Raw genomic sequence first — 57,671 nt, 5'->3', positions numbered from 1 at the left:
CCAGCCTGCAGATCCAGAGCGAAATTCCCGAGATTGCCGCCGGTGACGCTCGCCGTGAGCGTATTGGTGCCGCTGTCGAAGCGGTAATCGAAGGTTGCCTTCTCGGAGGCAGTGATGCGCTGAGCCAAATCAGCGAGCGTGACGAACTCGCTCCCTCTCTGCGAGGCGTAGCTGATGAAGCTCGTGTACATATCTGTTGTGTAGGGCGACTGAGCAGTACCGTTGGTCGGCCACGCTGCTGCCCCATAATCGTGCCAAGTCCAGACGGCGACCGGCAGATCCGAGTGGGAGCTGAGGGCGTCGAATTCCTTCTGCCACTCCGCGGCCGCCTGGGCCGCGGTCATTCCGCCGCCGAACTGGGGCAGTGCCTCGACGAGACTGAAATCCGCCTTCATGTTCGGGGCGATGAAGACCTTCTGCGTGTCCGAGGCCGAGGGCGTCAGATACCCGAAGGCGCCCGGGTAGTTGGCGCCCACCCCCGTGTAGCGGCCGGTGATGTACGCGTAGGAGGGGGCCGCCTTGTAGATGCTCTCGTCCGTCGCCAGCGTCTCGGGCGCCCCGGGGAGGGCCGTCCCGACCACCTGATAGCCGGGAAGGTACTTCTCGAGCAGCGTCTTCGAGGCGCCGAACTGATAGGCGAGCTGAGCGGCGGTGAGAGGATTCGTATCCTCCGGGTGGGTCATCGTGTGGCTGCCGATCTCGCCCCCGAGCGCGATCAGCTGCTGATAGAAGGATGCCGAATGCTGCAGTGAGGCCGACGTCCACAAGGACGGGTCGCTGCCACTCGTGTTGCTCGCATAGGTGCCGTTCTGCCCATCGCCGATATCGACGTAGTACGAGCCCGCGAAATTGTAGGACTGCTTCCACTGCTGCACGATCGACAGGAATTTCTCGTTGATGCCGGCTCCGCCTCCGGGGGCGACGTCTTCCGGATACATCGCCTGGTCCATGTCGACGCGCGTGGCCACGATGGACGCGAATCGACTCATCTGCAGGCTCAACTCGGGCCCGGCCAGCTTCTGGCTCTGGATCGTGTAGTCCAGCGCGTGGCCGAGCATGTTGCTGTCGGCTAGCATGCCTTCGGTGGAGAAGAACACGTTCTTCCCGCCCGTCTGCGTGGCCAGGATGGCGTTGTGCGTACCCGGCTGCGTACCGCCCGTCGTCGTCTGCGTCGCGACGACCTGGGCCGAGGGGTCCGTCCCTGTATAAACCGCCACGCCCACGTTGGAGGTCGCGTTGGCCGTGTAGGTGTGGATCGGGTTGTTCGGGTCGGCCGCGTATCCGATCACGGAGGCGGCGTTGTCCCCCGAGGCGTGGATGGCGTCGCTGGTCACGCTGTCGAAGTGGTCCGGCTGCACGCCGAGCAGGGACTTCATCCGGGCATAGGCATCGACTGACAGCGCGGTGCCGTTCTCGTCGTTCGTCATGAAGTTGCCGGCAGCGATCAGGCTGATGCCGTACTTGTACACGGCGTCCGTGAGGGTGTTCTGGATCGCGCTCAGATCGCCTTGCTTGACATTGGCGAAGGACGGAAAAATCAGGGTGTCGTACTGCTTGAGGGTGTCGATGTTCTTCAGGTCGGCTTCCGAGAGCACGTCATAGGGGATGCCTGCCATCGTGGCTTGGTTCTGCGCCGCCATGAACAGGTCGGAATAAGCCGTTGAGTTGAAGTACCGCGCCGCGCTCGTCTCCGAATAGACGATGCCGACCTTCAGTTGATGGTCATCGACATGCGCGGCGGGCGCCTTGATCGTGAACGGCGCACCGAAATTGCTCGGTGCGAACACGCGGTCGTTGATGTCGAGCGCCATGTCGACGCCCGGTATGGCGCCCGACGCGAAACTCTGGGACAGGACGCTCTGGGGAATCGACAACTCGATGGTCTGGTTGTCCGGCGAGAACTTGTACTGAAGCCCGGCGGACGCCGCCGTGATGCCGCCTGCGGCATCGAGTGAGTAGAGCGTCGGGATACCGGTGGCACCGAACTCGATCTTGTACTCGGCACCCACCGGCGAACCGGCGAATACCTGATATCCGGTGCTCGCATTGCGATCGGTGTTCAGCCAGATCGTCGTATTCGGACCGATCGACGTTTCAGCGGCACCGGCTGCGTTGTCCAGCTTCAGAGCGAGGAAGTAGGTGCTCGTGCTCGACTCGAATTTTCCATACACGCTGTATCCATTGACTGGAAACGCGGTGGGAAGCAGGTCGGCTGCTGTCCAGTCTTGCAGGCTTCCATCGAGAGTAATCGTCGACACGGCACATTCTCCTGTAACTTGTTCGCGATTGATTTCACGTGGCGGCTGAGCACGACATCGCTGGCGACGAGGCAGCGAGGCTCGACCAAGGGCGCATCAGACGACTGAATTGCGTGCTTCTGGTCGAAAGAGCCGAACGTGTTGTTTGGTATTTCGGCAGTTCTATTTCGATTGCTCTTGAGCAGTGCAGAGAATCGACGTGTTCTGCGGCCGTCCGCACGGACCTCCGATGAGAATGTGCCGATCGATTCGGAGGCGGGCGGGGAGGGGTGAATTCTCGAATCACCCGGGTCGCGGGAGGCTCTGCCTCGGCGGCCTCATCCACGCGTCCGAGGCGGCGCGAAACGGGCGAGGAAGAGCCTGGGTCAGCTGTTCGGAGTATCGTCCTCGGTGCCCTCAGGGGCGCGGCATGAATCGGGCTCTCCAGGACTCTGAAGAGCAGGTCATTCGACGCCCCGGCGCGTGACCGCCGAAGTTGATCCCCCTCGATGCGCGCTTGAAACCCGCTGTCGTTCAGATGAGGCATCTCGACTTCCATTCAGACGACGCAGATTGGGCGTGCCCGCCATCAATCCGCGACGCACAAACGTTCGCGCACGCTCGGATGTGAGCGCGTTCGAATGCATGCTTGAGGACTTTCACGTCCTCACGGAGGAACAACCGCCTATTGCAATGTCAAACGACGTTATGTTTGCAACATATTGCTTGCATCGAAGGCGATATGTTTCCGCGCTCTAAATGGAGTTCAAATCGAAGGAAACTGCAATGTAGCTCTTTGGTAGTATTATGTACTAACCACTATGAGCCCTGGCCTTGTCATCGGTGGGGGTCCTATCGAGAAACGCCGATGGTGACGCTACCTTGTGTTCGTCACGAAGCTCGGTCGATCCAGTCTGCATTGGGTCGGCCGGCCGCGGGACTTTCGCAGGGAAGGCATCCGGGACGTGAGATCAAGGCGCGGAGCGACCCTAACTCTTCTTCGACTTAGGGTAGCGATCGTACATGCGGTCCTGCTGGCGGGTCTCGCGCTGTCCGCTGCCCAGCATCCGGCCGCGGCCGAGCCCGTCGCCGGACGGGTCGTGGCGCGGGAGATCCTGGCGCTGTTCGACGGCGATCTCGAGCCGGCGGCCGCGGACACGCGGATCCACCGCTACGCCGAGCTGCCGCTCAACCACCTCGGCTTCACGCTCACCTACCGCGACATCCGCAAGCCGCTGCCCGACGCCGCCGACATTCGCCGCTACGCCGGCGTCCTGACGTGGTTCTCGACGACGCCCGCCGCCCGCGACGCCTATCTCGCCTGGGCGCGCGTTGCGGTGCGGACGGCACGGCGGTGGGTGATCCTCGGCGCGACGGGCGCCTCCTTCTGGACGGACGAGGCCGTCGCCGGAGACGCGCTCCTCGGCGAGATCGGCCTGCGCCATCGCCGCCGCGCGATCGACCTCACCCTCGGGACGCAGCTCAGCGCCCGCGCCCCCACCCTCACCGCGTTCGAGGGACCCGCCGACGCGGTCCTGCCGCCCTACGAGATGATCGAGGCGGCCCGGCCCGACCTCGAAGCGTGGCTGGAACTCGTCGCGCCCCAGCGCGAGGGTGGGGGACGCAGCGTCGCCGTCGCGGTGAGTCCCCGCGGGGGCTTCGCGGCGAGCGGGTACGAACTCGTCGAGGATCAGGGGCAGGGCCGGGCGCGCTGGCTGATCGACCCGTTCGCCTTCTTCGGGCGGGCGCTGCGGGACGGCCCGGTCCCGGTGCCGGACGTCACGACCCTGTCGGGCCGGCGCATCTACTTCAGCCACGTCGAGAGCGAGGGGCTCAACCACGTCGTTCTGACGAAGGACCGCGAGCAGGTCCTCGTCGCCAAGCTCTTCCTCGACCGGATCGTCACGGCCTTTCCGGATCTGCCCGTCACCCTCGCCCTGACGCCGGGCGACCTCGACCCCGCCATCGGCGGCAACGAGACGCCGCGCGATCTCGTGCGGGAGATCTGGTCACAGCCCCAGGTCGAGCCGAGCGTCGCCTCCTACACCAGGCCCTACACGTGGCGCTTCTTCGACCATTACAGCCGCGCGCGCGAGGAGGAGATCGTCGCCGGGAGCCGGCCGGCCGGCCGCTTCGGCCTGCGCAGGCTGACCGATCTCGTCAGCACGAGCGCCCGGGTCGACCGCTTCGTGGCGAAGGCCCGCGAGTATCCGCGCAACTACCTGCTGACACCCTTCGACCTCGGCCAGGAGACGCGCGTCGCCTGGACCGCCGCCAGCGCGCTCGCGCCGGCCGGAAAGGCGCCCCGCCTGTACCAGTGGACCGGGGACGCGGAGCCCTCCGAGGAGGCGATCGCGCTGACGCGCCGGCTGAGCCTCCACAACATCAACGGCGGGGAAGGGCGCTTCGACGCGGCCTATCCTTCGGTAGCGAACCTGCCGCCGATCGCGCGGCCGGTCGGCGAGCAGCGCCAGGTCTACGCGGTCTCGGCGGACGACCTGCCGGTGCGGAAGGCGTGGCGTCCTGCGGTCTCGGCCCTGCGCGGCCTGCGCGCCACGCTCGCGAACACCGAGACGCCGCGGCGTCTGAAGGGTTTCAACCTGCATTACCGTCTCGCCACGGTCGGCAATGCCGACGCCCTCGGCGTGATCGAGGACTTCCTGCGGGAGGTCCAGGGCTCCGCGCTGATCCCGATCCGCACGGTCGATTACGCCGCGCTGGCGGACGATTTCCCCCGCGTCGCGATCGCCGAGACCGGTCCCCTGAGCTGGGAGGTGCGCGACCGCGGCTCTGTCCAGACGCTCCGCTTCGACGCTGCGGACGCGATCGACGTCGACCTCGGCGCCTCCCAGGGCGTGGTCGGGCGGACGCGCCACGGCGGATCGCTCTACCTCGCGCTCGATCCGAGCGTCGAGCCTGCGCGCGTCGTCCTGCGAGACGGGACATCCGCACCGAATCCGGTCGGCTTGTCGGAGAGCCGGTGGCAGATCTCCGGGCTGACGCGCAGCGAGGGCGGCTGGAGCTTCGCGGCATCGGGCTTCGGACCCGGCGACTTCCGCTGGGCCGACGTGCCGCCCGGACGCTACGCGGTGACCGCTCAGGGCAGCGACGGCACCCTCTGGACGGGCAGCGCCGAGGCGGACACCCTCGGGCGCCTCGGCTTCACCCTTCCGGCCATGGGCGTGGAGCCGGTCCGGATCGCCGTCGGGCATCGCTCCGACGAGGTGGGAGGCCGCGATGAGCACCGCTAGGCTTCTCGTCGCCGTCGCGCTCGTGATCTCCGCGGTCGCGGCCTACCTGCTGCAATCCGGCCCCGAGGAGCGGATCGCGATGCTCGTGCGCGACGGGCGCAACGCGGAGGCCGTGATCGAGATCGAGCGTCTGCTGGCCACCGGGGCCGCGCGCCCTCGCGTGCTCATGACGCTCGCGATCCTGCAGGATTCTGCGGGCGAGCGGACCCGCGCCACCGACCTCATGGAACTCTACGTGCTCTCGCGCCCCCGCGACCGGGACGCACTCGCGTGGCTGGTTCAGGCCTACGAGGCATCCGACGACGTCGACGGCCTCATCGAGTCGCAGGCCAAGCTCGCCGCGGTCGATCCGAGCCCGGCGCAGATCGGCCGGCTCGTCGCGCTCTACCGCTACCATGGCCGGTTCGCCGAGGAATCCGCCGCGCTGGAACGCTTCGCGGAGCAGGGGGCCCTGACGACGGACCAACTCGAGCGCCTCGCCCAGCTGCTCGCCGCCGAGGGGCGCATCCAGCGCGCGGTCGAGGTGCTGCGCGGCCTCGACGAGCGCCTCGACGACGCGGCCGAGCGGCCCCGGCGCCTGCTGTTCGAACTCCTGATCGGCCAGGGCCGCTTCGAGGAGGCGGCCGAGCGCGCGAAGCGCTGGCTGACGGCCTGGCGCAAGCCCTGGCTCGCCGCCCAGCTCACCCAGCGCTTCGCCGCGCGGGCGCCTCTGCCCGAGGCGCGCGACCTCGCGATGACGAGCGCGGCGCTCCATCCGGACGCGAAGCTCTACCTCGCCAAGAGCCTCGCCGAGCAGGGCAACCGGCGCCTCGCCACCGCGCTCCTCCTCGGCTGGCCCTACGAGGGCATGCCGCTCACCAAGCCCAACATCGACGGGTACGTCGCCGCCGCCGCTGCGACCGGCATCCCCACGCTGATCTGGTCCCGGTTCTCCATGCTGCGCTCCCGTCCGGGCGAGAAGGAAGCTCAGGCGCTCTACGCCGAGGCCATCGCGGCGGAATACGGCCTCTCGGCCATCGCGATGCTTCAGCCGGCGCTCCCCGACGACGTGCTGCGGAAGCGCCCGGTCTTCGCGGCCCGCATCGCCCTGCATCGCGGACAGCAGCTCCGCGCCCGGCAGATCCTGGCCGAGGCCAAGCTCGAGGCGATGACGGCGGCCGAGCTCGCGCAGTGGCTCGACTTCGTCCTGCAACTGAACACGGCGCAGGGCGCCCTCGCCACCCTTCAGAATCTCGAGCAGCGGATGCAGCTGCCCGAGGGCCTTCACGCAGCCTATCGCGCCCTGGCGGCGCGGCTCGGGCGGCCGACGGGACCGGCGATCGCGATCGCCACGAGCCGGCATCTGGCGGGGATCTCACGGTGATAGCGGCACAATCCCCTCGTGAGGCGATGACGGCCGGAGCGTCCGAGCAGGGCGCGAGCGTGCGGACTTGGCTGACGCGCCGGCTGTCCGGCGTCCGCGGCAAGTACGAGGCCTGCTTCCTCTTCCTGCTCCTGATGATCATCGAGTGGATCATCCCCGGCCCGGCCTCCCTCGCGCAGATCGCGCCGCACCCGTTCTGGATCCCGGTCGTCCTGCTCAGCGTGCAGTACGGCAGCGGTACGGGCCTCGTCGTGGCGGCGCTCGCGGCCGGCCTGAGCTGGGCGGCCGGCTGGCCTCCGCAGACCTCGCAGGAGGATTTCTACACCTACTCGCTGCGCGTCTGGCGGGAGCCGGTCCTGTGGATCCTCTGCGCCATTGTGATCGGCGGCCTGCGCAACCGCCAGATCCGGGAGCGCCTCGCGCTGGAGGAGCGGCTCCGGATCACCGAGGAGCAGCGCGACACGATCGCGGGCTTCTGCAACGAGCTTCAGGAGCACGCCGCCGTGCACGAGCGCCGCGCCGCCACCGCGCGCTCCGGGTCGCTGGAGGCCGGGCTCGCGAGCCTGCAGCAGCTGCGCGAAGCCGCCGAGCCCGAGCTGACGCAGGCGCTGCACGCGGCCGTCCAGGCTTGGCTCGGGCAGGCCCGTTGGAGCTACTTTCCCCTGGAGGAGGGCGAGCTGCGCCATGCGCATTCCGAGCGGGCCCGCCTCGACGCCTGCTTCCCCGTGCGCACCGCGCTCGTCTACGCGGTCGCCTGTCACCGCCCGCGGGTGCTCAGCGTGTTCGACGAGAGCGAGGCGAGCCTCCTCGACGGTGTCGGCGTCTTCGCGGCCTCGGTCCGTGCGGGGGAGAACGGGGCCTGCCTCGGCCTGTTCGTGCTGGAGACGATCCCGGCGGACCGGCTCGATCCCGCGAGCGCCGTCGCCGTCGCCGCGATCGCGGGCGCTCTCGGCGAGGCGGTCGACCGGATGCGCCCGAGCGGCGCCGAGCCCGCGAGCCGCCGCCCCGCCGAGACCGGGTTCCCGGTGGAGGCCGCCTGCCTGCCGCACCTCGTCGCCGGCCTCGCGATCGAGCCTGGAGAGGTGCCATGCAGCCTCTGAGCACCGCCGCGCGCCTCTCGGCCGGGCCGGTCGCGGCCATGATCGCGATCAACGCGGCCGAGGTCGCGATCGTGATCGCTTATCTCGGCGGTTCGGTGGGCGAGGGGGCGGCGCTCGCCGCCCACGGTGCCGCGCTCCTCGTCTTCGCCGCCCGGCGCAAGGTATTCGCCGACGACCTCACCCTCTACGTCATCGCCCTGCTTCTCACCGCCTCCACCGGCCCCGTCGGCGCTGCCGCCACTCTCGTCCTCTACCTCGTCCTCGCCCGCATCCCGGTCAGCGAGCACGAGCTCGAGAGCTGGTACCGCCAGATCTCCGGAGTCGGCGAAGCGAACCCGGCCGTCGCCCTCCACGCCCAGATCCTCGACGGCCGCGCCCGTCGCCCGAGCCGCAGATCGATCGAACATTTCCCGAGCGTGCTCGAGGGCGGCCTCGGACAGCAGCAGGCGCTGCTCGGCCTGATCGGGCTCGCCTACCACCCGGATTACCGGCCCTTGCTGGGCCAAGCGCTGCGCAGCACCGAGCCGAGCATCCGGGTCCACGCGGCGGCGGTCTCGGTCAAGCTTCGTGCCCGCGCCCGGCTCGAATTCCAGAAGACCCGGGCGGAGGGGCGCCGCCCCGCCACCGCGACGGCCCTCGTCGCGCAGGCGGCCGATCTCGCCCGGCTGGCGAACGGGGGGTTCCTCGACGAGGCCGACGCGCGCTCCGCCCGGGAATCGGCGGCGAGCCTCTGCGAGGAGGCGCTGGCGGCCTCGCCCGGCCACCGGGGTGCGACGGCGCAGCTCTGCGCGCTCCTGGCCGAGCTCGGCCGCTGGGACGAGGTGCTCGCCCGCGCGGCCACCGTCGCCTACCGCCGCGGCGACATCCTGGCCGAGGCGGTGGCCGAGAGCCTGATGCAGCTGGGCCGCACGCAGGACCTCCACGATCTCCTCGTCCGCCCGGCGGACCCGATTCCCGGAGGTCGCCATGCGCTTCCTGTCTAGCGCGCCGAAGCGCGAGCCGGAGGCCGATGTCTGCCTCGTGGTCGAGGGCTGCTACCCCTACGTGCGCGGTGGCGTCTCGACCTGGGTCGATTGGCTGATCCGCGGCAATCCGGACCTCACCTTCGCCATCGTCGCCATCGTCGCCGACAGGGGCCCGCGGGAGATCCGCTACACGCTGCCCGAGAACGTCGTCGCCTTCTCAGACCTCCACCTGCACACGGATTTCCGCTCGCAGCCCTGGCAGGAATCCGCGCGGACGTCCGAGACGGAGGAGATCCTCGCCGAGCAGCTCATCGCGCTCGTCCGCGGCGGCGGCCTCGACGCCTTCGACCGGCTCGTTCGCCTCGTCAACGATCCCGAGAGCGGGCTGACCCACGCGAGCCTGATGGCGTCCCCGCTTTCCTGGAGGGTGACCTGCCAGATGTACGAGCGGCTGATGCCGCACGCCTCGTTCCTGCACTTCTTCTGGGCGTGGCGCGCCCTGTTCGGCGGGCTCTTCGCCGTCCTGAAGGCGCCCCTGCCGCGGGCGCGGGTCTACCACACCATCTCGACGGGCTATGCCGGCCTGGTGGCGGCCCGGGCCGCGCTCGAGACCGGCCGCCCGGCGCTCATCACCGAGCACGGGATCTACACGAACGAGCGCCGCGTCGAGGTCCTGATGGCGGAGTGGATCTGCGACACCGTCGACAAGGGGATCTCGCTCACCGACGAGCGCGTCGACCTGCGCGACATCTGGATGCAGATCTTCGATGCGCACGCCCTGATCTGCTACCAAGCCTGCAGCCGCATCATCACCCTCTACGAGGACAATCAGCGCCTCCAGAAGGCGCTCGGTGCGGCCCCCTCCCGGCTCGCCGTGATCGCCAACGGCATCGACGTCGAAAGTTACGCGGCACTGCCCGTGGCGGGTCCGGACGCCCCCCCGACCATGGCGCTGATCGGGCGCGTCGTCCCGATCAAGGACGTGAAATCCTACATCGAGGCGGCGGCGATCCTGCGCCAGCGCATTCCCGGGCTCCAGGCGCTCGTGATGGGGCCGACGGACGAGGATGCCGCCTATTTCGAGGAATGCCTCGACCTCGTTCGCGATCTCGACCTCGGCGACACCGTCGTCTTCACCGGCTCGATCAAGCTCGTCGAGCACCTCTCTCGGGTTCACGTCGTCGTGCTGACGAGCCTCAGCGAGGCGCAGCCCCTCGTCATCCTTGAGGCGGGCGCCGCCGGAATTCCGTGCGTTGCCACCGATGTCGGTTCCTGCCGGGAGATCCTCGAGGGCCGCTCCACCGAGACGCCGAGGCTTGGCGCGGGCGGGGCGGTGACGCCCCTCGTCAGCCCGCGCGAGACGGCCGCGGCGGTCGAGCAGCTGCTGCGCGACGAGCGGCTTCGCCGGGAGCAAGGGGAGGCCCTGCGCGTTCGGGTGCGCCGCTATTACGCCTCCGAGGACGCGCTCTCGGCCTATCGCGACACCTATGCCCACTACCTCGCGCCCGCACGGGCCGAGGCGACCGCTTCCGGGAGCTGAGCCCATGGCCGGGATCGGATTCGAGCTGAGGCGGCTCAGCAGCCGCGACGAGATCCTCGGGCCGGTGGCGGCCGTGGCGCACGCCGCCATCGTTGCGGCCGGGCCGTGGCTCTACACCGTCATGGCGATCCTCGTGATCGGCGAGGCGGCCTCGCCGCTGATCGGCGAGGACGCGATGGCGACCTTCCGCGTCCTCGTCGTCTACGTCTTCTCGCTGTCGCTCGTCGGAACGTCACCCGTCGCCATGGTTGGGACGCGGGTGCTCGCGGACTCTCTCTACCGCCGCCAGTACGAGGACGTGCGATCCGTCTTCGTGCTCACGCTTCTCGCGGCGAGCGCGGCGACCGCGATCCTCTCGTGCCTCGTCTTCGTCCTGCTGCTGCGCGTACCCGCCGACGTCGCGTTCGCGGGCATCGCGGGCGTGCAGATCGTGAGCATGGTCTGGGTCGGCCTCGCCTTCTGCGGGGCGGTCCGCGATTATCTGCAGGTGACGCTCGCCTTCGTCACGGGGCTGCTCGCGGGCGTCGGCCTCGCCGTCACGGCGGCGCTGCACGGTTACGGCCCCGTCCCGATGGTCTGGGGGCTCGCCGCGGGCTTCATGATCGTCTTCCTCTGGCTCACCGCCCGCTTCGCCTCGACCTTCCCGTCCCCCTGCCGGAGCCTCGCCGCGGCGCAGGCGGCCTTCACCGCGCGCCTCCGCTGCAGCCCCTCCCTCGCGATCGGAGCGACGGCCGGCGCGGTCAGCGTCTGGATCGACAAGTGGATCATCTGGACGAGCGGCTACGGCGAGCGCGTCGAGGCCGGCCTGATCCACGCGCCGCTCTACGACGGACCGATGTTCATCGCGAGCCTCACGGTCGTCCCTGCCCTGGCGCTGTTCGTGACGAGCCTGGAGACGACGTTCTTCGACCGCTACCGCGCCTATTTCCAGGCGATCGACACCCACGCGACGCTCAAGAACATCCGCGCCCAGGGGCGCATCCTGGAGCGCGAGACGACGCGCACGCTCGCCAACATCATGGTGGTCCAGACCGCGCTGTGCGTCATCGTGGTGCTCACGGCACCCGCCATCGTCGAGGCGGTCGGCCTCCAGTTCCGGCAGATCGGCATCCTGCGGATGGGGACGGTCGGCGCGCTGTTCCAGTACCTGTTCATGTCGTGCTCGGCGCTGCTCATCTTCTTCGACGCGACGCGGGTCTACGCGACCCTGCAGCTCATCTTCCTCGGGAGCCTCGCCGCCCTGACGGTGCTGGTCTCGCAGTTCGAGCCGGGAAGCCTCGGCACCGGGTACATGCTCGCCTGCATCGTCTCCGGGTTCGCTTCGCTCTTCGCGCTCCTGAAGGTGCTGGGTTCGATCGATTACCGCGTGTTCGTGGGCAGCGCGACGCAGGCGCGGCCGGTCTGACGGGTGATGGAACACTTTGGGCAGGAGGGGATGATGGTGTTGCACTGGCCATTCGAACGGAGCCGCTCGGCCCACGGCAGGCGCCATCGCGCGCCGTGGATCGCGTTGCTCGCGAGCCTTCTCGCCCTTCTCGCCGGGCCCGCGCTCGCGGCCGGCGACACGGTGCTGCGGGTCGGCGACCGCCTCAAGGTGACGATCTTCGAGACCATGGAGGTGCCGGAGGCGCCAGAGGTCGACAAGCCGCGCTCCGGCGACGCGGCCGCCATCATGCAGACCGTCTATCCCCGTGTGGATCTCTCGGGTGAGTACGGCATCGAGCCGGGCGGATCCGTATCCCTGCCGCTCTTCGGCAACATCGAGGCGGCGGGCCGGACCACCGCGGCCTTCAAGGCCGATCTCGGCGATGCCTTCGACCGGCTGTTCCACCGCCGCTGCAACATCACGGTCTCCGTCCTGCAGCGGGCACCGGTCTTCGTGGTCGGCGCCGTGCGCAATCCCGGCTCCTTCGCCTACATGCCCGGGCTGATGGTGCTGCAGGCCGTCGCGCTCGCCGGCGGCGACATCCAGAGCGGGATGCCGGTCCAGGCCGTCGAGGCGAGCCGCGAGCTCGACCGTCGCGACGCGGCGCGCGATCGCCTCAAGCAACTCCTCCTGCGCAAGGCTGCCCTCGTTGCGGAGCGGGATGGCACGCCCGTCGCCAAGTCTGCCGACGGGCTTCGCCACCTCGTCGGCGCGGAAGGCTCGTCGGCCCTGATCGCCGGGGAGCAGCGCATGGCTCAGCTCCGAGCCCAGAACCTCGCGGGCACCCGCGCGACGAAGGAGCGGGCCATCACGGCGACGCAGGACGAGATCGAGCTTCTCAAGCAGCGGATGGCGAATTTCGACGCGCAGATCAAAGTCCGCGGCGAGCGTCTCAAGATGATGGAGGCCCTGTTCGCCCGCCAAGTGGTCGAGAACGAGCGCGTCGCGGACGTGCGCCGCGACTACGTGGACATGGAGGGCCGCCGCCGCGACATCGAGATCAGCCTCCTGCAGGCCGAGCAGAGGCTCGACACCGCGCGCAAGGCCCTCGTCCAGGCCGACAGCGAGCGGCGCCTGACCCTCGAGCGCGACATCGCCACGGTGGAGGCGGAGGCCGAGGCCGCCGAGCGCGCCTACCAGAGCCTTGCCGCGACGGCGACGCTGATGGCGCGGACGAGTCCCGCGGTCGGCCGCGAAGGCGGCGTCGTGGCCTTCGAGATCGTGCGGCGCACCCTGGAGACGACGGAGACGCTGCGCGCGAGCGAATTCGACGTGTTGGAGCCGGGAGACGTGCTCCGGGCCCGGCTCGTTCCTCCGGAGACCGGCCGGCCGGCGACGGCCGCTGTTGAGAAGGAGGCAGCCCTCGGGCCGAACAAGCCATGAGACGCTTCATGACTCGGCGCAGCCTCCTGACATCCGGCCTCCTCGGCTTCGCGGCGCTCGCCGGAATCGGGGCCGCCCCGCTCATCGGCCGGCGCGTCTCGGCCCGGCTCGCGAGCGTCGACGTGCGGTCCTGGGGCTGCCAGTACCAGCAGATCGACCTCGGCCGCGTCGCGGCCTCCGACCTCGATATGATCGTGCTCGACCCGGTCGTCGACGGGGCGCGCATCAGCCTCGATGCGCTCCCCAACCTGCGCGTGAAGCCCGATGGCGGGCGGCGACTCGTCCTGGCTTATCTCAGCGTCGGCGAGGCGGAGAGCTATCGCGCCTACTGGCAATCGTCCTGGCGTGAGACGCCGCCCGACTGGCTCGGGCCCGAGAACGCGCGCTGGCCGGGCAGCTTTGCCGTGAAGTACTGGCATCCGGCTTGGCGGGCGATGATCGCGGGAGACGGGGGTGCGATCGACGCGCTCTGCGCGGCGGGCTTCGACGGCGTGTTCCTCGATCGCGTCGACGCCTACGGCGATTGGCGCGAGCGCGAGACGCAGGCGCGCCGGGAAATGGTCGATCTCGTGGGCGTTCTGTCCGCCCGCGCCAAGTCGCAGCGGCCGGGCTTCGTCGTCGTAGCCCAGAATGCCGAGCCCCTGCTGATGAACGACGCGTATTGCGGCTCGATCGACGCGGTGAGCAAGGAGAGCCTGCTCTACAACCTTCACGGCGAGGGCGTCGAGAACACGGACGACGATGTGCGCTGGAGCATGACCTACTTGGAGCGCGCGCGCGCCCGCGGTCTGCCGGTCCTCGCCATCGAGTACCTCGACGACACCGTGACGCGCCTGCGGGCGCGGGCGCGGCTGACCCGTCTGGGGTTCGTCCCCTTCTTCGGGAACCGGCTGCTCGACCGGCTGCCGGTTTGATCGACGCGGTTCGGGCGGGATCCGTCGGATCCCGCCCGCCGTGACATCGCGATCGTCTACTTCGGGTAGATGCCGTGCTCCCGAGCCCAGATCGCGGCCTGCGTGCGGTTCTGCGTCTTGAGTTTCCGGAGGATGTTCTTGACGTGGATCTTCACCGTCGCCTCGGCGAGATCGAACTTCAGGGCGATCACCTTGTTCGAGGCGCCGTCCGCCAGGCAGCGCAGCACGTTGAGCTCGCGGCTCGACAGCGGATGGCACGGCGGCTCCTCGGGATCCTCCACGCCGGCGACGATGATCTGCTGCGAGCCGGAGAGCGGCTCGGGCGCCGTCCGCGGCCGCTCGATCATCCACGAGAACAGGTTGGCCGATTGCACGGTGACGCCGGACATCACCGCATCGAGCACCTTCACGAGGGTGTCGCGACCGATGTCGCGGTCGAGAACGGCCTGCGCCATCAGGCAGAGGTCCCGCGGAAGTGTGGTGGGCGCGTCGGCCCGCCCGAAGATCACCAGAATGGAATCGGCTCGCGCCGCACGCAGAGCGCGCGCAGAATCGACGCTCGCCGCATCGTCGAGGGAGGCGAGAATCAGGCGCGGAGCATCGTCCGCCGACCCACTCTCCATCTCGGAGGCCGTCGCGCCCGCGACCCGAAACCGTGTCCCGCTCAGGAAAGACGTCAATCCTTCCCGTACAAACGAACTCGACGCCACAAGGGTCGTCGGAACCTCATCGCCGGATGACATGTCGTTGCTCCCCTCGCAAACGAGGCAAGGATGAAACAGTACGTTACCTGACATCGGGCCGGCTCTGCCTCGCGTGCTGAGCATTCGACCCAAGTGAGAATGATTGTTATTCTTGGTGGTACGCCTGTCGTTTTCGACAATTTCCGACCAAATACCTTTTTATCTTGATTATATTTTCTGAAGACCAAACGGGTATTTTATTTCAGGGCGAAAATACATCCGTATGATACCGTACGCTGGTCTGGTACTAATCACTGACATATGCAGAGTTAGTACCTTTTTGTCGACAAACTTACTAGATATCAACGAATAGTTAACGCTCTACCCGGAATTCCTAGCTGCGAATACTAAAAGTTGCAACATTTTATTGAAATCGTGCGATTTCGCGCGCACGTGGGATATGGGCTCGAAGGCGCTTGCGCCGCAGCGGCCGTGGTCGCTGCCCCCTCAGGAGAAGTTTCGTGAGGCAGCGCGTCTTCTTCGACCTCACCGATGGCCTCACGATCCTGGCCGATGAGACGGGCGTGGTCGTGGCGGATCTCGATCAGGCGTTGCGCCAAGCCGCCAGCGCGATCGAGGAGATGCGGCTGAGCGGGCAGCTTCGAGGAGAGTTTGGCTGGCGCATCGTGGTCCGGGACGCGAACCGCACGATCCTGCACCTGTTGCCGCTGCCCTGAGCCATCAGCTTCGGCCGAGGACGATCAGCCACGCGAGCGTTGTGAAGGGTGCGGCGAGCGTCGAGACGAGGACTGAGGCGGCGACCAGCCCCGTCTCGGTCTTGTAGCGGGCCGCGAGCAGGTAGGCGTTGATGCCGACGGGCATCGCTGCGAACAGGGTCGCGACGCCCGCATAGGAAGCGGGCATCGAGAAGACGTGAAAGGCGAGCAGCCACACCGCGAGCGGGTGCAGCACGAGCTTCAGGAGCGCGATCACCGCCGCGCCCGGCAGATCGAACAGGACGCGGTAACGTTTCAGGCCGGCGCCGAGGGCAATCAGGGCGCAGGTCGAAGCCGTTGCCGAGAACGCGTCGATCAGGGACTTGACCGGACCGCCGGGCACGATCTCGGCGCTTCTCATGCAAAGCCCGACGAACAGGGCGATGAAGATCGGGTTCTTCAGGAGGACAAGGGCTAGCCCGCGCAGGCGGTGCAGGAGCGAGCGGTCACCCTCCGCCTCGATCAGGAAGGTTGCGCACCCCATCATCAGAGGCAGGTGGACCGCAAGCAGCAGGAAGAGCGGAAACGCGCCTTCCTCACCGTAAGCCTGCAGGATCGTCGGTACGCCGACGAAGACGGTGTTCGACTGGCTCGCGGCGAACCCGTGCAGGATCGCCCCCTGGCGCCCGATGCCGTGACGCCGGATGGCGATCAAGGATCCGATCGCCCAGGACAGACCGGCACCGCCGAAATAGGCGAACCAGTACGACCACGCGACCTCGCCGGTAAGGCCGGGCCGGGTCAGCGTGCCGATGATGAGCGCCGGGACCGCGATCGCGAAGACGTACTCCGACAGGCCGTCGCTGACGCGGTCCGAGAGGAGACCCGCGACCGCGGCCGCCCAGCCGATCAGGATGATGCCGAAGATCGGGACAATGATCGTGACGGCGTTCATCGTGCTCCATCTCACGCCCGCGGGATCGGGACGACCGGCCGAGGGGGCCGGCGGCGTCCGGGTGGCAGGCTGTACGGGACATGACAGGCTGCGGGGATTCCCGACGAGTTATCCCCAGGCCGGCGGCTCCGATACCGGAGAATCACAAAACGGCCACATGCGCGGAGCCGACTGCCGGGCATGGGGGAGCGTTGGAGGGAGCGATGGCGATCATCATCCTCGACCCTGTGTCCGGCAAGCCCGTGATCATCACGCTCCCGCCATCGGGCGAGCGGGCGACTTAAGCCCAGCGGACGGTCCTAGCGGTCGAAGAGAGCCTGCAATGCGGCGGCGTCCTTCGATGTTGGAAGTGCGATCAGGGCGAGGATGCGAGCCTTGTCCGGCGTGAGATCCCCAGCGAACACCGCGCCCGCCTTCCGCAGCGTGCTGCCCCCACCCTTGAACCCGTAGACCGGCAACGCGCGCCCGTCATAGACTTTCGTGGCGACGATGACGGGCACCCCGCGCTCGATCGCCGCCTTGATGGCATCATGCATCGGCGCGTTGACGTTGCCCCAGCCATACGCCTCGACGACGATCGCCTCCGCGCCGCTCTCCGCGGCTCGCCGGACCTGCGAACCATCCGCCCCCGCGTACATCGGGACGAGATCCACGCGCGGCATGCGCTCGGGAAGCGGCAGGGTCTGTCGCCGGAGCGACTTGCGGCTGAACACAACCCGATCCTCGTCGACGTAGCCGAGGATGCCGGCATCACCCGAGTCGAAGGTCTCGACGTTGCTCGTGTGGGTCTTCCGAACCTCGCGGGCCGCATTGATTCGGTGGTTGAGCGTCACGGTGACGCCCATGCCATGCGCGCCATCGGCGAGAATCTGGCGGACCGCGTTGAGAAGGTTGCGCGGGCCGTCCGCGTCGTGGTCCGAGGCATTGCGCTGAGCGCCGACGAGGACCACCGGCTTCTCGCTCTTCAACGTCAGATCGAGGAAGTAGGCAGTCTGGTCGAGGGTGTCGGTGCCGTGCAGGACGACGGCGCCACGAATCTCGGGATCGGCGAGGATCGACTCGACGCGGCGGACGAGGTCCGGCCAGCGATCAGGGCCCATGTAGTCGCTGGGCACGTTGCTGAACTCTGTGACCGCGACGTTCGCCACATCCTTCAGCTTCGGCACGGCCGCGACGAGATCCTCGCCCGAGAGAGCGGGCACGGGTGCCTGCGTCGCCGGATCGAGCTTCATGGCGATGGTGCCGCCCGTGGCGACGATCGCGACCTTCGGCAATTCCGCAGCTGCGACCGGAAGGGTCAGGGCGGCGAGCCCCGCAAGCGCGAACGCGTTTCGGCGGACCTGCCGCCGGGTCGTCTCGAATGTCATGGCCGTTCCGCTCCCGCGTCGATCGTGCTGGACGACGGGAATCGTCCGGCAGACCGCTCAGGTTCCAAGAGCCGGCCCGGAGGACGGCCGCGCGATCGGTGTCTCAGCGGAGCGGGCGGTCCCCGCGCTCGGCGCCGCGTCCGGCGCGCATCGCCCGCGCCGCCTCGGCCGCGCTGGGCGGCAGCTGCGATCCGGGCGCGGTCGCGGCGCGGCCCGCGGAATTCTGTGGGGCGACGTCCACCTCGCGGTCGCGCCCGAGCGCGTAGCCCGCGTTCACCCCGGCGTAGAAGCCGGTGAAGTCCTCGGCGCGCGCAGGGGCCGAGACGGCGAGGATCGTGAGCAGGACGAGGACAGGGCGCATGGCGGGATGAAGCATGGGCACAGCAAAACGGCGGCCCCGAGGGGCCGCCGTCAAGCTAGCGCCGCGAAGACGGCGAACACGTGGCCGCCGTCGAGATTGCGAATGCGATCAATCGTCGACGTTGATGCTCTGGGCCTCGCGACCCTTCTGGCCCTCGACGACGCCGAGCGTGACCTGCTGGCCTTCGGCGAGCGAGTCGAGGCCCGCGCGCGACAGGGCGGAGCGGTGCACGAACACGTCCTTGCCGCCGTCGTTGACGGAGACGAAGCCGAAGCCCTTGGCCGGGTCGTACCACTTCACGGTGCCGGTCATCTCGACCGAAGGCCCCGACGCGAAGCGGCCGCCGCCACCGCCACCGCCGAAGCGATCGCCGCCACCGAACCGGTCGCCCCCGCCGAAGCGGTCACCGCCGCCGAAGCCGGAGCGCGGCGGGCGGGCGTCGCGCCGGGGCGGAGCCGCCTCGGCAGTCGACGTGTCGACGCTGATGACGTTCGTCACCTGCGGGCCCTTCTGACCTTGGGCCGTCTGGACCGTGAGCCGCGTACCGGGCAGCAGGTCGGCGTGACCGGCAGCCTCGACGGCGCGGATGTGGAGGAAGGCATCGCCCGAGCCGTCACCGAGCTCGACGAAACCGAAGCCCTTCTCCTTGTTGAACCACTTCACCGTGGCGTCACGCTCCGGTCCGGACGGAGCCGGAGAAGCGCGCGACGCGCCGCGGTCGAAGCCGCCGCCGCCGCCAAAACCACCGCCGCCGAAACCGCCGCCACCGTAGCCGCCGCTCGGCGGCGCCTGATCCGGCCACCGCGGCTCGCCACTCTCATCGAAGCCGCGCTTCTGCGGCCCCCTGAAATCACGACCACGTCCCATAGAAAGCTCGCAAACCCGTCCCGCCGACCATCGTCTCGAATACCGCGTGCGCGCCATCCCAGACAGCCCACGCTCCGCACTATCATCACCCTTGGTCGCGGTAACCAAGAATAACGCCTCAGTCCTGACGCAAACCCGGCCGTACCGCAAGAACCTTCTGTCCCTGCGCAGGTCGGTTCCATCACTTTCCGGTGGCGAAGTACCGAGTTCACGGCGTGGGCGCGATTCACAACCCCTAATTGTGAATACGGAAACGTACCCAAGTGCCGAGGGTCGGCCCCTTATGGCCCGTCGTGTTGGCCGCTGCCGAAGGGAGCGGCCACCGCGTTAGGAAACGGGAAAAGGGGAGCGTCTATCCTCGCATGTGGCCTCTCCGGACGGCCAGGTTCCGGCCCGATGATCGCGACCCCGACATTTCCCGACCTCTCCGCCCTCGTCGTCGACGAGAGTCTCTACATCCGCCGCATCGTGCGCGACATGTTCATGCGCGTCGGTATCAAGCGCGTCCTCGAAGCGCCGGACGGCGCCGAGGCGCTCGGCGTGCTGGCCGAGAGCAAGCCCGACCTGACCATCATCGACTGGGACCTCGCGATTCTCTCCGGCGAGGAGTTCATCCGTCTCGCGCGCACGCCGGCCACCTCGCCGTGCCCCACGGTGCCGATCATCCTGATGCTCGCACAGCCGCGGCGGAACGTGGTGGACCGTGCCATCTCGCTCGGCGTGAACGAGATCATCGCCAAGCCCTTCTCGCCGAAGACCCTGTGGTCGCGCCTCGACGAAGTGATCAACCGGCCGCGCCCCTACAGCCAAGTGAAGAGCCTGCTTCGCCCGACCCCACGCATGGCTGGGAGCCTGAAGGCCATGGCCTGAGAAGCACTCGGCGGATTCGAGGCTTTGCAGTTCTCGGGCGAACTAGTAGGCTCGTTCATGAATGATGGTCGGGCTCTCTGCCCGGGCCACGCGTTGAGGATCTCGGCACCGCCGATGAGGGACGAGAGTGCCGCCGCCGTGCCGGCCCGCTCAGCCGCGGGCGGGTCACCGGCTCCCCGCGACGGGGCGTCGGGGGCGCGCATCGCTGGCGATCCGCCGCGCGCCGCGGGCGCGGGCTCAGCCTCCCTGCGCCACGCCGCACCCCCCCGTCATGGGCGCCGTCATGCCTACGCCGCCCTCGACCTCGGCACGAACAATTGCCGCCTCCTGATCGCCGAGCCCGCCTCTCACGGTTTTCGCGTCATCGATGCCTTCTCGCGGATCGTGCGCCTCGGCGAGGGCCTCGGTAATTCCGACCGGCTGAGCGAGGCCGCGGTGGAGCGTACCGTCGAGGCCCTGCGCATCTGCCGCGCCAAGATGCAGTCCCGCGGCGTGGTGCGTGCCAAGATCATTGCGACGGAGGCTTGCCGGCTCGCCACCAACGGGGCGGAGTTCGTCGAGCGGGTGCGCAACGAGGTCGGTCTCGACCTTGAGATCGTGGATCGGCAGACGGAAGCCTATCTCGCTGTCACGGGCTGCGCGGCGCTCGCCGATCCGCGGGCGGAATCCGTCGTCATCTTCGACATCGGCGGCGGCTCCACCGAGATTGCGTGGCTCGACGGGGCGGCGACGAACCCTTCCGCCGACCCGACCCTGCGCATCCGCGCCTGGGATTCGCTCCCCGTGGGCGTCGTCACGCTCGCTGAGCGCCACGGTGGCGCCGAGGTGACGCGTCGGATGTTCGAGGGCATGGTCGAGGAAGTGGCCGATCTCCTCGCCCGCTTCGCCATACGCGCGGCGGCGGCGGCGACCGCCCCTCATTTCCATCTCCTCGGCACGTCCGGTACGGTGACGACGCTCGCCGCCATGCATCTGCGGCTCGTCCGCTACGAGCGGCGCCGGGTCGACGGGCTCTGGATGAGTGATGCCGAGGTCACGGACGCGATCGAGGACCTCCTCGACACCCGGCTCGAACAGCGGGCCGACAACCCTTGCATCGGGCGCGACCGTGCCGATCTGGTACTGGCGGGCTGCGCGATCCTGGAGGCCATCCGGCGCGCCTTCCCGTCGGAGCGACTGCGCATCGCCGACCGCGGCCTGCGCGAAGGGCTTTTGATGAACATGATGCGCGAGGACGGCGTGTGGCGCCGTGGAGGCTACCGTTGAGCGACAGGCGTGGTGCCGGGGGCGGGGGAGGCGGCGTTCGAGGCGAGCTGAAGCAGCGGGTGAAGACGGGGCGCGGGCGCACCGTCTCGCAGAAGCGCTGGCTGGAGCGGCAGCTGAACGACCCCTACGTCGCCCGCGCCAAGCGCGAGGGCTACCGGTCCCGCGCCGCCTTCAAGCTTCTGGAGATCGACGAGCGCTTCGGCATCCTGAAACCCGGCCAGCGGGTCGTCGACCTCGGCGCGGCCCCGGGCGGCTGGTCGCAGGTGGCGGCGAAGGTCGTCGGACCGCAGGGGCGCGTCGTCGGCATCGATCTCCTCGAGATCGAGCCGATGACCGGCGTCGAATTCATCACCCTCGATTTCCTCGACCCGAGCGCGCCTGAGCGCCTCACCGAAATGCTCGGCGGGCCGGCAGACCTCGTCATGTCGGACATGGCGGCCAACACGACGGGCCACAAGAAGACCGACCACCTGCGCATCATCGGCCTCGCCGAGACGGCCGCGGAATTCGCCCGCGAGATCCTGGCACCGGGCGGCAGCTACGTGGCCAAGGTCTTCCAGGGCGGAACGGAGGGTACGCTGCTGGCCGACCTCAAACGCGACTTTGCGCAGGTCCGCCACGTGAAGCCGCCGGCGAGCCGCGCGGATTCGAGTGAGCTCTACGTGCTCGCCACGGGCTATCGCGGGTCGACGGGCTCCGCCGCCGGGACCGAGTCTTAGATCCGGCAGGCGCCCGACAGCGCCTCGTTCTCGGCTGCCGAGAACAGGCGCGAGCGGATGTGGAAGCGCTTCTCGCGGCCGTTCTCCAGGGAGAACATGCCGCCGCGTCCCGGCACCACGTCGAGGATGATGTGGGTGTGCTTCCAGACCGCGAACTGCGAGCGGCTGATGAAGAAGTCGGCCCCACCGACCTGGCCGAGATGGACGTCGCCGTCGCTCGTGATGAAGTCGCCGACCGGGTAACACATCGGCGAGGAGCCGTCGCAGCAACCGCCCGACTGGTGGAACATCACGGGCCCGTAATCGGCGCGCAGCTCCTCGATCAGCTCCAGCGCGGCCGGGGTGGCGGTGACGCGCAAGGGCGTGCCGTCGACGCCGGCCTGCTCGGACTTGTTGGCCGCAAGGGTCTCGGGCTCGGTCATGGCGGCATCCTCTCCGGTCGGTGGGCCGTGGGCGTTCCCGTCCCATCTGGCGCGCGGCCGCGCGATGTGCAGGGGCGGCGGATGGACCTCGATACGAAAACGCCCCGGCCTGACGACCGGGGCGCTCCTCGTGCGGGGCGAGGCTCTCAGAAGAAGCCGAGCTTCTTCGGGGAGTAGCTCACCAGCATGTTCTTCGTCTGCTGGTAGTGGTCGAGCATCATCTTGTGCGTCTCACGGCCGATGCCGGACTGCTTGTAGCCGCCGAAGGCCGCGTGGGCCGGGTAGGCGTGGTAGCAGTTCGTCCAGACGCGACCGGCCTGGATCGCCCGGCCGAAGCGGTAGGCGCGGGTCCCGTCGCGGGTCCAGACGCCGGCGCCGAGGCCGTAGAGCGTGTCGTTGGCGATGGAGAGGGCCTCCTCGTCGTCCTTGAAGGTCGCCACCGAGAGCACGGGCCCGAAGATCTCCTCCTGGAAGATCCGCATCTTGTTGTGGCCCTTGAACACGGTCGGCTTCACGTAGAAGCCCTCGGCGAGATCGCCCTCCTGACGATTGCGCTCGCCACCGGTGAGCACCTCGGCGCCCTCCTGGCGGCCGATATCGATGTAGCTGAGGATCTTCTCCAGCTGCTCACCCGACGCCTGCGCGCCGATCATCGTGGTGGGATCGAGGGGCGAGCCCTGCTTGATCGCCTCGACGCGCTTGATCGCCTTCTCGATGAAGCGATCGTAGATCGATTCGTGGACGAGCGCGCGGCTCGGGCAGGTGCAGACCTCGCCCTGGTTGAGGGCGAACATCGTGAAGCCCTCGAGCGCCTTGTCGAGGAAGTCGTCGTCCTCGTTCGCCACGTCGGCAAAGAAGATGTTCGGCGACTTGCCGCCGAGCTCCAGCGTCACCGGGATCAGATTCTGGGAGGCGTACTGCATGATCAGCCGGCCCGTCGTCGTCTCGCCGGTGAAGGCGATCTTGGCGATGCGGGGCGAGGAGGCGAGCGGCTTGCCGGCCTCGAGGCCGAAGCCGTTGACGACGTTGATGACGCCCGGCGGCAGCAGGTCGCCGATCAGTTCCATCACGACGAGGATCGAGGCCGGGGTTTGCTCGGCGGGCTTCAGCACCACGCAATTGCCGGCGGCGAGCGCGGGGGCGAGCTTCCACACCGCCATCAGGATCGGGAAGTTCCACGGGATGATCTGGCCGACGACGCCGAGTGGCTCGTGGAAGTGGTAGGCCACCGTGTCGTGGTCGATCTCGGAGATCGAGCCCTCCTGCGCGCGGACGCAGCCGGCGAAGTAGCGCCAATGATCGATGGCGAGCGGAATGTCGGCGTGGGTCGTCTCTCGGATCGGCTTGCCGTTGTCCCAGGTTTCGGCCAGGGCGATCAGATCGAGGTTCTCCTCCATCCGGTCGGCGATCTTGTTGAGGATGCGGGCGCGCTCGGCCGGCGAGGTGCGGCCCCAGGCTTCCTTGGCGGCGTGCGCGGCGTCGAGGGCCTTCTCGACGTCCTGCGCGTCGGAGCGCGCGACCTCGCAGACGACGCGGCCGGTGATGGGAGAGGTGTTCTCGAAGTAGCGTCCGGTGGCGGGCGCGACCCACTGGCCACCGATGAAATTGTCGTATCGCGCCGAGAAGGGCGACTTCGTGGTCGAGCCCAGGAATTCCGGCTTGTTCATGGGGTTCTCCTCCGTTGGGCGTCTTGTGCGCTGTGTTCTTTCTCGGCCGCAGCCAATGGCAGATGGCCCCCCAAATCAAGTTGGACTTTTGGCCATACCAGTCGAGAAGCGCGGTGCGGCCCCATCTCAGGATGGGCAGACGCCGCGGATCGTGGCGATGCGATCCTCTCGCGCCGAGCCGCAGCCGACATGAGACGCGGGCATGTTAGCGCCGAAGAGGCACCGTGGCGATGCCCGTCGATCCGGCCGATCAGTGCTGCGCCTCTCCCTCGATCCGCTCGGCGAGCCGGTCCGTGCCGTCCTCGCTGAGGATCAGGCCGGTGGGGCGGCCATCGGGCTCCGTGTCCATGGTGATGCGGGCATCACGTTGCCGCGAGAGGAAGGTTCGGTCGCCTTCCGGCACGAAGGGCACGGCGGATTGGCCTGCCACCGCGACGAGGAGATGGTCGCCCTCGCGCACCAGCGTGAGCATGCCACCTCCCTCCAGGCGGTAGCGGCCCGCGTAGCGATCCATGATCTCGGGCTCCAGCACGATCTCCGGCTGCGGCTCGGGAATGCCGAACCAGAGCGCAGCGATCTCGCGGGCGAGCGTCTGAACGGGGGCGGTCTCGGTGTTGGCCAGCACGAGGACGACGAGGTCGTCGTCGGGGTAATTGTCCTTGATCGTCAGGAAGCCGTTGATGTTGCCCCCATGCGACCAGAGCCGGCGCCCGTGGGTGCTGCCGAGGAACCAGCCGAGCCCGTAGCCGAAGCCGTAATCGGTGAACATGGCGCGGCGCGACGCCGCCGAAATCACCCGGTCCGAGAACAGCGCGCGGTCCCAGGCGAGGAGGTCGTCGAGGGTCGAGTAATGGGCGCCTGCCGCGTAGGGGATGCTGGAGGCGATCGGATTGGCGTTGCGCCAGCGCCCGTTCGCGTGCCGGTAGCCGGAGGCGCGCCGTGGCAGGATCGCGGTGGCGTCGTCGTAGCCGGTATCCGCGAGCCCGAGCGGCGCGAAAATCGCGTCGCGCAGGTAGCGCTCGTAGGGAAGGCCCGCGGCGGACTCGATCGCGAGCCCGAGCAGGATGTAGCCCGTATTGTTGTAGTCGAAGCCGCAGCCCGGCTCGAACAGGAGCGGCTTGTCCGCGGTCAGCGCAACGATCGCCTGCGGGCTCATCTCCAGGCGCTGAATGCGCGCGTAATAGTCGGGGAGGTTCGTGTAGCTCGGGATGCCCGACGAGTGGTTGAGGAGCGTGCGGATTGTCACGTGCTCCCAGGCCGCCGGCGCCCGCGGGTAGAAACGGCCGATCGGATCATCGAGCGAGAGCTTGCCCGCCTCGGCGAGCTTGAGGATGGCCGCCGCCGTGAACTGCTTGGTGATCGATCCCACCCGAAATCGCGTCTGTGGCGTGTTCGGCACGTCCCATTCGCGGTTCGCGAGTCCGTAGGCCCGCCGGAAGACCGGCTCGCCGCGGTGGGCGACGAGGATCGCCCCGGAGAACAGCCCGTCCGCCGCGAGTGGACGCACGAGCGCCTCGGTCTTCTCGGCGAAGCCCGCACCGCCGGCCGCATGCGCCGTCTGGGTCAATAGCGAGGCCCAGCCGAGCAGAAGGAACGCGGCGAGGCGGACGCTGTGCATGGTGGCTCTCCAACGAGCGGCGGTGCCGGTTCGCGCCGCGCGGCACGAACCGGGATGGGATGAAGCCTCAGCCTCCATTGCGGCGCAAACACGTCCGTGCGCGCGCGCACATCGGCGGCCTGCCGCGCGGCTTTACCGGGCGGGCGACGCGCATCTGCCCCCGTAGAGCGCCGATCCGGCCGCCGGCGCGTTCACCCACTCAGAGCATCCGCCTCGAAGGCCGCCCGTGACCGCACCGTTTCGCCATCCCGCGCCCGAGGCTGCGCCCGTCCGCGACGCGCCTCCCTGGTCCGGCCCGGGTTTCGCCGAGTTCGTCGCCATCGTCGCGCTGATGATGGCGGTGACCGCCATCTCGATCGACAACCTGCTGCCGGCCTTCCCGGTGATCCAGGCGCGTTTCGGCATCACCGACCCGAACAGCCTCCAGCTCCTCGTCTACGTCTACATGATCGGGTTCGGGCTCGCGCAGATCGTGTACGGGCCACTCTCCGACGCGCTGGGGCGACGGCCGGTGCTGCTCGTCAGCCTCGCGATCTACGTGGCGGGGTGCTTTCTCGCCATGCTCGCTCCCTCATTCGGCTGGCTCCTCGCGGCACGGGTCATCCAGGGTCTCGGGGCGGCGGGCGGTCGTGTCCTCTCCACGGCGATCGTGCGCGACCGTTTCGCCGGGCGCGAGATGGCGAGCGTGATGTCGCTCATCATGATGGTCTTCCTGATCGTCCCGATGATCGCGCCCGCGATCGGCGGCATGATGCTGTCGCTCGGCTCGTGGCACTACGTGTTCGTGTCGATGCTGGTGCTCGCCGCCATCCTCGTCGCCTGGTTCACGGCGCGCATGCCGGAGACGCTGCATCCCGAACATCGGCGGCCGCTGTCGCTTCGGGCGACGGGCGACGCGCTGGCGACAACCATCCGCAATCGCACGGCAATCGGCTACGCCACCGCGCTCGGACTGCTGACGGGCTGCATCATGGGCTATGTCGGCTCCGCCCAGCAGGTGTTCGACACGGGGCTCTACCACCTCGGCAATCTGTTCCCGCTGGCCTTCGGCGCGGTTGCCGGCGCGATGGGCGCGGCGACGCTCGTGAACGCGCGGGCCGTGCGCCGGCTCGGCATGCGCCCGCTGTCCCATGCGGGGCTCATCGCCTTCGTCACGGTCGGCCTCGCTCAGGTCGGAATCGGTCTCGCCTATCACGGTCACCCGCCGCTCGCGCTGTTCCTCGGCGTACTCGCGCTGAACCAGTTCCTGATCAGCTTCGCGATGCCGAACTTCAACGCGATGGCGCTGCAGCCCCTCGGTGCGATCGCCGGGACCGCCTCCTCGATGCTCGGCTTCTACACGACGATCCTCGGCGCGTTCTGCGGCTTCCTGATCGGGCAGTCGTTCGACGGCACGACATTACCGGTCGGCGTCGGCTATGCGGGGCTCGGGGCGCTCGTCCTCGTCGTCGTCGCCTGGACCGAGCACGGGCGACTGTTCCGGGGCGGCGTATCCGGTTGAGAACCCCACAACCTTAACCCGGTCTTCACGTGCGCCCGCGAGCCTGCGGGCACCCCTTCGAGACCGGAGCCTCTCCCCGTGATCGCCCGCGCCCAGGACGGATTGCTTCTCACCTCGCGCCTGCTGCTCGCGGCGGCGCTTCTCCCGACCGGGATCGCCCGGGCGCTCAACGTTTCGGGGTTCGCGATCACGCTCGCGGGCGCCGGACTGCCGGCGCCGAACGCGCTCGCGACCGCCGCGGTGATCGTGCAGGTGTTCGGACCGCTCGCGCTGATCCTCGGCGTCCTGCCCCGTCTCACCGGCCTCGCGCTGGCGGCCTTCGCCGCCGTGATGGCGTTCCTGCTCCACCCGTTCTGGCATTTCATCGGCGCGGCGTCGGTCGCCGAGCGCACCCTGTTCCTGGCGGATCTGGGCCTCGCCGGGGGCTTCCTGATCTACGCGCTGATGGGCCCCGGCGCCTGGAGCTGGCAGGGTTGGCGGAGCGGGCGCGTGGCCGCGAAGCCGGCCCCCGGCAAGGCCGCCCCCGGCCGAAGCGCAACCCTGGCGGGCGTGCCCCCGCCCGCGCGGCGGCCTGAGCCGGCCGCGCGAATCCGCCCGGCCCGCCTGCGTCGGCAGCAGGCGCGTGCGATCATGAAGTGGACGCGGAGACGTTGATCGCGATCATCGATCGCCGCGAGCAGGGAGTCGCCATCCTCATCCTCGGGCCGTCGCGGGCGCGGGGGTCAGGGCAGGGCCGCGCCGGAGGCGATCACCATCCCGTGGCCGGCACCCGCGCCTAGCGCCCCGGAGAGGCGGCCTTCGGGACGAGGCGCTGCCCGGAGACTTCCGCGCCCGCGTCCGGCGCGAGCCGGCGGAAGGCGAGGACGGAGGCGCCGGAGATCAGCGCCACCGTGAGGAAGGCCGGTGCGAAATCCTCGGCGCGGATGGCGCTTCGTCCGTGCCAGCCGGCGGCCGCCTCCAGCGCCAGCGCGCCGATCGTGACCCCGAGGCTCAGCGAGATCTGCTGGGCGACGCTGGCGAGGCTCGTGCCCGCGCTCATGTCGCGGGATTCGAGGTCCGCGTAAGCGATCGCGTTGACGCAGGTGAACTGAACCGAGCGCAGGCAGCCGCCGACGAAGAGCAGGGCGACGATCAGCCAGTGCGGCGTCTGCGCCGTGAAGAGGCCGTTCACCGCGAGGAAGCCGGCTGCCAGAACGGCGTTCGTCACCATCACCCGCCGGAAGCCGAAGGTGCGCAGGATGCGCGGGCCGACCGTCTTCACGAACATGGCACCCGCCGCAGCGGCGAAGGTGATGAGGCCCGATTGCAGCGGGTCGAGCCCGAAGCCGATCTGCAGCAGCAACGGCAGCAGGAAGGGGATCGCGCCGGTGCCGATGCGGAAGAGGCTTCCGCCGATGACGGAGGCCCGGAACGTGGGATGGCGGAACAGGTCGAGCCGCAACACGGGATGCGCCACGGCGCGGGAATGCCGGAGATAGAGGACGAGGAGCGCGGCGCCCACGCCGAGGCAGGTCCAGCTCAGCCAGTCCGGCAGGAGATGGCGCCCGGTCGAGGCGAGGCCGAGCATCAGCGAGGCGAGCCCGAGCGACAGCATCAGAAAGCCCGAGAGATCGAGAGGCGGGCGCTCCGGCTCGCGCAGATCCTCGAAGAAGGCCGTCGCGAGCGCGATCCCGATCAGTCCGATCGGAATGTTGATCAGGAAGATCCAGCGCCAGTCGAGCCAGGTGGTGATGAGGCCGCCGAGGGGCGGGCCCATGATCGGACCGATCAGGGCGGGAATCGTGAGGTAGGCGAGCGCCGTGACGAGTTCGGCCTTCGGCACGCTGCGCAGGATCACGAGGCGTCCGACAGGCACCATCATCGCTCCGCCGATCCCCTGCAGAAAGCGCGCGGCGACGAACCAGCCGAGCCCGTTCGAGGCGGCGCAGGCAAGCGAGCCAGCCATGAACACCATGAGCGCCGCCCGGAAGATCGTGCGCGCCCCGTAGCGATCCGCCATCCAGCCGCTGATCGGAATGAAGATCGCGAGGCTGACGAGATAAGAGGTGAGCGCGAGCTTGAGGGCGATCGGGTCCTCGCCGAGGCTCGCCGCGATGGTCGGCAACGCGGTCGCGATCACCGTCGAATCGGTGTTCTCCATGAAGAGGGCGGTGGCGACGACGAGGGGGACGATTCGGGACGGGCGCATCGGGCGGAGAATGGTCGAAGTCGGGGCGCGGTTGCGGGCAGGCGGCTTCGGGCCGGGGCAGAGGACGCGCGAGGGCGCGGGATGAAGCAGGGTGGTCGAACGTATGTTGCTGGTTCGTGTCGCTCGGGCCACAGGGCGAGCCGTAAGTGTTTCGTTAACGGCGAATCCCGTTCCGGGCGAGGGTGAAGGCGCTTAAGCTACGCCGCAACACGCCGGCCTGCCGCCGCCGCTCCAGCCTCCACTGCGCGACGGGCCCTCGCCCTGCGCCGCGGGCCGGACGCGCCGTGGCTGTCGCCGTCGCACGAGATCTCGCCGCGAAAGTGACAGGATGCCTCTTCGGCTGACACCGCCCCGCTCTCTGCCCCGCCTCGCCGCCAGCATCGGTATTCTCACCGCGCTCGCCGCCTGCGGCACGGTGCTCCTGAACGAGACCGGATCGCTGACCCGCTACGACCGGCTCGTCTCGAGCGAGGAGACGGCGAGCCGCGCCAAGATCTATCTCGATCCCGCGGCCCTGCCGCAGACCCGCACGGTCCGCATCATCCCGACCGAGTTCTCCGAGGCCGTGGCGCCTGGCCTCACGCCGGTGGAACGCAAGCTCGTCGCGAACGCCGCCGATCGCGCCCTCTGCTACGAGCTGTCCCTGCGCTACGACGTGGTCTCGACCCGCAAGGCCGACCTGACGATCCGCGCGGCCGTGACACGCGCCGAGCTGACGAACGTGCCGGCCGCCGGCGCCACCATCGCGACCTCGGCCGCCGTGACCATCGCCTCGCAGGTCGGTGTCGGCTTCGCGACCGCCGTGGGCCGGGTGCCGATCCCCCGTCTTCCGATCGGGCTCGGCAGCCTGACCGTCGAGGCCGAGGCCCTCGACCGGCGCCGCGACCAGCGGGCCGCCATGGTCTGGGGTGGAGCAGCCAATTCCTTCACGAACCAGGCGCGCGTCTCCCCGGCCAGCGACATCTACGACCTCGCAGGCGAATTCGGGCAGGATTTCGGTTTCTTCCTCGCCACCGGCCAGGACCCGTTCAAGGCGGCGCTGACGCTCCCGACCTACGACCGCGTCCGCATCACCGTGCTCGGCGAGGCGCCGCTCGACCCGGATTGCGAGGCCTTCGGCCGGGCGCCCGGCATCGACGGCATGATCGGCGACTATATCGGCCTGCCGCCGGATTGGACCGACAAGGGACCGGCCGCTCGTTCGAACTGAGGGCGGGGCCGCGGCCAGCTGCCATGCGGCCGGCGCAGGGCGGGGCTGAGTGTTTTCCTGTTGCCCCGCGTGCGTCCCGCTTTGCGCGGGCTTGCCCCGCATGATACTGGCCCGTGCCAACCCAGTGACGCCGTTTTGCCGAATCCGGCCCGGCGCGATGCCCGTGAGGTAGTTGGCACATGGCCCGCATCAGCTCCGAGTCCATCATCGAGGGCCTGACGTTCGACGACGTTCTCCTGCGGCCCGCCGCCTCCTCGGTGATGCCGACCGAAGTGAACGTCGCGACTCGGCTCACCCGCACGATCTCGCTCAACCTGCCGATCCTCGCCTCGGCGATGGACACCGTGACCGAGGCCCCGATGGCCATCGCCATGGCGCAGAACGGCGGCCTCGGCGTCATTCACCGCAATCTGGAGCCGCCGGAGCAGGCCGAGCAGGTCCGCCTCGTCAAGAAGTACGAGTCGGGCATGGTGCTCAATCCCATCACCATCCACCCGGACGAGACGCTCGCCGACGCCTTCGAGGTGATGAAGGCGAACCGTATCTCCGGTATCCCGGTGGTCGAGCGGGGACCGAACGGCTCGCGCGGCAAGCTCGTCGGAATCCTGACGAACCGCGACGTGCGCTTCGCCACGAATGCCGGCCAGCCGGTTGCCGAGCTGATGACGCGCGACCGCCTCATCACCGTCCGCGAGGGCGTGACGCAGGACGAGGCCAAGCGTCTGCTGCACCAGTTCCGGATCGAGAAGCTCCTCGTCGTCGACGATCATTACCGTTGCATCGGCCTGATCACCGTCAAGGACATCGAGAAGCGCGTCGCCTACCCGAACGCCGTCAAGGACGAGCAGGGCCGGCTGCGCGTCGCCGCCGCGACGACGACGGGCGACGGTGGCTTCGAGCGGGCGGAGCGGCTGATCGATGCCGGCTGCGACGTGATCGTGGTCGACACCGCGCACGGCCACTCGATCAAGGTTCTGGAGAGCGTGCGCCGGGTGAAGCAGCTCTCGAACGCGGTCCAGGTGGTAGCCGGCAACGTCGCCACGAAGGAGGGCGCGCAGGCGCTCATCGACGCGGGCGCCGACGCCATCAAGGTCGGGATCGGCCCGGGCTCGATCTGCACGACGCGCATCGTGGCCGGCGTCGGCGTGCCGCAGCTCACCGCCCTCATGGAGGCGGTCGAGGCCGCGCACGAGGCCGACGTGCCGGTGATCGCCGACGGCGGCATCAAGTACTCGGGCGATCTCGCCAAGGCGATCGCGGCGGGCGCCTCGGTCGCCATGCTCGGCTCGCTGCTCGCGGGCACCGACGAGGCGCCGGGCGAGGTGTTCCTCTACCAGGGCCGCTCCTACAAGAGCTATCGCGGCATGGGATCGGTGGGCGCCATGGCCCGCGGCTCGGCCGACCGCTACTTCCAGGCCGAAGTCAGCGAGACCCACAAGCTCGTGCCCGAGGGTATCGAGGGTCAGGTGCCCTACAAGGGCCCGGTCGCCGCGGTGCTGCACCAGCTCGTGGGCGGCCTGCGCGCCGCCATGGGCTACGTGGGCGCCGCGACGGTGCCGGAGTTCCAGGAGCGGGCGCAGTTCATCCGCATCACCAATGCGGGCCTGCGCGAGAGCCACGTCCACGACGTGACCATCACCCGCGAGAGCCCGAACTACCCGAGCCGCACCTGAGGCTGACGACGATCCCGTTTCCGCTCAGGTGAGACGGCGCCCGATCGTGGGCGCCCACGGACTTCCGCATGACCGTCCAAGCCATTCTCGCGCCCGTCTTCGTGCAGGTGCTGCTCGTCTTCATCCTCATCGGCGTGATGGGGCGGCGGCGCTTCGCCGAGATCGGGGCGGGGCGCGTGCGGATCGGCGACATCGCGCTGGGCGAGCGCGCCTGGCCGCCGAAGGTGCAGGCCGCTGCCAACGCCTTCTCGAACCAGTTCGAGATCCCGGTCCTGTTCCTCGCCCTCGTGCCGCTGGCGCTCTACACCCGCAAGGCCGACCTCATCTTCGTCGTGCTGGCCTGGATCTTCGTGCTGTCGCGCTGCGTGCACGCCTACGTCTTCATCACCGCGAACCACGTGCCGAGCCGCTTCCGGGCCTACATGGCGGGCGTCGTCGTCCTCGGCGCGATGTGGCTCATCTTCGCCTGGCGCATCCTCTTCGCGCCGCTCGGGCCCTGACGCTCCGTTGCATCCGCGTCTCGTCGCGCGCATGGAAGGCCGCCTTGAGGGTCTGAGAGCGGGAGTGGAACGATGCGGGTGCTCGTGGTGGGAGCGGGGGCGACCGGCGGCTATTACGGGGCACGTCTTGCCGAGGCGGGGCGCGACGTCACGTTCCTCGTGCGCCCGGCTCGGGCGGAGAAGCTCCGGGCCGAGGGCCTGTCCGTGCGGAGCCCACTCGGCGACGCGCACATCCCCGCGCCCGCCGCGATCACGGCCGACGCGTTAGCTGCGGGGAAGGGGGGCCGCTTCGACCTCGTGCTGCTCTCCTGCAAGGCCTACGATCTTGAAGGCGCGATCCGCGACGTCGCGCCCGCTGTCGGACCGGACACGAACGTGCTGCCGATCCTCAACGGCCTGCGCCACCTCGACGCGCTCGATGCGCGCTTCGGCTCCGAGAGGATTCTCGGCGGCTCCTGCTCGATCGTGGCGACGCTGGGCGGTGCGGGCGAGATCCGGCACATGAGCGAGTTCTGCACGCTGACCTACGGCGAGCGCGACGGTACGCGCTCGGCGCGCGTCGAGGCGATCGACGCGCTGATGCAGGGCGCGCGCTTCCAGCCGAAGCTCAGCGCGGCGATCCTGCTCGAGATGTGGGAGAAGTGGGTCTTTCTCGCGACGCTGGCCGGCAGCACCTGCCTGATGCGCGGCAGCATCGGAGACATCGTCGGCGCGCCGCGCGGGCGAGACTTCGTCGAAGGGCTCTACGCGGAATGCGTCGCGGTCGCTGCGGCCGCCGGCTTCGAGCCGCGGGCCAAGGTTGCGGCCCAGGCGCGCTCCATGCTCACGCAGGAGGGCTCGCCTGTCACCGCCTCGATGCTGCGCGACATCGAGGGCGGTGGCCGGATCGAGGCCGACCACATCGTGGGCGACCTGATCGAACGGGGCCGGACCGCCGACCTGGACGCCGCCCGCCCGCATCTCGAGCGGGCTTACACCCACCTGAAGACCTACGAGGGGCGGCGCACCCGCGAGGCGAGCTGAGCGCGCCTCAGTAACGTGGACCGGGCGGCGGGGGAGGCGGGTTTCCGTATTCGAGCTGAGTCTTGGCGTCGACAGGTCGGCGCGGCGGCGGCGTCAGGTCGGGAGCGGCCGGTGCCGTCGAGCAGGCGGCGACCGCGAGAGCCAGGAGACCTGCGACGGCGAGATGGATGACGGGCGACATGGCTGACTTGATGGCTCCGGCGTTGACGAAGGGCACGCCCTCGCGTTCTGACGCGGGATCGCGCCGGAAGCTCGGCCGTAATGTGGCCCGCCTGGGCGCGAAGCGTGGCCGCATCGCGACAGCGTGAATCGTTTCTGAAGGAGAGTTCGACCTGACCCCCGCCGCCCGCTGCTCCGCCGCCATCGAGATCCTGGCCGATATCGCCGGGCGCCGCCGGCCGGCCGCCGATGCCCTCAAGGATTGGGGTCTCGCCCATCGCTTCGCCGGCTCGGGTGATCGCGCGGCGATCGCGAGCCTCGTCTACGACGCGTTGCGCCGGCGCGCGTCCGCCGCCTGGATCATGGACGATGACAGCCCGCGCGCGGTGCTCATCGGCTCGCTGCGCCTGCAGCAGGGCCTCGCCGCGCCGACCATCGCCGGCCTCTTCAGCGGCGAGCGCTTCGCGCCGACGCCACTCACCGCGGCGGAGCGCGAGCGGGTAGAGATCGGCAGCCTCGCCGAGGCGCCGCCGGCGATCGCGGGCGACGCGCCCGAATGGGTGCTGCCTTCGCTCCAGGCCGCGCTCGGTGAGGCGCTGCTGCCGGAGCTTCGCGCCCTCGGCCGCCGGGCACCGCTCGACATCCGCATCAATACGTTGAAGCGGAGCCGCGCCGACGCCCTCGTCCCTCTCGGCCATCTCGCCGCCGAGCCGACGCCGCACGCCCCCCACGGGCTCCGCATTCCGATCGGCGCCGACGGGCGCGGCCCCGCGCTTCATGTCGAGCCGGAATTTCTCGAGGGGTGGTACGAGATTCAGGACGAGGGCTCGCAGATCGCGAGCCTGCTCGCCGGCGCGCGACCCGGCGAGACGGTGGTCGATCTCTGCGCCGGGGGAGGGGGCAAGACGCTGGCCCTCGCGGCCGAGATGGGCAATCGCGGCCGCCTCGTCGCAACGGACGGCGACCCGCGCCGCCTCGCGCCGATCCACGAGCGCCTGCGCCGGGCCGGCGCCGAGGCCGAGGTGCGCACGCCGCGCACCGGACGCGCCCGCGCCGACGTGCTCGACGATCTCGACGGCACGGTCGATCGCGTCGTCGTCGATGCGCCCTGCACCGGCACCGGCACGTGGCGCCGCAATCCGGACGCGAAGTGGCGCCTGCGTCCGGGCAGTCTCGCGACCCGGCTGACCGAACAGGCGGCCGTTCTCGACCGCGCGGGCCGCCTCGTCCGTCCAGGCGGACGCATCACCTACATCACGTGTTCGATCCTGCCGGAAGAGAACGACGGCGCGATCGCCGACCTGCTGGCGCGAAGCGGGGGCGCCTTCGCGGTGGTGCCGGCGCGGAGCGTGGCGGAAACCTGTCTGCCGTCTGTTGTGGGGTCCGTGCGTCTCACGGAGCACGGGCTGCAGATGAGCCCGGCGCTGACCGGCACCGACGGGTTCTACGTCGCGACCCTGGTGCGGTCCTGAAACGACGAATGGCCCCGGAGCGGGGCCATTCGCAGATCGTGGAACGGTCTTAGAAGCAGCGGCGGCGGCGCTCCACCACCATGCGGCCGTAGGGGCCGCGGCGCTTGACCACGACCGTCTTGCAGCGCGGACCGCGGATCACGGTGCGCGAGACCACGCGCGCCTGCTCGATGCCGCTGGCCGGCGCGACGAGCGGACCGCCCGCGACCGACAGAGCGGCCGCGGGGGTGATGCCGGCGAGCGCGATGGCGGCGAGTCCGAGGATCGTTGCTCTCATGACGTGAGGCTCCTGAGCGTGTGGACGGGGCGGCCCGTTTCGCCGCCTGGGCGTGAACATCCTCTTAACGGTGCGGTCCTGTTCCGAACAGGCGCTGCCGCGAGCCCGATCCCCAGCCTTCGACCACGTGCTTCCCAGCCCTGCGGACGCGCGCGTTGCACGGGCGCGGGCGCTCGTCTAACTGCAGGCCATGACGACCACCGACCACGACAAGATCCTCATCGTCGATTTCGGCAGCCAGGTGACGCAGCTCATCGCCCGCCGCGTGCGCGAGGAGGGCGTCTACTGCGAGATCGTGCCCTTCACGAAAGCCGCCGAGGCCTTTGCCGAGACGAAGCCGAAGGGGGTCATCCTCTCGGGCGGTCCGGAATCGGTGACGACCGAGGCCTCCCCCGGGCGCCGCAGATGGTGTTCGAGTCCGGGGTGCCGGTGTTCGGCATCTGCTACGGCCAGCAGACCATGGCGGCCCAGCTCGGCGGCGAGGTCGAGGGCGGGCACCATGCCGAGTTCGGCCGGGCCGAGATCGAGATCCTGGCCGAGTGTGCGCTCTTCAACGGCGTCTGGCACGCCGGCGAGCATTACCCCGTCTGGATGAGCCACGGCGACCGGGTCACCAAGCTGCCGGACGGGTTCACGACCGTCGCGATCTCGAAGAACGCGCCCTTCGCCGCGGTGGCGGACGAGGCGCGCAGGTTCTACGCGGTGCAGTTCCACCCCGAAGTGGCCCATACGCCGCACGGAGCGCTACTCATCCGCAATTTCGTGCGCGACATCGCGGGCTGCTCCGGCGACTGGACCATGGGCGCCTACCGCGAAGAAGCGATCGAGAAGATCCGGGCGCAGGTCCGAAAGGAGCGCGTGATCTGCGGCCTGTCCGGTGGGGTCGATTCGGCCGTGGCCGCGGTCCTCATCCACGAGGCGATCGGCGAGCAGCTCACCTGCGTGTTCGTCGACCACGGGCTGCTGCGCGCGGGCGAGGCCGAGGAGGTCGTGGGCCTCTTCCGCGATCACTACAACATTCCGCTCGTCCATGTGGAAGCGCAGGACACCTTCCTCGGCGCGCTCGAGGGCGTCAGCGACCCGGAGGTGAAGCGCAAGACGATCGGCCGGCTCTTCATCGACGTGTTCGAGGCGGAATCGAAGAAGATCGGCGGTGCGGCCTTCCTCGCTCAGGGTACTCTCTACCCGGATGTTATCGAGAGCGTCTCGTTCACGGGCGGCCCCAGCGTCACGATCAAGAGCCACCACAACGTCGGCGGTCTGCCCGAGCGCATGAACATGAAGCTCGTGGAGCCCCTGCGTGAGCTGTTCAAGGACGAGGTGCGGGTGCTCGGCCGCGAACTCGGCCTGCCCGACGCCTTCGTCGGCCGGCATCCGTTCCCGGGACCCGGCCTCGCGATCCGCTGTCCTGGCACGATCACCGCCGAGAAGCTCGACGCGCTCCGGAGGGCCGACGCGATCTACCTCGAGGAGATCCGCAAGGCGGGCCTCTACGACACGATCTGGCAGGCCTTCGCGGTGATCCTGCCCGTCAAGACGGTCGGTGTGATGGGCGATGGGCGCACCTACGACCACGTCTGCGCCCTGCGCGCCGTCACCTCCGTCGACGGCATGACCGCGGACTTTTATCCCTTCGACATGGCGTTCCTCGGCCGGGTGGCGACGCGGATCATCAACGAGGTGAAGGGCATCAACCGCGTCACCTACGACATCACCTCGAAGCCGCCCGGCACGATCGAGTGGGAGTGATCCCGAAGGCGTACGGCGCCGAACGGCGCCGCGCCGGAGGTGCTGTTGTCCCCAGGAATCCAAGCCGCCGCGCTTGAAATTTACCTTAACGAAGCTTGCCCGCCCGCCGTGCGGATCCATTCCTGGCTCCGATTTTAACGGACTGTTAAAAGGGAATGGCGCGGCGGAAGACGAGACGCGGACATCCGCCGACGCATATCTGGGCATGGACCGGACGAGGCCGGCCGCGAGCGCACCCGCTTGTCGGCCTCGATCGTTCGCGCCCCGGTCCCGCCTGATGGTCTCGCGTGGAGCATGGCTGTGACGCCCTCTGAGCTCGACAACCTTTCCCCGTTCGCCTTGATCGCGGACGTCCACGGCGCGTCCGCTGTCGTCGAGACGCGCGCGGGCACAAGCTGGGGCCTGGCCGAGTACGGGACGCTGCGCGACGCCTTCGTCTTCGCCGATGCGAACGGCAACGGCATCCACGATGCCAACGAGGTGTCCGCCACGACGGCTGCGGCGGGCCATTTCGACTTCCCGGCGCCCGGTGCCGGACGGCTGATCCTGACCGGCGGCTTCGACACCGCGATGGGCCTCGGCACAGACGGCTCCCTCGCCGCGCCCGCGGGCTCCCTTGTGATCAGCGCGCTCACGACCCTCCTCGACCGGATCGCCGTCGCGAAGGGCGGCGACCTCGCCGCCGCTCAGGCGGTCCTGCGCACGGCGGCAGGCATTTCCGTGGACGCCGACGTGATGCGGCTCGATGCCGTGGCCGGGGTCCAACTCGGGCAGGCCTCGGTGGCGTCGGTCTACGCGGCGGACGCGATCCTGCGCGACACCATTACGCTTCTTCATCAGGCGGGCGCGACGGCCGACGTCTACGCGGTGCTCACCGCGGATCCGGCCTTGCTCGCGCGGATCCTCGATCGTGGCGATGCCGACTGGACGACGCGCTACGAGGCGCTCCTGGAACTCGCGCGCGATGCGGGGGCCGCCGACCTGCGGGCGTCCGGCTTCGCGGCCGTCGCCGCCGCGAGCAACGCGCTCGTCGCAGCGACCACCTTCGAGACATCCGATCCGCTCGCCTATCTCACGGCGATCGGTGCGATCAGCCGGACGGCCCAGGGCGAGACCGCGCGCGACCTTCGCGCCGCGGGCACCGACGCGAATGCCATCCTGGACACCGTCCGCGCCTATACCGGAGAGCATCTGTCCGCGGCCGTCTCCGCGAACCTCTCGAAGGTCGGCCCGTTCCCGATCCCGATTGGGACGGCCGTGCTGGGCGACGGAACCGTCGCGACCCCGTTCGACGGGCATTCTCCCTCCGAGCCCGCCCAAGACACGAGCGCGCTGCTGTTCGGGACCTTCGCCGGTTCGGTCCACGAGGCAGGCGGCCAAGTCTACGCGATCTATCAGGCGGTGCTCGGGCGGGCGCCCGACACGCTCGGTCTCGAGTACTGGGCCGACGCGCTCGAGAAGGGGCTCTCGTCCGCGGGCCTTGCCAAGGCGCTGCTCGCCTCGAGCGAGTATCATGCGCTGGCCGCGACGAGCGGTGCCCCGGGGTTCATCGAGGATCTCTATCACAACGTCCTACACCGCGGCGCCGACGCGACCGGGCTGCAGTTCTTCATGGACGCGCTGGAGCACGGGGCGACCCCTGCCGACATTGCCGCGGGGGTCGCCACCTCCGCCGAGGCGCAGACGGTGCTCGGCCCCGCCTTCGCGGGCGGCCTGTTCGTGCCTAACAAGGCCGCCGCCGACGTCGCCCGGCTCTACTACGCGACCCTCGGGCGGGCGCCCGACGCGGACGGGCTCCGCTCGTTCACCATCGCCAGCGAAACGGGCCTCTCCAAGAGCGGGGTGGCGAAGGTGATGCTCGACTCTCTCGAGTTCGGCTCCCGCTTCGGCGCCCTCGATGCGAGCGAATTCGTCGATCACCTCTACGTCGGAGCCCTGGGGCGCCACGCGGAGGCGAGCGGCTTTCAGTTCTGGACGGACGTGCTGAAGCACGGCGCGTCACACGCCGACGTCGCCGTCGCGATCACCGACAGCGCGGAGGCGTTCGCCTATCACGCCGCGCATATCGAGCAGGGTTGGCATCTCGCCGCCTGAACAGGACGCGGCGGCACGCTTTGTCTAGGTGTTTGGTCCCGGGATTTGGTGGTGCGGGTTCTGGGTGAACCTAGAGGGCTCCTCCGTCCAAGCTTTGCAGATAGCTTCGTAGGGCGTGAGGCCGCGTAGCGTCTTGAGGCGGCGGGCGAAGTTATAGGCGGCCACGAAGTCGGCGAGGTGCTGCCGAAGCTGACTGTGGCTGTCGTAGTAGAAGCGCTTGACGGTGGCGTCCTTGATCGTGCGGTTCATCCGCTCAACTTGACCATTCGTCCAGGGATGGCGCGGCTTCGTGAGACGGTGCTCGATGTTGAGGTCGGCGCAGGCGCCCTCAAAGGAGTGGCAGCGGAACAGCACCTTCTCGGCGCGCATCGCTCTGATCTCTTCCGGCGTCCAAGTGTTCCCGGACGGCTCGGTGAAATGCGTGCCGTTGTCGGTGAGCACCGTGTGGATCTTGTAGGGAACGGCGGCAGCAAGGGCCCGCAGGAAGTTGCCGGCGACCCGGCGCGTGGCCTTCTCGTGCAACTCGGCGAAGGCGAACTTGGAGGTCCGGTCGATCGCCACAAGCAGGTAGAGTCGGCCTTCTTTGGTGTGCACCTCGGCGATATCGATGTGGAAGTAGCCGAGCGGGTAGCGCTTGAATTTTGCACGTAGCGGCTTGTCGCCATCCACTTCGGGGAGCCGCGAGATGCCATGGCGCTGCAGGCACCGGTGCAGGCTTGAGCGTGTAAGGTGCGGGATCGTCGGCTGCAGGGCGTAGAGGCAGTCGTCGAGTGGCAGCAGGGTGTGCCGGCGAAAGGCGACGATCACCGCCTCGTTCTCGGCCGTCAGCACCGTAGACCGGTGTTCCGTTGGCCCCGTCTTCCGGTCAGCCACCGAGGACCGCTTCTTCCACTTCGCGACGGTCTTCGGGTTGACGCCGTAACGGGCCGCCAACGCCCTCAGGCTCGCTTGACTATGCTGTATCGCTCGACGGACTGCCGCTGTCGTCGTGGCGCTCCCGTGCTGAACCTGGCCCATAGCGCGTCCTTCCACTCTCGTGAGAAAACTGCACCATCAAACCCTGGGATCAAACATCTAGGCGGGGCGCCGCCGGTCGCAGGGGAACCATGCTCTCGCAGCGAGCGGCATTCTGCTGCGTGCCGCCTTCTGCGGGCGCCACTGTCGACCTGTATCTTTGCTCAAACGCGGAGTATTCTGCTGTATTTCATCGCAATATATCTCAAATCGCCCAACACGAGTGAAATATATCCGGTATGAGATATGTTAATACGATCTGCATAATCCGAAATTACTCGATCTTAGCCCTAATTATTCCTAACAGCTGACATTCGGAACCCAATACTCTCCGGTCGTGGATTAGCCTCGCGCAATTGCACAGGGCGCGTCGCGGGGACTTCATTGCGGTCTTTCAAAAGGCCCACGAGCGCTGGGAGTGAGCTTTATGGCACATGCCGTTGACGGGACCCTGAACGATTGGACGTTGGCTGAGCGGCTCGACGATGCCCGCACCGGCGTCTCCAATTACGCCCTCTACGCCACGCTGGAGAACGACCAGTACGTCTTTGCCATCCAGTCCCCGATCGCCATCGGCGTGAACACCACCCTGTGGCTGAACACCGATCGCAACGAGAGCACCGGAGCCGAAGCCTATTCGGGAGCCGGCACGGGCGCGGAATACTACATCAACGTCGAGCCCGACGGGACGCCGCTGCTCTACACCTATCACGGTGCCGGGCAGAACCCCACGATCACGCCGGTGACTTTCGTCTACGGCGCGAACAACCTGACCTTGGAGATCGCCGTTCCGGTGAGCGCTCTCGGCGGCGCCGCCTCCGGCCTCGACCTGAAGGTCGACGTCAACAACGCCACCTTCCTCCCGTTCGACTACAACCTGTTCAAGTACAGTGTCGCACCGAACGGCTATTACGGCCTATTCGGCGACGCGACGCATGATGTCCACAGCTTGGGCGGCCAGGTCTACGCCCTCTATTCCGGGCTTCTCGGGCGCGCGCCGGACACGCTCGGCCTGGAATACTGGGCGGACCAGCTTGAGCATGGCGCCTCGGCGCGGACGCTCGGCGATCTCCTGCTCAGCTCTCAGGAAGGTCAGGCGCGCGCCGGAGCGCTCGGAAACTCCGATTTCGTCCAGCAGCTCTACCAGTCGACTCTCGGCCGCCCAGCGGATGCGGACGGCCTCAATTACTGGACCGGCCAGCTCAACGGCGGCGCTGCCCGCGTCGATGTCGCGAGCGGTTTCGTCTTCTCCGACGAGCACCTGAGCAGCTTGAAATCGGTGTTTGACACCGGACTCTTCGTGCCGGACAAGCAGGCTGCGGACGTTGCGCGCCTGTACTACACCATGCTCAACCGTGCGCCGGATGCGAGCGGCCTCAAGTACTGGGAGTCCCAGCTCGACCACGGCGGCTCATTGAGCAGCCTCGCTCAGGCGTTCCTCGGCACTCCGGAGAACCAGGCGAAGTACGGCTCGATGGCGAATTCGGATTACGTCGACGCGCTCTACATGAACGCGCTCGGCCGCCACGCAGAGACGGACGGGCTGACTTACTGGACCACCCAGCTCAATGGCGGTACATCGCGCGCAGATCTCGCGGTCCTGCTAGCCGACAGCGCAGAGGCCCACAGCGTCCACCTCGCGCAGGTCGAGCAAGGCTGGTTCCTGAGCTGAGCGCGGCTCCGACCCCGTGCGCGGCTCCCCGCACGGGGTCGAGGCTCCGTCAGATGATCTCGATCTCGGGGAAGGGGAAGATGAACTTCCCGCCCTGGGCGCGGAACTCCTGCTCGCGCTGCAAAATACCTTCCTTGAAGTGCCAGGGCAGGACCAGGAAGTAGTCGGGCTTCATGGCCCGCGCCTCTGCCTCCGAGATGATCGGGATGTGCGTACGGGGGTGACACGCCCGAATTTCTCGGCGTTCACTTCCGCGATGGCCGAGACTTCCTTCTCCGTGATGCCGCAGAATTGCAGGGTGACGTTACCCTTCGTCGAGGCCCCGTAGCCGAGGACCTTCTTGCCGTCCGCGGCGAGCGCCCGCAACAGTCGGGTCAGGTCGGCCTTGTGCCGGAACACGCGGTCCTCGAACTCCCGGAACGGCCGCACAGTGTTGAGACCCATGCGGTCTTCCTGACCGAGCAGCCACTCGATCACGGCGTCGTTCGCCTTGTGCGGGGAGGTCAGCGGTGCAGCGGTCACGGCGAAGCTGCCGCCGTTGACGCCGTTCATCTGCACGTCGAGCACTTTGAGCTGCGCCGCATCGAGGATCTTCTGCACGACGCCCAGCGAGTAGTATTCGAGGTGCTCGTGGCAGATCGTGTCGTAGGACACGGTGCGGAGCATCGCCGGCATGTAGCTCTGCTCGAAATGCCAGACGCCGTCGGGCGCGAGAACCGAAGCGATGTCGCGGGCGAAGGCGATCGGGTCGTCGAGATCGTAGAACATCGCGATCGACGTGACGATCTTGGCCTGACGGTCGCTGGCCTTCCGGAAGTTCGCCGCGGAGAAGAAGTCCGAGACGAGCTGGACATCGTCCGGATAGTACTGGCGGAACTTCGCCCCCGTCGGGTCGATGCCGATGCGCCGCACACCCGAGATCTGGTACGCCCTGAGGGAGGTCGCGTCGTTCGAGCCGATGTCGAGCACCGTGTCGCCGGATTTCAGATCGACGAATTTCTCGAGAAAATCGATCTTTTGGGTGAGATGCTTGACCATCGACGCGTTGAGGCCGGACCGATAGCCGTAATTGTCGCCGTACATCTCGGACGCGTCGTAGGTGTGCGCGAGCTGCAGCAGCCCGCTATCCGGGCACCAGACCAGTTCGAGGGGCCCTTCCGTTACGGCCTCTCCCGGCGCGGGGAAGACGCCTGTCAGCTCCTGCTGACCGAGGTGAAGAACCGGGATCAGGTTGGGCGACCCGCTGACGCGACATGACTCGATACGTTTGTAGGATCCGCGCATTAACAGGCCTCCTGTGGGGCTCGCGCCGTACTGGTTTCGGGCCCTGTATAGCTACAGGTTGAACTGGATCGTCAACCTGAGAGGGCCGGTTCGAGGGCGCGTCCGCGCCCCGTCACCGCGCTGGCCCTATTGGGAATCCGGCCGCGGCCGGACCGCCGATGTTTACGCGACGAAGGAGACGGCGTCCCGGCGCTCGACATCGAAGCCGAGTTCCTGGAGCAGGAGGCGCGCGTAGCGGTCGCAGCTATGGTCGGCCGCGTAGGCGCGCGCCGCTTGGAGCGGGCGGTGCGTGTGATCGCCGGCCTGGAGGATCCCGAGCACGGCCTCGGCGATGTCGACGGGCGTGTTCGTGTCCGGAATGGCACGGACGAAGCCCGGCGCCTCCATGGCCTGCGCGAGGTGCGCGTTCGCGACCGTGGGCAAGGCCGCGGAGATGCAATCACTCAACGCGCCGGACAGGCCGCCCATCTTGTAGGTGCGCAACTGGATGCCGATGTCGGCCTCCTCCAATCTCAGCCGGTAGGCGTCCTCGCTCACGAATGTGTCCGAGACCTCTACGGCATCGCCGACGCCGAGATCCGCTGCGAGCGATCTCATCCTGTCGCGGAGCGCCGGCTCGGCGTAGCCGCAGAAGGTCAGGTGCGCGCCGATCCCCCAGCGGCGCAGCATCTCGACCGCCGCGATGATCCGATCGGGCGCCTTGTCGTCACTAACGTAGCCGAAAGTCACCAGCGCGACGGGCGCATCTGCCGCGCGGCGCCGCTTCTCCGGCGCGGGCGTCTTCCGGTACTGGGCGAAGGGCAGCACGAAGGGCGTGGCGCGATAGTGCCGCCCGATGAGATCCGCCGTCAGGCGCGAATGCACGAACAGCGGATCGGCGGCAGCGGCGATCTCGGAGAGGAACAGGATGGGCAGCGCGTCCTGGTTCTGCATCCAGGTCGCGACAGCCGCCGCGTCCGCACCGCCCTCTCCCTCGGCGCGCGCCACCTGCAGGGTTCGCTCTAGACCGAGACAGCCGAGGTAGAAATGGAGCATGCGCGCATCGTGCGCGATGGCGGCGCCCCCGCGCTCCAGGAGATACCGGTAGATTGAGAGGTGATAGCTGGAATTGCCGAGGACGGAGATCACGGCGTCGAACTGACCCCGCATCACGTAGGTTTGGCTGACCGGGCTGACGGACCGGTAGGCTCGGCTCGTCCGGGGCGAGACCGTATCGGTGAAGACGTGAACATCGGCGTGGTCTGCGAGAGCGGCCAGGGTCGCCGCCGAATAATCGGCCACGCCGGATCGGGACGGTGGCAGCGGCGTCAGCACGGCGATCTGCGGGCGCGCGAAACCGATGCGGGAAGAAGCGGAGAGCGGTGCGCGCGTCGCGCCGATGATGCCCTCCACGACGCGATGCGCGAGGGCGTCCGCGGTGAATGGCTGCACCATCTCGCTCTGCGCGTCCCGCAGCCTTTCCCAGGAATCGCGTTCCTGTACCGCCCGCTCGAGGAGGGCCTGAAGCGCGTCGGGCCGGTCCGGCGCGAACCGGTGCGCGTCCGGACCGATCACCTCTCGGAGAGTCGGATAATCCGGCGTGATGACGGGAGTTCCTGAGGCCGCGCTTTCCAGCGTCTCGAGAAGAGACCGGTCTCCACTCCCGCAGGGAACCGTGAGAATGGCGGCGTCGAGGTCCTCGCGCGTCGGCTCGGCGGCGTGGAAGACGAGGTTGAGCGGCTGCCCACCGGCCCGCGCGTAGGTAGTGCGCAGATCTGCCCGCCGCCCCCAGGTGAGCTTCTCCCGGAAGATCAGCGGTACGGGCGGCGAATGAAGCGCGGTCGCCCGTGCGTGCGCCCGCAGAAGCGTCTCGATGCAACCGAGCGGGTCGCCGGCACCGAGAGCCAAGATGCCGCCGCGATCTGAGCGGGGCCGCGGCGCGCGCCCGGGTTCGGCGATAAACGTTGCCCGCGGCGCCGTCCCAGCGGCGAACGCGGCGGGACCCGGGGGCCGAGAGCCTGCGCCAGCAGCGCCTTGGCGTCGGAGGACAGCGTCGCGACGCAATCGTAGGCTGCCAGCCACGCGACGGCGGCGAGGGTGCGCGCGCGCGCGACCTGATCGTGAAGACGCTCCGGGTCCGAGAGGATTGAGACATCGGTGCACAGCGCGATCGTGCGAATCCGGGCGTCCCGGATCAGGCTCTGCAGCCAGAGCGGATCATGGATCATCGGTGACAGGGCAATGAGCCAGGCACCGTCGCCGGCGACCTGCTGCGGCATCGGCGACGTCTCGTCGAACACCGAGGCGCTGTCGCCGGCGAGGGGAGGCAGAGACGCGTCGACGAGCGCGACCATACGCGGCGCCGGTCCTTGCCAGCCATGCGCCCCGAGCGCCGACAGAACGATGCGCCCGTGCAGGGCCGACAGGCTCGCCTGCGAGGCAGGCTCTTGAAGCGCGCGCGCGTCGACCAGGATCCGGGCGGGCGTGGGGCGCGATGCCGGAAAAGGCGGCACCTCGCTCATCTGACGGATCCGTCCAGACTCGGGCAGAGGGTGGCCGACATCAGGAGCGCGCGCGCGGCAGCCTTGAGGGCGGCGGGCTCGGTGCTCGGCGCCACCGGACCGCCGAGCTGCAGCCGAGATCCGGAGGCAAAGAGACGCGCGGACACGAAATCCTGGATCATGGACACGACTTCCGCCAGGTCGCGCAGAACGGGCGGAGGGCCGCTGTCCGCGGGCTGTCCCCACGCGGGGAGGCGGTCGCGCACGCGCCCGAGGAATTCGGGGCTCTCGATCAGCTCCGCGAGCACGGCCTCGGGCGAGGCGCGCGTGGCGAGATCGGCGAAATGGGCGAGGGCCTGCGGCTCGGGCTCGCGCTGGAGGAGCAGGCGGAACAGGCGCGTCACGCTCTCGGGCGCCTCGGCTTCGCGCCGCTCGGCCTCGGCACGGTCGCGGAACTCCTGGCTGTCGAGAAGCTCGGCGATGAGCCCCTGCAGGCCCGCCTCGCCCGCAAGAATCTGCCGGCCGTGGGCGAGGCCGTGCGGGTCCGGCACGCGGCCGAGGAGCGCGCGGTAGGACGCCGCGACCACGTTCGCATGGTGCAGGAGGAGCACGCGCCCGAGGAATTCGGGGCTCTCGATCAGCTCCGCGAGCACGGCCTCGGGCGAGGCGCGCGTGGCGAGATCGGCGAAATGGGCGAGGGCCTGCGGCTCGGGCTCGCGCTGGAGGAGCAGGCGGAACAGGCGCGTCACGCTCTCGGGCGCCTCGGCTTCGCGCCGCTCGGCCTCGGCACGGTCGCGGAACTCCTGGCTGTCGAGAAGCTCGGCGATGAGCCCCTGCAGGCCCGCCTCGCCCGCAAGAATCTGCCGGCCGTGGGCGAGGCCGTGCGGGTCCGGCACGCGGCCGAGGAGCGCGCGGTAGGACGCCGCAACCACGTTCGCATGGTGCAGGAGGAGCACGCGCCCGAGGAATTCGGGGCTCTCGATCAGCTCCGCGAGCACGGCCTCGGGCGAGGCGCGCGTGGCGAGATCGGCGAAATGGGCGAGGGCCTGCGGCTCGGGCTCGCGCTGGAGGAGCAGGCGGAACAGGCGCGTCACGCTCTCGGGCGCCTCGGCTTCGCGCCGCTCGGCCTCGGCACGGTCGCGGAACTCCTGGCTGTCGAGAAGCTCGGCGATGAGCCCCTGCAGGCCCGCCTCGCCCGCAAGAATCTGCCGGCCGTGGGCGAGGCCGTGCGGGTCCGGCACGCGGCCGAGGAGCGCACCGTACGTGGCGCGGACGAGATCGCCCGCCACCCACCGCCGCGCCCGGCGCTTGATGGCCCTCGCGGCCCATCTAACCGGCGATCGGACCGCCCTGGCCCAGCTATCGGATCTGGAGAGCTCACCACGACGCATCAGAAAAAATCCTCTGCCACACCGTCTTCCTTCGTGATTGTTGACCGAAACGTGCGGCAATCCACGAATCGGAAATTTGACCGACTTGCGCCCGCTAGGCTAGTCCAGATGACTGATCCGATCGGAGCCGGAGACGTCCGGAGCCTGACCATCCGCGACGCGTTCAATCGAGGCCGAGTCCGACGTGACGTTGCGCCTGCCGCGCTACATCGAACGCATTCGGCGCTGGGCTTGCGGATCGGAACAACCGCGAGCCCAGCGATCGATCGACTGCCTGTTCGTCAATCATTCCGGGGAACGCTGCGGCGTCTACCAGTTCGGTCGGCGTCTGTTCGATGCGCTGGCTACGACCGGTACGACCCTGACCTGGCATTACTGTGAAAGCGGCTCACGTGAGGAATTCGCCGCGCTTCTCGGTTCCGCGCGCCCGCGGCTTGTGCTGTTCAACCACCATCCCGCGACTCTCGCCTGGGCGGCCGAGGAGCGGCTCTGCGGCGACGCGGTCGCGACTTACGCGATCTGGCACGAGGGGAACGAGGCCAGCGCACACGGTATCGATCCGGCCCCGTTCGACTTCTTGATCTGCGCCGATCCGACCCTGGTGACGACAAATCCGCGGGTGATCGCCGCCCCACGCTTCATCCCGGATGGTCCTGCAGCGGTACGGGTCGAGAACCCCATTTTCACGGTCGGCTCGTTCGGCTTCGCGACGGCCGGCAAGGGGTTCGACCGGCTCTGCCATGTCGTGAACGCGCAATTCGATACAGCGCGGATCCGGATCAACATCCCAGCGCACGACCTGCCGGGCATGATCGAGGATTCAGCCCTGGCGAACATCATCTCCGATTGTCGGAAAGCGGTGACCAAGCCCGGCATCGGCGTCGAATTCACGCATGACTTCTTTGACGAGGAGGGATTGCTCGGGTTCCTTGCGAGCAACGACCTCAATGCCTTCCTGTACGACGACGTCTCCGGGCGCGGCATCTCGAGCTGCATCGATTACGCCCTGGCCTCCGGGCGCACCGTCGCGGTGAGCGGCTCATCCATGTTCCGAAACCTGCGCGAGGTACGTCCGTCCGTCTGCGTCGACGATCGGTCGCTTCCGGAGATCGCGCGGACCGGTCCCTCGGTCCTCGCGCCGCTCCGGCAACGCTACGCCCCCGCACCGCCGGGCAGGCATGGAACCGGCTGATCGCCGACGCCTACGGGGCCCGCTTTGGGCCGGTATGAGATGCCGAGGGCCGCGATAGGAGCGGATGCGCGGGCCGCGGCGTGAGGGTCGGCCCACCCATGCGCACCGTGGAGCCGCCGGTGGTGCTTCTCCGGTTGCGCACTTGCGGTGCGCGGGGCGAGGCCATTAAGACACCCCCCTGAGTTGTGGCAGACATTGCATCGTCGAGCACCGCCTGTCGAGATCGAGCCGAACCGATGCGCGCGACCGGCTCGCGAGGCAGGCGTCCTGACCGCACCGATGTTGGCAGGGTCTGATCGCACGTTTGTGACGAGCAAGAGTGACGGCACCGATGTCTCAGCAGAGCGCAACGCTCGAAGCCATCTACCTTGAGAAGTTGGAGCGTCTGCCCTCCGACGACGAGTTGCGAAATTGGGAGGTGCGGCTCGTCGAGAAGGGCGACGCGGTCGTCCGAGCGGAGATCGCGCAATCGGCGGAGGCCGCCGCTGTCACAGCGCGGCGACAGCAGCGCGCAGAGCTGCAGCGCAAGAGCGACGCCTTCGCGATATTGCGGCGCGCGCGTGCCCGCATCGACGCACACATGTCCGAACTGCTGAGCGAGATCGTCGCCGAGCCGGTTTCCATCGGCCTTCGCCAGGGGGTGGAGGCTCTCCTGCCGGCAGGACTTCTTGAGCGGCTGACCGCGACATCCGCGATCCGGATCGAATCCAGCACCGTTGCGGGTGAGCAGGATATCGCCGTCCTCCTTCCGGATGACCTCACCCCCCAATCCGATTCCAGCCGGACGACGCTCGTGCTCCTCGACAGCTGGCGGCTTGCCGGGGCGCGATCGTCGCGGCCGACGTTCCGGAACAGCTACGAGGACTGGTGGGCGGCGGCCGTCAGCCGTCTCCCGCCTCGCGCAGGCCACGGTCCCGAGCCGATCCATCTCGATCCGGGCGCCGCGCGCGGCTTCGACCCGACCCCCTCGGCCGTCCTGTTCGAGGCCAACGACCTCTGGCGCACCAGCAGACTGGAGCCGCGGACGATCGCGACCGCCGCCGTGCTCCATCACTTTCTGACGGAGCGGCCCAAACGGGTCATCGCCGCGCTCGATCTGTGGGACCGCTCCATGGGATCCGAGCTCGCACGCCGCTACAAGGCGCTCGCGGCACCCCCGACGCTCTGAACGACCCTCGGCCCGGCCGTCGCCGGGCAGTACAGGTCAATTTGGATATGGTCCGCCCGACCCGAGAGGATTTTTCAGCGTGAACGTCACCGATCTCCGGAAGCCGCAGAATCTGACGGGGCACTTCGACGGATATCGCGACGGCGCGCTGCACGGTTGGGTCACGCTCGCGCAGAGCGATCTCGACCTTGGCGTCATCGTCCTCATTGGCGGTAGGTACTACGGGCATTTCGCGGCGGACCGCTGGCGAAAGGACTTGGAGGCCGACGAAGTCGGCCGCAACGGCCACTGCGCTTTCGTCATCCCGCTCGACCCGGCCAAGCTCGCGAGCGAACCGTCATCCGCAGTCGAGATCTGGGTCCTCGGCTGGCCGGCGCGCTTGCTCGGGAGGCTCGAGAGCGCGGCCGGGCCCACAGTGCAGGGCCAGTTCAGGCGCGGTTCCCTGCGCAGATCGGCGACGCTGCTTTCGTTCTTCGGCCTGCACAACCGCTGGTTTCGCCGCAAGCGGAATGGCGCGCAGGACACGGTTCAGACGGATCCGGCGGACAGCCACACCGGGCTCGCCGACGATCGGGCTTGGCTGCCGCAGCGACCTCGCGCGCTCGATCTCTGTCCGCCGCGCAGCCCGGCCGGGGCCGAGGCTGCGCGGGAGCCGCTCTCCATCCGGATCGTCGGGCATATCGACGGGCATTACAGCTTGTCGGGCGTCAACCGCGATCTGGCCCTCGGGCTGTCCGACCTCGGGGCTGCGATCCGCGTCAATCATGTCCATGGGGCGAAGATCGAGGCGCCCTCCATCGCCTTCGAATCCCCCGAGACACGCCGCATCGAGGGCATGCTGCAGCCGTGGAGCGATACGCCGCCCGACGACGCCGAGCACGTCTCTTTGTGCCAACACTATCCCCTCATCAAGGACGAGCGCGAGGCGCGGCTGCGCGTCGCGATGTTCTTCTGGGAGGAGTCGCTCGTTCCGCACGAGCACATCGCGCATCTGAACGAGAATTTCGACGCGCTGATCGTGGCCAGCAACTTCGTCCGGAAGGTGCTGCGCGATTCCGGCTGCAAGTTGCCGATCCGGGTTGTCCCGCTCGGCGTCGGCAGCGCCTACCAGGAGTCGTCGGCGGAGCCCCCGCAGGACGCGCCCGCGATCGGGGCGTCAGCGGCGCCCGCGCGGCAGCGTATGCGCTTCCTCCACGTTTCGTCGGCCTTCCCGCGGAAAGGGGTCGACGTTCTGTTGGCGGCCTATTTCGCCGAGTTCACGCACGACGAGCCGGTCGAACTGCTGATCAAGACCTTCGCCAACATCCACAACGATGTCGCCGATCAGATCGCACACTTCCGGGAAACGCATCCCGATGCGGCGCCGGTCGAGGTGGACGAGAGCTTTTTGACCGAACGGGAACTCGCCGATCTGTACAGGGCGAGCGATGTCGTGGTCCTGCCGACGCGCGGCGAGGGCTTCAACCTCCCCGCCGCAGAGGCGATGCTGAGCGGCCGTCCCGTGATCGCCACCGGTTACGGCGCCCACACGGATTTCCTGACCGCGCAGACCGGTTGGTGCCTCGACTACGATTTCGCTCCGGCGGAAAGTCATTTTCGAGAGGTTGGTTCGCTATGGGTCGACCCCAACGCGCGCGACCTACGCCGTATGATGCGCGAGTTTCTCAGCGCCTGGCAGCAAGGGCAGGCCAGCTGCCTTCCCGGCCTCGAGGGGTCCGTTGGTGGTCAAGATATCCGGACGACCATTCAGAATGGGAAGGAGCTCGTGCGCTCGATCTATAATCGATCGGCTAGTGCACGGTGCGTGGACTCATACATCCGAGACCTGCTTCGAAACCGGAACGTAACGGCTGCGCCGCTGCGGCTCGCCCTGATCTCGAGTTGGGCAAGTCATTGCGGCATTGCAGAGTACACTAAGGATTTGTTGACAAATTTTAGTGGCGGTGCTTTCGAGATCATCTATGTCACTGACTCGCGCGCCGCTGCTTCTGACAACATCCTTCCGCTGTATTCGATCTCACCGACGGAAGATCTGTCACGCGCGCTCGATTTTGTTGAAGCTGGCAGTTTCGACGCAATCCTTGTCCAGCATCAAGCCTCGCTGTTCGATATCCTTGGCTCTTCGGCAGGACGGCTCGCAGAGTTGCAGCGACGATCGCCGGTTATTCTGGAACTGCACGCGACCGCGTTCCTCGACCATATCGACCGCGACCGGGTCGCACGCGGCGTGCTTCATCTCAGACAGTTGGAACGCATCCTCGTCCACACACCCGCGGATCTCACGCGGCTGAAGCGCCTGGGTCTAATCGAGAATGTTGCGCTGTTCCCGCTCGGCATTCATGTGCGGCACGATGACGGCTATGGCCGGGCCGATGCATTGCTGGCGCGGCGGGCCATGGCGCGCAGCCTCGCTGCTGTGGGGGGCGCCACGCTATCGGAACGCAATCGCGAGGAGATCGCTGCGCGTTTGCAGGACGGTACGTTCTGGATGGCCAGCTTTGGGTTCCTGCTACCCCACAAGGGGCTCGCCGAACTTATCGAGGCTGTGAAGCTCCTCCACGACGCGGACCAGACCGGAGTACGCCTGCTTCTAGCTTGTGCCACCTTGGACGAGCGTAGCGAGCGCGTGGGTGATGATCTGAGAGCTCTGATCGACCGCTTGGGCCTGTCGACCGCGGTCGTTCTCGTCACCGACTTCCTTACCGTCGACGAGGCTTCGACGCTCCTCAGCTCTGCCGACCTGCTCACCTTCGTCTATCGGTCGACTGGCGAGTCGGCCAGCGCTGCGGTTCGCATTGCGCTCGGCACCGGTCGCCCGGTGCTGACGACCCCTGAGCCGATCTTCAATGATATCCGGGGCTTCACTCACCGAACAGCTAACGAAACTTCGGAAGCTATCGCTGCGGCGATCCTTCCCCTAATCGAAGATCGTCAGGCGCTGAATCAGTTCTACGACGACCAGCAGAAATGGCTGTCGCACCACACATGGGACAGGCTTAGTACGCGCTTGGCGAACATGATCGTCGGAGCGTGCGCGGATCGCGATCTTGCTTCAAAGCCTCTGAGTCGACGTTCGCAGGGGGTGCCGAGCACTGCCTCGCTGGCCGCCGACGAGCCGCTCTGCCCGCCCGGCATTCCCTATCCGCGCACGGGGCGGGCGCGCTCCTGGCTCCGGCGAGATTTCCGCTTGGAACCCGTGGCGGAGCCGCGCACGCTTCCTGCTGACGCGTTCGATGGGACGACGAGATCGGCCACGGGGATCCCCGTGTCGTGGAACAGCCGAACCCTCGCTCTGGAGGTGATGGACGCCGACGGCAACTCCAGGTTGCTTCATCTCGTCCCGGAGTTTCGCACTACCCTCAACGAGGCGTGGCTGACGGTCGCGGACACGGCACTGTTCGAGGTGCCCGAGCGGGAGCGTCCCGCCCTTTTCCAGTACGCCCGCCGCCATCAGATCCGCTCGCTCCTGACGCTCACCGAGGCGGACGGCCGTACCGGTCCCTGGGCGTTCCTGGCGGACGTCGTCCAAGCGTCGAGCGCGGATCTGCGGGATCGTTGGCGGGACGCCCTCGCCGGAGGTTCGGCCTCGGTCGATGCCGGCCGGCACTTGCCTCAGATCCATCTGGCGGATGGAGACGGGGCGGCGCTGCAGCGCGAGGCGTGCACGCTGCGAGGCCTTGCTGTGCAAGTCGGCCGGGGCATCCAGTCGCCGCTCCTAGACGCGCTGCGCGAGGAAGCCCTGGACATGGATCGCCGTCTCGTTTCGAGCCCGATTCATTTCGGAGCCGATCCGAACCGACAATGGGTGCTGGCGAGCCTCTCGTCGGAGGAAGAAAGCATGCCGTCGCGGCCCGGCCAACGCGTCGCCGTACTGATGGACGGGGCAGCCGTGGCGGCGTGCGAAGCGTCGAGCCGCCGCCTCGAACGTCTGATCGGCGAAGCGGCGATGTTCGTCTTCGAGCACCCAGAGGATTACGCGCGGTTCTTCGCGACGCTGTGCGCAACAGACCATCCGATCGCTCTCGTCCGTGGGCGCTCCGTGCTTCTGGAGGCGGACGAGGACGGGTCCGGCTTGGTGGACCGATTCTGCCGTATTTTTCGGGAGATGTACCCGCTTCGATTGCGCGAGCTCGCCGCAGTCGCTCCGGACATCGAGCGTCCGCCGCTCGCGCGAAACCCGGTACGCCTCTCGGTCTGCGTGTCGACCTACAATCGAGCCGATTGGCTCAGCAAGACGCTGCCGCTGCTGGCGCAGGATCTGAGTGCGCACCGCGATCAGGTCGAGTTCCTGGTCGTCGACAACGCATCGACCGATCACACGCCGCAGGTGATGCAGGAACTGGCGGCCGCCTACGATATCAAATCGGTCCGGAACGCCGAGAATGTCGGCATGCTGGGCAACCTCGCGGTCACCGCGCAGCTCGCCGCGGGCGATTTCGTCTGGATTCTCGGGGACGACGATCTGGTCAAGCTCGGCACGACGGCGCTGATCCTGAACGCGATCGAGGCGCATCCGCGCAGCGAGCTCGTCTATATCAACTACGCCTACACCTACTTCGACCGGCCCTCGGACCTTTCGGACGTCGACGGCCTGCTCGAATCCGCGACCCCGATCGCGACGGAGACGCCCGCCGCATTCCACGACGAGATTCGCGAGTTTGCCGCCAACAACGAGAACTTCTTCACGGCGATTTACGCCTGCGTCTTCCGCAGGGATCAGGCTCTCGCCGCCTACTCGCAGTACACGTCCGCGCCGCCCTTCTCGGACATGGCGAGCTGCATCCCGACGACGAAGCACGTCTTGGAACAGATGCTCGACCGGCCGGGCTACTGGATCGGCTCAAATCAGATCGTCGTGAACATGAACGTGTCGTGGATGCGCTACGCTCCGGTCTGGCACATCGAACGCCTGCCGGAGACCTACGATCTCGCCGAGGCCATGGGCGTGCCCGCCGACGCGCTGCGGCGCTATCGCATCTCGAACGTCGGGCAGGCCACCCACTTCGTGCGCGAGGGCTTCGGCGAGGACGATCAGGTCCGCAACCTGCTCAGCCTCCCGCGATACGTCGAACGACTAAAGCGCCTCGGCAACTTCAAGGACCGGTCCGCCGACCTGTTCGCCAACTACGATCAGGCGTTGCAGCGCGGGTCGCGTTTCGGAGACGATCCGACGACGGGAACCCTGCGGGCCATCTACCGTCTCTGAGGGGAGGGGCGTGGCGCCGTCTCCGACGGTCGCGATCGGAGACGGCGCCCTCTTTGGAACACCGGGATCTGCGCGGCGGCTACGCCCTCAGCGCGTTTCGGTGTTCCTCGAGGACGTCGCGCAGGGTTTCCTCCCATGGGATGCGCGGCTGCCAGTCGAGCGCGCTCCGCCCGGCCTCGGCGTTCCCGGTCGCCGACATGACCTCGTTGCGCCGCAGGACGCCTGCATCCTGCTCCACTGCGATCTCGACCCGCGAGAGATCGCATAAGCCACGGAGAACGCTCGCGATCTTGCGAGGAGTCCCGGAGGCGATGTTGAAAATGCTGCCGGGCCGCAGGTCCTCGGCAAAGATCGCCTGAACGTAGGCGCGGACCACGTCCCGGACGTCGAGGAAGTCACGGGCCGGTTCGAGATTGCCGACTTTAATCACCGGCGGCTGAAGACCCGCCTCAATACGGGCGATCTGCGATGCGAAGGCGGGCACGACGAAGCGGGTCGTCTGGCCCGGGCCCGTGTGATTGAATGGCCGGAACCGAACCGCGTTGAGACCGGAATGGACCATCTGGCCGACGAGGAGGTCGGCTGCCGCCTTCGACGCGGCGTAGGACGTGGTGGGACGCAGCGTAGCGTCCTCGTTCAGCGGGCCCGACTGGACCTGGAACGTGCTGCCGTACACCTCGGCGCTCCCGATGTAGATGAAGCGCGCGTCCGGTACAGACGTCAGGGTCGCCTCCGCGAGGGACATCGTCCCCGTAAGGTTCACGGACCAGGTATAGCCGCGATCCTTCTGTGCATCCTGGGTCGCAGCGATCGCCGCGAGATGGAGGATCGTAGTTGGTTTCGTCTCGGCGACGACCCTCTGGATCTGCTGCGGTTCGGTCACATCGAACGCCACCGGTTCGACGGAGGCCGGAAAGGCGCCGCAGTCGGCCCGGCAGGCCGCGAAGATCCGGTGCACTTTGCCCGGCCGATCGAGCAGCGCCTCTATGACGTGTCGTCCTACGAATCCACCGGCACCCGTGATCAGGATTCTCTCGGACATGAAGATGCTTCTTGTAAAGTGCCGACCGAATGAGACGGTTCTATCTGACGTTCGAGAGCCGTTGGACGTCGGCGTCCACCATTTCCTTGATCATCGTTTCGAGCGAGGTCTCGGCCTCCCAGCCGAGTTTAGCCTTTGCCTTCGATGCGTCGCCGAGGAGGATGTCGACCTCGGCCGGCCGGAACAGGCTCGGGTCGATGACGAGAAACTTGTCCATGTCGAGCCCAACATGGTCGAACGCGATCCGGCACATGTCGCGGACGGTAACGGTGCGACCCGTCGCGATGACGTAGTCGTCTGCCTTCTCCTGCTGCAGCATCAGCCACATCGCCTTCACGTAGTCCCGGGCGTGACCCCAGTCCCGCTGCGCGTCGATGTTGCCGAGGCGGAGTTCGTGCCCGAGACCCAACTTGATGCGGGCGACACCGTCCGTGACCTTGCGCGTCACGAACTCGATGCCGCGCAGCGGGCTCTCGTGATTGAAAAGGATCCCGCTCGACGCGTGCAGCCCGAAGCTCTCGCGGTAATTCACCGTCATCCAGTGCGCGTAGAGTTTCGCCGCCGCGTAGGGCGAGCGCGGATAGAATGGCGTCGTCTCCTTCTGGACGGATTCCTGAATGAGACCGAACATCTCCGAGGAGGATGCCTGATAGAACCGTGCATCCGGCTTCTCGATGCGCACGGCTTCGAGCATATGTGCGCCGCCGAGCCCCGTGACCGCGCCCGTCAAAAGCGGCTGTTGCCAGGAGGTCTTCACGAAGGACTGCGCCGCAAGATTGTAGACTTCGTCCGGTCCGATCTGACGGATAGCCCTCATCAGACTGGACAGGTCGGACAGATCGCCATCCACCAAGGTAAGCTTGTCTGCAATGCCCAGCCAGCGCAGACGGAGGTCGTTCACGTCGGTCGTGCTCGACCGGCGTACCAACCCATAGACGGAGTAACCGTGGCGCAGCAGGAGCTGCGCGAGGTATGCTCCATCCTGACCGGTGACGCCGGTGATAAGGGCTTTCCTCATTTCAGGCACTTTGTCCGTGTGATCGGGATCGATTGGTTAGCTTTGCCCTAGTGCCTACAGCCTCGAGCCGGGAAGGTCAAAGCGCGGTTCAGCGTGCGTCCGCGGGCGTTGGAGGTTCGACGGAAGGGGCGGTTATCAGCTTGCGTCGGCAGCGAGAATGGCTCGATGCGAGGAGTTGCCGCCCACGATACCGCGCTATCGGCGGGCCGGGGCGACGGCCGTTCGCGGGAGGAGGAAGCCGACGAGCAGGTGATCGCGTGCGACATACCCGCAGTGAGGCGGATTGTGCCGAAGCGGCACGGCGACGACCGCGGCTGGTTCTCGGAGACCTACCGGGCCGACGTGCTTGCCGCGAGTGGCATCGACATCGCCTTCAGGTGGCGTGCTTGGAGGAGATCGCCTACCTACAGGGCTTCATCGGCCGCGAGCAGTTGATCGCCCGTGATGAGCTGTTCTCCAAAACCAATTACGGCCAGAACCTCCTGCGGCTCGCGCGGGAACAGTGACGGCGCCGCGGCAGCGTCTGCGGCAACGGAGATCCGAAGGCGGCGCGGGCCGGCTCAGCCGCGCCGCGCGGGCCGCGGGCCTTTATATTTCGGACGCGATCCTCGGTCAGGGAGCGTCGCTCCTGTCGAGCGCACCGAAGCTCCCATGATCAGCGAGACGGC

At 68.2% G+C, this 57,671-nt stretch carries 43 protein-coding genes and 4 pseudogenes (2 of these 47 running past the window's edge); 28 read left to right on the top strand and 19 right to left on the bottom strand.

Features of this window, described 5'->3' with window-relative positions; genetic code table 11:
• A protein-coding gene (locus DK389_RS04490) for a DUF4214 domain-containing protein (protein WP_162560494.1) crosses the window boundary here: on the bottom strand, nt 1-2,258 show its 5' portion. Its footprint begins 1,153 nt before the window's first position; the window shows 2,258 of its 3,411 coding nt (coding positions 1-2,258); its start codon is at nt 2,256-2,258; its stop codon lies off the left edge, out of view.
• A gap of 1,079 nt (nt 2,259-3,337) precedes the next feature.
• Between DK389_RS04490 and DK389_RS04485 the strand changes: the two genes are divergently transcribed.
• The 8 genes from DK389_RS04485 to DK389_RS04450 all read left to right on the top strand — a co-directional run bounded on the left by DK389_RS04485 (nt 3,338) and on the right by DK389_RS04450 (nt 14,179).
• Entirely contained in the window at nt 3,338-5,488 is a 2,151-nt protein-coding gene (locus tag DK389_RS04485; RefSeq protein WP_109887654.1) for a polysaccharide deacetylase family protein, read from the top strand.
• Entirely contained in the window at nt 5,475-6,851 is a 1,377-nt protein-coding gene (locus tag DK389_RS04480) for a tetratricopeptide repeat protein (protein WP_109887652.1), read from the top strand. The genes DK389_RS04485 and DK389_RS04480 overlap by 14 nt, the downstream gene beginning before the upstream one ends.
• 26 nt (nt 6,852-6,877) lie before the next feature.
• Nucleotides 6,878-7,951 carry a hypothetical protein gene (locus DK389_RS04475; RefSeq protein ID WP_109887651.1) on the top strand — a complete coding sequence of 358 codons (1,074 nt, stop codon included), beginning with the start codon at nt 6,878-6,880 and terminating at the stop codon, nt 7,949-7,951.
• Nucleotides 7,939-8,934 (top strand): hypothetical protein, encoded by a 996-nt coding sequence (locus tag DK389_RS04470; protein ID WP_109887649.1) that lies wholly within the window; start codon nt 7,939-7,941, stop codon nt 8,932-8,934. Before DK389_RS04475 ends, DK389_RS04470 begins: the two co-directional genes overlap by 13 nt.
• The gene (gene pelF / locus DK389_RS04465) at nt 8,918-10,456 is read left to right on the top strand and encodes a GT4 family glycosyltransferase PelF (RefSeq protein ID WP_109887647.1); all 1,539 of its coding nucleotides are present in this window, start codon (nt 8,918-8,920) and stop codon (nt 10,454-10,456) included. The genes DK389_RS04470 and pelF overlap by 17 nt, the downstream gene beginning before the upstream one ends.
• 4 nt (nt 10,457-10,460) lie before the next feature.
• Entirely contained in the window at nt 10,461-11,861 is a 1,401-nt protein-coding gene (gene pelG, locus DK389_RS04460; protein ID WP_162560493.1) for an exopolysaccharide Pel transporter PelG, read from the top strand.
• A gap of 105 nt (nt 11,862-11,966) precedes the next feature.
• Nucleotides 11,967-13,265: a polysaccharide biosynthesis/export family protein gene (locus tag DK389_RS04455; RefSeq protein ID WP_162560492.1), complete on the top strand. Its 1,299-nt coding sequence runs from the start codon at nt 11,967-11,969 to the stop codon at nt 13,263-13,265.
• Nucleotides 13,266-13,273: 8 nt separating this feature from the next.
• Nucleotides 13,274-14,179, top strand: coding sequence for an MJ1477/TM1410 family putative glycoside hydrolase (locus DK389_RS04450; protein WP_162560491.1), 906 nt, complete (start codon nt 13,274-13,276; stop codon nt 14,177-14,179).
• A 56-nt stretch (nt 14,180-14,235) separates the two neighbouring features.
• Here DK389_RS04450 and DK389_RS04445 read toward each other — a convergent pair whose 3' ends face one another.
• Nucleotides 14,236-14,859, bottom strand: a complete 624-nt coding sequence (locus tag DK389_RS04445; protein ID WP_236960611.1) for a helix-turn-helix domain-containing protein — start codon at nt 14,857-14,859, stop codon at nt 14,236-14,238.
• Nucleotides 14,860-15,383: 524 nt separating this feature from the next.
• Here DK389_RS04445 and DK389_RS04440 point away from each other — a divergent pair.
• Entirely contained in the window at nt 15,384-15,599 is a 216-nt protein-coding gene (locus DK389_RS04440) for a DUF6894 family protein (protein ID WP_236960609.1), read from the top strand.
• Between the two features lie 4 nt (nt 15,600-15,603).
• Here DK389_RS04440 and DK389_RS04435 read toward each other — a convergent pair whose 3' ends face one another.
• From DK389_RS04435 to DK389_RS35110, 4 genes are all read right to left on the bottom strand, one after another.
• Nucleotides 15,604-16,533: an AEC family transporter gene (locus tag DK389_RS04435; RefSeq protein WP_109887636.1), complete on the bottom strand. Its 930-nt coding sequence runs from the start codon at nt 16,531-16,533 to the stop codon at nt 15,604-15,606.
• Nucleotides 16,534-16,832: 299 nt separating this feature from the next.
• The gene (locus tag DK389_RS04430) at nt 16,833-17,900 is read right to left on the bottom strand and encodes an asparaginase (RefSeq protein ID WP_109887634.1); all 1,068 of its coding nucleotides are present in this window, start codon (nt 17,898-17,900) and stop codon (nt 16,833-16,835) included.
• 103 nt (nt 17,901-18,003) lie between these two features.
• Entirely contained in the window at nt 18,004-18,276 is a 273-nt protein-coding gene (locus DK389_RS04425) for a hypothetical protein (RefSeq protein WP_236960606.1), read from the bottom strand.
• Nucleotides 18,277-18,369: 93 nt separating this feature from the next.
• Entirely contained in the window at nt 18,370-19,128 is a 759-nt protein-coding gene (locus DK389_RS35110; RefSeq protein ID WP_109887633.1) for a cold-shock protein, read from the bottom strand.
• Between the two features lie 396 nt (nt 19,129-19,524).
• Between DK389_RS35110 and DK389_RS04415 the strand changes: the two genes are divergently transcribed.
• The 3 genes from DK389_RS04415 (at nt 19,525) to DK389_RS04405 (ending at nt 21,983) form a co-directional block, all read left to right on the top strand.
• Nucleotides 19,525-19,998 (top strand): response regulator, encoded by a 474-nt coding sequence (locus DK389_RS04415; RefSeq protein WP_109887631.1) that lies wholly within the window; start codon nt 19,525-19,527, stop codon nt 19,996-19,998.
• Between the two features lie 114 nt (nt 19,999-20,112).
• Nucleotides 20,113-21,264, top strand: a complete 1,152-nt coding sequence (locus DK389_RS04410; protein ID WP_109887629.1) for a Ppx/GppA phosphatase family protein — start codon at nt 20,113-20,115, stop codon at nt 21,262-21,264.
• The gene (locus tag DK389_RS04405) at nt 21,261-21,983 is read left to right on the top strand and encodes an RlmE family RNA methyltransferase (RefSeq protein WP_109887627.1); all 723 of its coding nucleotides are present in this window, start codon (nt 21,261-21,263) and stop codon (nt 21,981-21,983) included. The genes DK389_RS04410 and DK389_RS04405 overlap by 4 nt, the downstream gene beginning before the upstream one ends.
• Here the strand turns inward: DK389_RS04405 and DK389_RS04400 are convergent.
• The 3 genes from DK389_RS04400 to DK389_RS04390 form a co-directional block, all read right to left on the bottom strand.
• Complete coding sequence (locus DK389_RS04400; RefSeq protein ID WP_109887625.1) at nt 21,980-22,405, bottom strand: DUF779 domain-containing protein; 426 nt, start codon at nt 22,403-22,405, stop codon at nt 21,980-21,982. The genes DK389_RS04405 and DK389_RS04400 overlap by 4 nt on opposite strands.
• Nucleotides 22,406-22,551: 146 nt before the next feature.
• Nucleotides 22,552-24,072: an aldehyde dehydrogenase gene (adh, locus tag DK389_RS04395; RefSeq protein ID WP_109887623.1), complete on the bottom strand. Its 1,521-nt coding sequence runs from the start codon at nt 24,070-24,072 to the stop codon at nt 22,552-22,554.
• 250 nt (nt 24,073-24,322) lie between these two features.
• The gene (locus tag DK389_RS04390; protein ID WP_109887622.1) at nt 24,323-25,690 is read right to left on the bottom strand and encodes a serine hydrolase; all 1,368 of its coding nucleotides are present in this window, start codon (nt 25,688-25,690) and stop codon (nt 24,323-24,325) included.
• Between the two features lie 226 nt (nt 25,691-25,916).
• On the opposite strand from DK389_RS04390, the gene DK389_RS04385 reads away from it, so the two are divergent.
• Together DK389_RS04385 and DK389_RS04380 are read left to right on the top strand one after the other, a co-directional pair.
• On the top strand, nt 25,917-27,191 hold the full coding sequence (locus DK389_RS04385; RefSeq protein ID WP_109887620.1) for a multidrug effflux MFS transporter: 1,275 nt from the start codon (nt 25,917-25,919) through the stop codon (nt 27,189-27,191).
• 78 nt (nt 27,192-27,269) lie between these two features.
• Entirely contained in the window at nt 27,270-27,845 is a 576-nt protein-coding gene (locus DK389_RS04380) for a DoxX family protein (RefSeq protein ID WP_109887618.1), read from the top strand.
• A 121-nt stretch (nt 27,846-27,966) separates the two neighbouring features.
• Here the strand turns inward: DK389_RS04380 and DK389_RS04375 are convergent, their stop codons facing one another.
• Nucleotides 27,967-29,379, bottom strand: a complete 1,413-nt coding sequence (locus DK389_RS04375; RefSeq protein WP_109887616.1) for a DHA2 family efflux MFS transporter permease subunit — start codon at nt 29,377-29,379, stop codon at nt 27,967-27,969.
• A gap of 328 nt (nt 29,380-29,707) precedes the next feature.
• Between DK389_RS04375 and DK389_RS04370 the strand changes: the two genes are divergently transcribed.
• The 4 genes from DK389_RS04370 (at nt 29,708) to panE (ending at nt 33,785) form a co-directional block, all read left to right on the top strand.
• Nucleotides 29,708-30,589, top strand: coding sequence for a DUF3313 domain-containing protein (locus DK389_RS04370; RefSeq protein ID WP_109887614.1), 882 nt, complete (start codon nt 29,708-29,710; stop codon nt 30,587-30,589).
• Nucleotides 30,590-30,768: 179 nt separating this feature from the next.
• Nucleotides 30,769-32,262 (top strand): IMP dehydrogenase, encoded by a 1,494-nt coding sequence (gene guaB, locus DK389_RS04365; RefSeq protein ID WP_109887612.1) that lies wholly within the window; start codon nt 30,769-30,771, stop codon nt 32,260-32,262.
• Nucleotides 32,263-32,330: 68 nt separating this feature from the next.
• Nucleotides 32,331-32,762 carry an MAPEG family protein gene (locus DK389_RS04360; protein ID WP_109887611.1) on the top strand — a complete coding sequence of 144 codons (432 nt, stop codon included), beginning with the start codon at nt 32,331-32,333 and terminating at the stop codon, nt 32,760-32,762.
• 72 nt (nt 32,763-32,834) lie between these two features.
• A complete protein-coding gene (panE, locus tag DK389_RS04355) occupies nt 32,835-33,785 on the top strand; it encodes a 2-dehydropantoate 2-reductase (RefSeq protein ID WP_109887609.1) in 951 nt (316 codons plus the stop codon).
• Between the two features lie 7 nt (nt 33,786-33,792).
• Here panE and DK389_RS33335 read toward each other — a convergent pair whose 3' ends face one another.
• Nucleotides 33,793-33,966: a hypothetical protein gene (locus tag DK389_RS33335; RefSeq protein WP_194075158.1), complete on the bottom strand. Its 174-nt coding sequence runs from the start codon at nt 33,964-33,966 to the stop codon at nt 33,793-33,795.
• Nucleotides 33,967-34,117: 151 nt separating this feature from the next.
• Here DK389_RS33335 and DK389_RS04345 point away from each other — a divergent pair, with 151 nt between their 5' ends.
• Entirely contained in the window at nt 34,118-35,416 is a 1,299-nt protein-coding gene (locus DK389_RS04345) for an RsmB/NOP family class I SAM-dependent RNA methyltransferase (protein WP_109887606.1), read from the top strand.
• 49 nt (nt 35,417-35,465) lie between these two features.
• Here DK389_RS04345 and DK389_RS04340 read toward each other — a convergent pair whose 3' ends face one another.
• The gene (locus DK389_RS04340; protein ID WP_109887604.1) at nt 35,466-35,693 is read right to left on the bottom strand and encodes a hypothetical protein; all 228 of its coding nucleotides are present in this window, start codon (nt 35,691-35,693) and stop codon (nt 35,466-35,468) included.
• 265 nt (nt 35,694-35,958) lie between these two features.
• Between DK389_RS04340 and guaA the strand changes: the two are divergent.
• Nucleotides 35,959-37,442 (top strand): annotated as a pseudogene (gene guaA / locus DK389_RS04335) (glutamine-hydrolyzing GMP synthase).
• 300 nt (nt 37,443-37,742) lie between these two features.
• Entirely contained in the window at nt 37,743-39,536 is a 1,794-nt protein-coding gene (locus DK389_RS04330) for a DUF4214 domain-containing protein (RefSeq protein ID WP_162560490.1), read from the top strand.
• A 24-nt stretch (nt 39,537-39,560) separates the two neighbouring features.
• Here DK389_RS04330 and DK389_RS04325 read toward each other — a convergent pair whose 3' ends face one another.
• Nucleotides 39,561-40,553, bottom strand: coding sequence for an IS481 family transposase (locus DK389_RS04325; protein WP_109887600.1), 993 nt, complete (start codon nt 40,551-40,553; stop codon nt 39,561-39,563).
• Between the two features lie 424 nt (nt 40,554-40,977).
• On the opposite strand from DK389_RS04325, the gene DK389_RS04320 reads away from it, so the two are divergent.
• Nucleotides 40,978-42,222 carry a DUF4214 domain-containing protein gene (locus tag DK389_RS04320; RefSeq protein WP_109887598.1) on the top strand — a complete coding sequence of 415 codons (1,245 nt, stop codon included), beginning with the start codon at nt 40,978-40,980 and terminating at the stop codon, nt 42,220-42,222.
• Between the two features lie 49 nt (nt 42,223-42,271).
• Here the strand turns inward: DK389_RS04320 and DK389_RS04315 are convergent.
• The 4 genes and pseudogenes from DK389_RS04315 to DK389_RS04300 all read right to left on the bottom strand — a co-directional run bounded on the left by DK389_RS04315 (nt 42,272) and on the right by DK389_RS04300 (nt 47,275).
• A pseudogene (locus DK389_RS04315) lies at nt 42,272-43,506 on the bottom strand (class I SAM-dependent methyltransferase).
• 162 nt (nt 43,507-43,668) lie between these two features.
• Nucleotides 43,669-45,393: a glycosyltransferase family protein gene (locus DK389_RS04310; protein WP_109887597.1), complete on the bottom strand. Its 1,725-nt coding sequence runs from the start codon at nt 45,391-45,393 to the stop codon at nt 43,669-43,671.
• The gene (locus tag DK389_RS04305) at nt 45,297-46,007 is read right to left on the bottom strand and encodes a hypothetical protein (RefSeq protein WP_109887595.1); all 711 of its coding nucleotides are present in this window, start codon (nt 46,005-46,007) and stop codon (nt 45,297-45,299) included. Before DK389_RS04305 ends, DK389_RS04310 begins: the two co-directional genes overlap by 97 nt.
• Nucleotides 46,004-47,275, bottom strand: coding sequence for a hypothetical protein (locus DK389_RS04300; RefSeq protein WP_109887593.1), 1,272 nt, complete (start codon nt 47,273-47,275; stop codon nt 46,004-46,006). The genes DK389_RS04305 and DK389_RS04300 overlap by 4 nt, the downstream gene beginning before the upstream one ends.
• A 286-nt stretch (nt 47,276-47,561) precedes the next feature.
• On the opposite strand from DK389_RS04300, the gene DK389_RS04295 reads away from it, so the two are divergent.
• The 3 genes from DK389_RS04295 (at nt 47,562) to DK389_RS04285 (ending at nt 54,943) form a co-directional block, all read left to right on the top strand.
• Complete coding sequence (locus DK389_RS04295) at nt 47,562-48,569, top strand: hypothetical protein (RefSeq protein ID WP_109887591.1); 1,008 nt, start codon at nt 47,562-47,564, stop codon at nt 48,567-48,569.
• A gap of 331 nt (nt 48,570-48,900) precedes the next feature.
• Entirely contained in the window at nt 48,901-49,737 is an 837-nt protein-coding gene (locus tag DK389_RS04290) for a hypothetical protein (protein WP_109887589.1), read from the top strand.
• A 79-nt stretch (nt 49,738-49,816) separates the two neighbouring features.
• On the top strand, nt 49,817-54,943 hold the full coding sequence (locus DK389_RS04285; protein ID WP_109887587.1) for a glycosyltransferase: 5,127 nt from the start codon (nt 49,817-49,819) through the stop codon (nt 54,941-54,943).
• 79 nt (nt 54,944-55,022) lie between these two features.
• Here the strand turns inward: DK389_RS04285 and DK389_RS04280 are convergent, their stop codons facing one another.
• The gene (locus tag DK389_RS04280; RefSeq protein ID WP_109887585.1) at nt 55,023-55,985 is read right to left on the bottom strand and encodes an NAD-dependent epimerase/dehydratase family protein; all 963 of its coding nucleotides are present in this window, start codon (nt 55,983-55,985) and stop codon (nt 55,023-55,025) included.
• Nucleotides 55,986-56,025: 40 nt separating this feature from the next.
• Nucleotides 56,026-57,003, bottom strand: coding sequence for a GDP-mannose 4,6-dehydratase (gene gmd, locus DK389_RS04275; RefSeq protein ID WP_109887583.1), 978 nt, complete (start codon nt 57,001-57,003; stop codon nt 56,026-56,028).
• A 249-nt stretch (nt 57,004-57,252) separates the two neighbouring features.
• Between gmd and DK389_RS33865 the strand changes: the two are divergent.
• From DK389_RS33865 to DK389_RS33860, 3 genes and pseudogenes are all read left to right on the top strand, one after another.
• Nucleotides 57,253-57,378: pseudogene (locus DK389_RS33865) on the top strand (dTDP-4-dehydrorhamnose 3,5-epimerase); the annotation flags it as partial.
• A pseudogene (locus DK389_RS04265) lies at nt 57,363-57,509 on the top strand (glucose-1-phosphate thymidylyltransferase RfbA); the annotation flags it as partial. The pseudogenes DK389_RS33865 and DK389_RS04265, both read left to right, overlap by 16 nt.
• Nucleotides 57,510-57,654: 145 nt before the next feature.
• Nucleotides 57,655-57,671 carry the 5' portion of a hypothetical protein gene (locus DK389_RS33860; RefSeq protein ID WP_236960605.1) on the top strand. 124 nt of this gene lie beyond the right edge of the window, so the window shows 17 of its 141 coding nt (coding positions 1-17); the start codon lies at nt 57,655-57,657; its stop codon lies beyond the right edge, outside the window.

It is taken from the genome of Methylobacterium durans (genome assembly GCF_003173715.1).
In the GTDB taxonomy this organism is placed as follows: Bacteria; Pseudomonadota; Alphaproteobacteria; order Rhizobiales; family Beijerinckiaceae; genus Methylobacterium; species Methylobacterium durans.
Note: the sequence above shows the minus strand (reverse complement) of the source record. Positions and strands in the feature narration are given on the sequence as shown.

What these genes read in the sequence shown, in the direction of transcription:
- DK389_RS04480 (WP_109887652.1), top strand. Translation starts at nt 5,475, where the DNA reads ATGAGCACCGCTAGGCTTCTCGTCGCCGTCGCGCTCGTGATCTCCGCG.
- DK389_RS04475 (WP_109887651.1), top strand. Translation starts at nt 6,878, where the DNA reads ATGACGGCCGGAGCGTCCGAGCAGGGCGCGAGCGTGCGGACTTGGCTG.
- DK389_RS04470 (WP_109887649.1), top strand. Translation starts at nt 7,939, where the DNA reads ATGCAGCCTCTGAGCACCGCCGCGCGCCTCTCGGCCGGGCCGGTCGCG.
- pelF (WP_109887647.1), top strand. Translation starts at nt 8,918, where the DNA reads ATGCGCTTCCTGTCTAGCGCGCCGAAGCGCGAGCCGGAGGCCGATGTC.
- pelG (WP_162560493.1), top strand. Translation starts at nt 10,461, where the DNA reads ATGGCCGGGATCGGATTCGAGCTGAGGCGGCTCAGCAGCCGCGACGAG.
- DK389_RS04450 (WP_162560491.1), top strand. Translation starts at nt 13,274, where the DNA reads ATGACTCGGCGCAGCCTCCTGACATCCGGCCTCCTCGGCTTCGCGGCG.
- DK389_RS04435 (WP_109887636.1), bottom strand. Translation starts at nt 16,533, where the DNA reads ATGAACGCCGTCACGATCATTGTCCCGATCTTCGGCATCATCCTGATC.
- DK389_RS04430 (WP_109887634.1), bottom strand. Translation starts at nt 17,900, where the DNA reads ATGACATTCGAGACGACCCGGCGGCAGGTCCGCCGAAACGCGTTCGCG.
- DK389_RS04425 (WP_236960606.1), bottom strand. Translation starts at nt 18,276, where the DNA reads ATGCTTCATCCCGCCATGCGCCCTGTCCTCGTCCTGCTCACGATCCTC.
- DK389_RS35110 (WP_109887633.1), bottom strand. Translation starts at nt 19,128, where the DNA reads ATGGGACGTGGTCGTGATTTCAGGGGGCCGCAGAAGCGCGGCTTCGAT.
- DK389_RS04415 (WP_109887631.1), top strand. Translation starts at nt 19,525, where the DNA reads ATGATCGCGACCCCGACATTTCCCGACCTCTCCGCCCTCGTCGTCGAC.
- DK389_RS04410 (WP_109887629.1), top strand. Translation starts at nt 20,113, where the DNA reads ATGAGGGACGAGAGTGCCGCCGCCGTGCCGGCCCGCTCAGCCGCGGGC.
- DK389_RS04400 (WP_109887625.1), bottom strand. Translation starts at nt 22,405, where the DNA reads ATGACCGAGCCCGAGACCCTTGCGGCCAACAAGTCCGAGCAGGCCGGC.
- adh (WP_109887623.1), bottom strand. Translation starts at nt 24,072, where the DNA reads ATGAACAAGCCGGAATTCCTGGGCTCGACCACGAAGTCGCCCTTCTCG.
- DK389_RS04390 (WP_109887622.1), bottom strand. Translation starts at nt 25,690, where the DNA reads ATGCACAGCGTCCGCCTCGCCGCGTTCCTTCTGCTCGGCTGGGCCTCG.
- DK389_RS04375 (WP_109887616.1), bottom strand. Translation starts at nt 29,379, where the DNA reads ATGCGCCCGTCCCGAATCGTCCCCCTCGTCGTCGCCACCGCCCTCTTC.
- DK389_RS04370 (WP_109887614.1), top strand. Translation starts at nt 29,708, where the DNA reads ATGCCTCTTCGGCTGACACCGCCCCGCTCTCTGCCCCGCCTCGCCGCC.
- guaB (WP_109887612.1), top strand. Translation starts at nt 30,769, where the DNA reads ATGGCCCGCATCAGCTCCGAGTCCATCATCGAGGGCCTGACGTTCGAC.
- DK389_RS04360 (WP_109887611.1), top strand. Translation starts at nt 32,331, where the DNA reads ATGACCGTCCAAGCCATTCTCGCGCCCGTCTTCGTGCAGGTGCTGCTC.
- panE (WP_109887609.1), top strand. Translation starts at nt 32,835, where the DNA reads ATGCGGGTGCTCGTGGTGGGAGCGGGGGCGACCGGCGGCTATTACGGG.
- DK389_RS33335 (WP_194075158.1), bottom strand. Translation starts at nt 33,966, where the DNA reads ATGTCGCCCGTCATCCATCTCGCCGTCGCAGGTCTCCTGGCTCTCGCG.
- DK389_RS04340 (WP_109887604.1), bottom strand. Translation starts at nt 35,693, where the DNA reads ATGAGAGCAACGATCCTCGGACTCGCCGCCATCGCGCTCGCCGGCATC.
- DK389_RS04325 (WP_109887600.1), bottom strand. Translation starts at nt 40,553, where the DNA reads ATGGGCCAGGTTCAGCACGGGAGCGCCACGACGACAGCGGCAGTCCGT.
- DK389_RS04320 (WP_109887598.1), top strand. Translation starts at nt 40,978, where the DNA reads ATGGCACATGCCGTTGACGGGACCCTGAACGATTGGACGTTGGCTGAG.
- DK389_RS04305 (WP_109887595.1), bottom strand. Translation starts at nt 46,007, where the DNA reads ATGAGCGAGGTGCCGCCTTTTCCGGCATCGCGCCCCACGCCCGCCCGG.
- DK389_RS04290 (WP_109887589.1), top strand. Translation starts at nt 48,901, where the DNA reads ATGTCTCAGCAGAGCGCAACGCTCGAAGCCATCTACCTTGAGAAGTTG.
- DK389_RS04280 (WP_109887585.1), bottom strand. Translation starts at nt 55,985, where the DNA reads ATGTCCGAGAGAATCCTGATCACGGGTGCCGGTGGATTCGTAGGACGA.
- gmd (WP_109887583.1), bottom strand. Translation starts at nt 57,003, where the DNA reads ATGAGGAAAGCCCTTATCACCGGCGTCACCGGTCAGGATGGAGCATAC.